Origin of the sequence: Polynucleobacter rarus (assembly GCF_003072505.1) — a bacterium.
GTDB lineage: Bacteria > Pseudomonadota > Gammaproteobacteria > Burkholderiales > Burkholderiaceae > Polynucleobacter > Polynucleobacter rarus.
Genome location: NZ_NTGB01000001.1, coordinates 57672 through 107708, shown reverse-complemented (window position 1 = coordinate 107708; position 50037 = coordinate 57672). Strand labels below are relative to the sequence as shown.

The window sequence follows — 50037 nt, the reverse complement described above, 5'->3', positions numbered from 1 at the left end:
ACCAAAAGCGGCAAGGTGATAACTCTTAAATCTAAAGTTCCACTTCTTGATAAAGAAGTGATTGATAGCATGTTTATGAGTAAAAAAGCTTTACTCGATTTTTATGAAAATGAGATGGAAGATGCTCGTAAAACAGGTCTTCTCTTTTCTTTACATGTAAAAGCCACCATGATGAAGGTTTCACACCCAATCGTTTTTGGCCATTGTGTCCGCGTTTTTTACAAAGATGCTTTTGCTAAACATGGTCAACTGTTTGATGAATTAGGCGTCAACGTGAATAACGGGATGATTAATTTATACGATAAGATAGCCACCTTGCCACAAAGTAAGCAAGATGAAATCAAACAAGATTTAAAAGCTTGCCAAGCTAATCGTCCTGAAGTAGCGATGGTAGACTCCGCTAAAGGTATTGATAATTTTTATTCGCCGAACGATATTATTGTTGATGCATCCCTGCCAGTCATGATTCGTAATGGTGGCAAAATGTGGGGTAAAGATGGTCAATTGAAAAATGTGAAGGCCACTATTCCTGAATCTACCTTTGCAAGAATTTATCAAGAAGTGATTGGCTTTTGTAAATGGCATGGTAATTTTGATCCCAAAACAATGGGTACGGTTCCCAATGTCGGCTTGATGGCACAACAAGCTGAAGAATACGGTTCACATGATAAAACCTTTGAGATTCCAGAAGATGGCGTAGCCAATATTACTGATATTGCTACCGGAGAAGTCCTCATGAGCCAAAATGTGGAAACGGGAGATATTTGGCGGATGTGCCAGGTAAAAGATGCGCCGATTCGTGACTGGGTAAAGCTAGCTGTCACACGAGCTCGCAACTCCGGCATGCCTGCCGTGTTTTGGCTTGACCCATATCGCCCACATGAAAACGAATTAATTAAAAAGGTTAACACCTATCTAAAAGACTACGACTTGACAGGTCTAGATATTCAAATCATGTCGCAAGTAAGAGCAATGCGCTATACCCTAGAGCGAGTTGTTCGCGGACTAGATACCATTTCGGTTACAGGCAATATCCTGCGTGACTATTTGACGGACTTATTTCCAATTATGGAACTTGGCACTTCTTCAAAAATGCTATCTATCGTGCCACTAATGGCCGGTGGTGGTATGTATGAAACGGGTGCCGGTGGATCAGCTCCAAAACACGTTCAACAACTTGTTAACGAAAACCACTTGCGCTGGGACTCTCTTGGAGAATTTTTAGCCTTAGCAGTTTCTTTTGAAGATTTAGGTATTAAGAATAACAATCAAAAAGCTAAGCTACTTGCAAAAACTTTAGATGCTGCAACTGGAACTTTACTGGATCAGCGTAAAAATCCTTCTCCTAAAACAGGTGAACTTGACAATCGTGGTAGTCAATTTTATTTGGCAATGTATTGGGCACAAGAATTAGCAGCTCAAAATGAAGACCAGGATTTAAAAACAAAGTTTACTGCGTTAGCCAAAGCATTTGCTGATAATGAAAAAAATATCATAAGTGAGTTAACGCAGATTCAAGGCAAGCCTGTTGATATCGGTGGTTATTATTTACCTGATAGGCAAAAACTGTCTCAAGTAATGTGCCCAAGCCCAAGCTTTAACAACATATTGAAAAACTTTAGCGCTTAAATCATTTCTTGTACTGACCATCATTCCTCAAAGGAATGATGGTCAGTAAAATGTATACACTGCCCCACCCTGGTCTAAAGCTGAAAGAAGATATTCTCTTTCAGCCCACACGGGAGCTTTAATCGCTCTTACACTATCACAAATCTCATCCCATCTTTTGATGAGATCATCAAGTTCCGACTGAGTGAGGCTCTTATCCTTCAGCCGGCAATCCAACTCAATTAACTCCTTGAGTTGGGCAGTAATTTTCATCTTAATATTTAAACTTGGTCTGGTTTGCCAAGGATTGTTGCTGAGTGGAAGTGTTTCATTTTTTTTATAAGTTTTCTAAATCTCCCGGTAATGAGCCTAATTAGCGATGACAAGCTTATATGCGCCATTCACAATGCGACTTTCGTCATCTTAAAAATAATTTTTTTAATAAAGGCACTAGTCACCAGCTCACTCTTACAAGAATTGTAAAAACTATTTTAAAGGTAGATTTTGTAGTAAAGTAAAATTTCAATAAATAAAACTCTAAGAGACTATATGACACCAACAGCATTAATGCCAAGACTTCCAGTTCCAACTTTAGAAGTTAAAACCACCAACGGAACTATGTTTAATCTAAGTTCTTCTGGAGCAGAAAATTTTACTCTAGTTGTTTTTTATAGAGGCTTGCATTGCCCAATCTGCGCAAAATATCTCATCGAATTAGAAAGACTTGCTCAAGAATATATGAATCGTGGCGTAAGAATTATTGCTATCAGCTCTGATAATGAAGAACGCGCGAAAACGATGGCTGAGAAAGTAAGTGCTAATTTAGTTGAGTTTGGTTATGGCTTAGATCTTTCAGATGCGCGTAAGTGGGGTTTGTATATTAGCTCAGGCCGTGGCCCTACTTCAATTGGTATTGAAGAGCCAGCCTTATTTAGTGAACCAGGTGTGTTTTTAGTCAGACCCGATGGAACACTTTATTACGGTTCTACTCAAACGATGCCATTTGCAAGACCATCATTCCAAGATCTACTTGCTGGCGTTGATTTTGCAATTACAAAAAACTACCCAGCTAGAGGGGAGTTCTCTGGATCGCTTTAAAGGAGGCTTTTGCCCTACTAGTTGCTTCACAATTAAGCGCAACCCTCTTTGACTATTTCCCCTAAATAATTAGCCCTATGTTAAAAGTAATTGACACCATTGAAGGCTCTGGGTTTCCTTTAGGTTTTAGATATTCAGAGACAAGCCAACGTTCTTCACTGGTGCTCGGTCAAGTAGGGAATGATTCCATCAATGTTGAATGCCGGGCGATGGGGGCGAAAACCTGTTACCTCCATGCTGCCTTAAGCACCCGAGTGATTCCGAAGATATCATTTTTTTTAAATAATGAAACAATTTAAAAAATAATGGTGTAATAGAATGACGCAAAAAAATTCAAAAACTTTTTCAACTAATTTTACGGATGAGTGAAATATGAAAGCTATGGTCGTTAGAGAATGGGGAAATTCATCAATCTTAGAAGTTGTTTCTGATCCTAAACCAGGTCCCGGTGAAGCTGTTTTAAAAGTCAGGGCTGCTGGTGTGGGATTAACTTTACTTAATATGCGCAATGGTAGTTTTGGAGGTTCTGCCCCCAGAATTATGGGACATGAATTAGGTGGCGATATTGTTGAGGTAGGAGAAGGTGTAAGCTCATTATCGATCGGTCAAAGATGTGCCGTATATTTTTATTTAACCTGCGGGCGTTGCAGATGGTGTTGTGGTGGAAGAGAAACCCTTTGTGAGAATTTCGGAGGATTTGTAGGGGTTCATAGAGATGGGGGATTCGCAGAGTATGTATGCTTACCTGTAGAAAATTTCTTACCTATCCCTGACGGATTAAGTTATGAGGCTGCAGCTATTGCGACAGATGCCGTCAATACGAATTGGCATTGCATGCGTGAGAGAGCAAAAATTAACCCTCATGATAGTGTTTTACTAATTGGTGCAGGTGGTGGAGTTGGCATTCATGGTGTACAAGTTGCTAAGCTATTTGGAGCACGTGTAATTGCTGCTGACGTGTCAGATGAAAAATTAGCTTTAGCTAAAAAATGGGGTGCTGATGAAACAATCAATGTTAAAAATCATCCGAACCTAGTCGAGGCAGTGATGCAAATAACTCAAGGGAAAGGAGTGAATGCTGCAATTGACTATGTTGGTCACGGTAGTACTTTCCAGATGGCTTATGACTCATTAAGTATATCGGGTAGAGCGGTTGTTATAGGAGTTGGCAAAGGTGATATCAGCATAAATCCTCGCAAGTTAATGCTCACCGAAAAGGTGGTCACAGGATCAAGGCACTCGACTCGTACAGAATTAATTGAGACTATGGAAGTCATGGCCAGAGGGGTTATTAAGCCCGTGGTGGGGATGACACGCCATTTTTCAGAAATTGAAAACATATTTGATGCCATCAAGAATGAAACTTTGCTCGGCCGGGGCTCACTGAGCTATGACTAAACCTTGATTTTTAAGTTTCTAAAGGTCGCGCATACATAATTAAACTCTTCATTTCAACACCTTTAGAAAAGGTTAGTTACCCATTCAATCAAAGAAATTTAGGAGCTTAAAAAGCTCTCTTTAAAAATAATTTTTTATATTTTTTTAGAAATTTTTGACTATGTAAGGGTTTCCCATAGATAGCATACGAAAATAAATAGATTAGGATTTGAAAATAACTAAATAAAGGAGATAACAATGTTGAGTTTTAACTTACGTCCCCGTTTTTTTATTTTTACAATTTTCTTGCTGAGCTTTCTTGGGATGAGCCACCAGGCAATTGCTCAAAATAAACCTCCACTTAGGGTTGGTTTTAGTATGGCTTTAACGGGCCCACTAGCAGCGAATGGAAAAGCAGCTTTATTATCAATGGAAATTTGGCGTGAAGAGACGAACAAAAATGGTGGTTTAATTGGTCGACAAGTGGAATTTGTTTATTACGATGATCAATCAAGTCCATCTTTAATTCCAGGTCTTTACACTAAATTATTAGATTCTGACAAAGTTGATGTTGTTGTTTCACCATACGGAACAAATTTAATATCACCTGCAATGCCATTGATTATGCAACGTAATTTAGTCTTCCTTACCTTGTTTGGGGTAGATGTAAACGCCAAGTTTAATTACCCTGGTTATTTTCAAATGATGCCTAATGGTAAAAATCCTACAGTCGGTATTTCCGGTGGATTTTTTGATGCAGCCATGACCGCAAAAGAAAAACCAAAAACTGTGGCTTTTATTGGAGGAGATGCCGAATTTCAGGCAGTAACTATCGAAGGTGCGAGAGAGGTTGCAAAAAAATATAACTTGAAAGTGGTATACGACAAGTCTTATCCACCTACTACAACCGACTTCACTCCAGTTTTACGTGCCATTCAGGCAACGAATCCCGATATCATTTATGTAGCTTCATACCCTGGTGAAACTCCAGGTCTTGTTAGAGCTGCTAATGAGATTGGTTTAAAAGCCTCTGTATTTGGTGGAACGATGATTGGATGTGGCTTTGCCGCAAATAAGAAACAACTTGGTCCACTCTTAAACGGTCTTCTATGCTACGAGCTCTATGTTCCTGAGAAAACTGTCAAGTTTGAAGGAATTGAAGCTTTCTTAAAAATATATCAATCACGAGCTGAAAAAGAAGGCGTTGATCCTTTAGGTTTTTACTTACCGCCATATGCTTACGCACAAATGCAAATTTTAGGTCAGTCCATTGAGAAAGTTGGCAGTATAGACAACAAGAAATTAATTGATTACATTCATAACACTAAATTTACGACCGTAGTAGGTGATGTAAAGTTTGCTGCAAATGGTGAGTGGGAGGTTGGTCGTCCTTTATATGTTCAATATCGGGGCATTAAAGGTAATGACCTGGAACAGTTCCGCAAGCCCGGACCTGCAGTAATTATTTCTCCAGCTGAATTAAAATCAGGGGATCTCGTCACACCGTATCAAGAGGCAAAAAAGAGATAAATAGAATAATCTCCTACTATTAGTTAAAAGGGTTTGCTTTTCTAGCAAACCCTTTTTTTATTCAGAAGGAAGGGACTACAGTTTTTATTTAAAATTACTCTTTTGCAGTGTCCTCATAAATACCTGCATACCATAATGATGAACCATGAAACCACCTAGTTCCATGATCTGAGCATCTGAATAATGTTTTTTCATCTCATCATAAAATTCTTTATTGACCTTAGTTGAATCTAAATACATTTGGTCAGAAAACCGAAGTGCCACTTTCTCTGCTTCAGAAAAATCAGTTGAGTCTTCATAATCATCACTTGCGCTAGCAATTTGCTCTTCTGTCAAACCCTGAGCAAGGGCTCTGTTTGAACGTAATTTACTAAAATAGGGGTCGCCAGCAAAATTAGCTAACTGAATACGCATCATCTCTTTCAGTGAATGTGGCACATTACCTTGAGTATGAGACATGAGCATCGTTTTTAAGATTGCCTTGGCATAGCTAGGTACCCTCGCTAAAATAAGAATAAAGTTCTCATCAGGAACACCTAATTCTTTTGCCTGTTTGATCAAATCAAGTAGCTCAGGATCTTTTATATCATCAATTGCGATGGGCTCAATATTAAACATTAAATACCCCTTCCAGTTAGAGACTTTACTTCCGTACCATAAATTTTCCTGGATTCCTCTTGATCTATTAATCTTCCATCTGGAGAAAACATAGGATAGAAATCTAATGTTCCGTAAAAAGTGTGGTATCCGATATTAAGCCCTATAAAAGCGCCTAATTCAACGATTTCTTCTAACGAATAATATTTTTTTAATTCGTCATAAAATGCTTCATCAATCGCATCTGGATCAGTTGCCATGAGTTCGCAATAGCGTATGGCAATCTTATCCGCATCGCTTAAATGCTTACTCTTTTGGTAATTATCAATTCCATCATTCAAAAGATCTTCAGTTAGCCCATTCTGCTTCGCCGAAGCAGATCGAACATTTCCTCAGTAATTACACGAGGCCATTCGTGAGAGTAAAACACGAATAATCTCTTTGATAGAGTGCTTCACCTTACCAGTAAAAAAAGCAGTACGCCAAGCATTGAACGCTGCTTCTGATAAATCAAGATTGTGGCCCATTACTGCATGAAATCCTGGATCAGGTGCTCGGTTTTCAAGGCAGTAATCAACTAAAGGCTTTAACTTAGTAGCCTGAAGCTCTTCAATCGTTAACATGCGAACATTTGCCATCTACATCCCCTTATTTAATTGTGCTTCAATTGCTTTTCGAATGACTTGTTTGCGGTCAACGCCTGTTTTTGTTTCTTTTAACTCGCCATTTTTAAAAAATAATAACGTCGGTAAGGTACGAATATTGTAATGATCCACTAGCGAAGTATTTTCATCTGCATTGACCTTTGAAATTCTTACTTGACTTGGCACATCTTGCACAATCTCTTCTAAAATACGCGACATGTGCTTGCAAGGAACGCAGGTACTAGACCAAAAGTCCACGACAGTTACCCCTTCAAAGCTAAGGACTAAGTCTTTAAAGTTATCTTGATTTAATTCATAAATCTTACTTGCATTCATTTTTTGTCTCTTTAATTACCTTGTTTCATTCCACAATGTAGCATGTATAAAAGTATGGTGGTTGAACCAAAATATCTCTAATTTAAAAGTACTATGTATCAAACTAGGATGATATTGCTTCTGACTCTATTGATTATCGAGGGCACTTATCTGAATGCTCAGGATTTAAAAATTACTAATCCAATTTGAGATATTTTTATTTAAGTAGTCCGGCGCTACGTAATGTCTCTTTTGCAGTTTCACTAAAGTCAACTTCCGGAGCATCACCACCAATAACAAACATCAACCAATGAGTTTTATCGGGCTCTTCAAAGGTTACGTTTTCAAAGCGACGTTGAACGCCTGCTGGGAAAGAACAAATATCCCACTGACCAACATCAAAGTATTCAACCTTATCGTCGACTTCCCAGGAACAACGCCATTTACCTGTCATAGGAATAAAGGTTTCATTCGTATCATGGTTATGCATCATCGGCCCAAACCCCGGCTTACACTCGCAAAACCCGATATTAAAACCTTCACTAATTTTGATAGCCGAACTCTCTGAAGCATTACTGCCAACTGGAGATTCAACCTCAGATCCCCCCTTACCTTTTGGTGGTTGAAAACCGAGAGCATTGTAGAGCTTTCGATAGGCAGAAGGAAACTCACTATCAATTAAGCCCGTATCAAATCCTTTTAGATCTTTAAAAAATGCGACGCGTGCGCGCATTTCTTCTTTGGTGAAGCGTATTTCAGGTATTCCCATACTTGTCTCCTTACTTTTTTTAATTATTAATATAGTTTATATCCCATTTATCTATAAAGGCAAATTTTTCCTCAATGAAACAACGAATCAAAATGAAATAGATTCCAAAGAATAGGGGAACTACATAACTAATTGAAGACCACAACTTTTCTCAGAAGGCCAAGCAAAACTAGTTAAAGGCTTTTATTATGGGGTATTACATTTTTGATTAGGAAAATCTCGCTTGCAATTTAGGAAACATATCCTCCATTTAGGAGTTTTATTCAGTATTAGTCTTGGACTAGCAATAAACTGCTCAGTTATGGCTCAACCTACGGAAAATAATACCGTCGTTGGTTCAAAACGTTTTACAGAAAGCTATGTCCTTGGAGAAATACTTAACCTAACATTGCGTGATGCCGGATTACAAGCTGAGCATCGACAAGGTCTTGGTAATACTGCGATTGTCGTTCAAGCACTATTAACTAAACAGATTGATGTCTATCCAGAATACACTGGCACAATTTTGCGAGAGATATTAAAACGCCCAGAAACCCAAGCCTCACTCAGTGAGCTGAATTCTTGGCTTGCCCCCCAGAACTTAAAGGTGTCCATACCGCTTGGCTTTAACAATACCTATGCGCTTGCAATGAAGGCCGATAGAGCAAAAGTGCTAGGCCTTAAACGAATTAGTGACATCTCAAACCTGACTGCAGAGCAGCAATCCAAACTTCGAATCACCTTATCGCCAGAATTTAAGACCAGAACCGATGGCTGGCCTACCCTTGTAAAGGCCTATGACATAAAAATAAAACCAATGAAAGTGTTAGAACATGGCTTAGCCTACGACGCCTTAGCACGTGGCGAGTCCGATATTGTTGATGCCTACTCGACGGATGCAGCGATTACCCAAAAAGGTCTCATCTTATTAGAGGATGACAGACAGGCATTTCCGCGCTATGACGCAATACTTTTGATGCGCTCAGATTTCAATGAGAAGCCACTTCAAGTTTTAGTGGGAAAATTAAATGAATCAACCATGACAAAGCTCAATGGACAAGCTGAATCTGGCCTTAGTTTTGAAAAAGTGGCGCGGGGGTTTTTAGATTCGTCTGTTGACAAGCAGTCTGAACAATCGCAGATCTCAAAGTTTTTCAAATTGCTTTTTGGTCCAGATTTTTTTATCGCCCTCCGCACTCATGTTCTGCTGGTGGTTCTTTCTTCAACCATGGCTCTGTTAGTCGGCGTTCCTCTTGGTATTCTTGCTCACCGCAGGTCCCGATATACGAATTGGATTTTGGGAGGCGTTGGCATTTTACAAACCATACCCTCACTTGCATTGCTGACTATTTTGATCGCTGTTCTAGGTCAAATAGGAACGGTGCCAGCCGTTTTAGCTTTATTTCTATATGGCCTACTACCGATTGTCAATGCGACCCATATTGGTTTGATGGAGGTGCCAATTACTTTAAAAGAAGCCGCTTTAGCACTTGGATGTAACGAAAGGCAATTGTTACTTTTCATAGAGCTAGCACATGCTCGGCCGATTATATTAAATGGTTTAGCATCGGCAACTGTGATTGGGGTAGGTACTTGTACACTTGCAGCATTAGTAGGAGCTGGTGGATTTGGCGATCGAATAGTAGCTGGACTAGCAGTAAACGATTCTGCATTGATGCTTTCTGGAGCCATACCGGCCGCTATTTTGGCACTGCTTGCTCAAGTCTTACTTACACCAAAAAGAAAAACCCAAAAAATCTAATGAATAACTATAGTGGTTTGATGGTGCTAGAACTGACTACTCCCCATAGATAAATCAAGGGGCTTTACGCTGCTTTTTGGTAAACGAAATTAGATTTACTGAAATACACTATGCAATAGATCCTTGTATCCTAATTGGTGATTCAAAGCAATATCCTCTTCATTAATTTGGTCTGCAAGGTGGGAACTTAACCAATTGCTTCAGCGCATCTTTTCGATCTAACCTAAAATCTTTTAAATACAAAATTTAAACCACAGCTAATCAGAAAATATTGACTTGAAAACGCGCATCGAAATCGTAACGCCTGCCCCTCCTGGCACTCTGCACGGAAACCGTATTACTGCTTTGCGGTGGCATAAATTTTTATCAATCTTAAATTATCAAAGTACCGTTACAGAAGAGTGGTCTGGAGAGTCATGTGATGTTCTAATTGCACTCCACGGACTTCGAAGCCATGACTCTATTCAACGGTTTAAGAAAGTCCATCCGCATCACCCTGTCGTCTTGATCATGACTGGAACAGATATTTACCGTGACTTAAAAGACTCAAAAAAAGTAGTCAAGTCCATGGAGATGGCTGATGCGATTGTGGTTCTTCAGCCAGACGCCATTCATTCTTTACCTAAGCAATTTCATCATAAAGTCCAAGTGATTTACCAGTCAGTAAAAAGTATTACTAGAAAAACACCCCCAAAACGTCATTTTTTAGCCAGCATCATAGGTCATTTGCGTGCAGAGAAAGATCCCTTTTGTGCGGCGCAGTGCTTACCTCTATTACCCTCGGACAGCAAGATCCAACTTGTGCAACTTGGGAAGGCCATGAGTGCGGTATTTAAACAACAGGCAAACACTATTGAAAAAAATATTGTTCGTTATCGGTGGTTAGGACAACTCAGTCATTCCAGAACTTTACAGTGGCTCTCCCGCTCTCATGTGATGATCATTTCCAGCATTATGGAGGGTGGCGCTCACGTAGTGTCTGAAGCAATTGCGATTGGCATCCCTGTCATTGCGTCAGACATCCCGGGCAATCGGGGCTTATTGGGTAAGTCCTACCCTGCTTACTATCCTGTAGGTGATAAAGTCGCCTTAAGCAAGCTACTCACCAAGGCTGAGACTAATCCAGCCTTCTACCAAAAATTATGTCAGGCGATTTCTAAACGACAGAAGATTACCGAACCGGAATTAGAGAAAAGATCTATACAAAAACTTATTGAGCAGATATTAAAGCCTGCTTAGAAGCAACAAAGACTAACAATAATTTTAGCTATTGAATATTAGTCAGATAAATATCCTTGAGTCACGTCAATAATTCTTTTTCATATGACAGTATTTAGCCAAGGCTATGCATTTGTACTCTGCGAAGTTTATTGCTAATCATATCGACGCCAATCACTAATACAAGCATTGCCATAATGACTGTTGAGGCTTGCTGCTCATGCAATAGTGAGAGTTCATAGTACAGAATTTGCCCAAGCCCTCCAGCACCCACAAATCCTAATATCGTCGCCATACGAATATTCATTTCCCAACGATAAAGACTATAAGAAAGAAGTTGCGAGTAAATGCCTGGTAAAGCTCCATACATAAATGCTTGGGTATAACTTGCACCAGCTAATCTGAGTGCATTAGTTGAACTAGGAGAGTGATTTTCTAAAGTCTCACCAAATAAACGACCCAGTACACCAGTAGTATGAAGAGCAAGGGCTAAGGTTCCGGCAAATGGTCCTAAGCCTACCGCCAACACCATTAATACTGCCCAAACGAGTTCCGGTACCGAGCGCAGAAAATTTAAGAGAAAACGGGTAATCACTTTTGCTGTATAACCAAACTGTCCAGCCGCAGGAAGTGCTAAGAAAAGACTAGCAATAGCAGCTAATAAGGTTGATAAAGCAGAAATAGCCAGAGTTTGCAATAAGCCTTTCCAAACCTTTTGCAAAAATGCAGGAGTGAGGTCTGGTGGGAAAAAGCGCCCTGTATAAGTAGCGATATCACCCATCGCTTGTTCAGTAAACAAAGCTAGAGGATTAAATGAGAGATATGCAAAGCTCGCCACAATGAAAAGCGCAATTAATAGGAGCGTAATCAGACACTTTAGGCAAAATTTGCGAGCAGGATAATGGTTCATGCAAGGAGCCGACGAATGATAAGACTGATGTAGTCTGCAAGTAAAACAAGCAACAAAAACATGATCAGTATGGTAGATACTTCACCGCCATTGAGCATCTTCATCGACTGGTCCATTAACTGACCTAGTCCGCCTGCACCCACAAAACCCATCACGACCGAGGCTCTAACTGCGCATTCCCAGCGATAGATGGTGTAGGAAGCTAGCTCTTGTGAGGCGCCCGGTAAAAGTCCATATAAAAACGCATTAATACGACCACTACCCTGCAGCAGTAGCGCTCTAGCAGGAAGGGTATTTTCTGTCTCTAAAATTTCGGAATACACTTTTGCAAGCATACCCCCGTAAGTAATTGCGATTGCTAGCACACCTGCAACTGGACCTAAACCAAACACTCTTACCAACAGTAAAGCCCATATAATTTCTGGAATACCTCTAAGAAATAACATGAGCATTCGGGCGAGGTATCTACCAAGCTTTGCGAATTGATGTCCTGAGGCTGGGCCAATACGTGAAATTGATAGACTGTAAGTAATGATTAATCCGAGCGGGACTGCGATCAGTAATGCCAAGGCAATCCCAGCGGTTGCCATCGCTAGAGTTTCTATAGTGGCCTTGAGTACCAACATTAAAAATGTAGCTTGAAGATTCGGTGGGAAAAACTGAACTAAGAAGTTAGCAAAAACTTTGAGATTGCGCTCTTCAAATAATGCAAGTACATCAAACTGTGCCAATTGCATCATTTGCCATAAAATTGCAACTGCAACACACGTCACCAAAAAACGTCTGAGCGCAGCAGGATCTCTGGGGTGATGTACCTTGTTCATTACAGTGTTTTCACATTATCTTGCTTTGGTAAGACGCCTCGCTCAGCTGCATAAAGCTGTTGTAACAAACTCTCGCTCACTTCAGATGCTGGCAAGTCAAAAAAGACCTCTCCATCGCGTAGGCCAATAATACGTGGGAACCACCGTAAAGCAATATCTACAGCATGTAGACTAGCCACAAAACAGGCATTTCTAGTCTGAGCATCTGCCAATAAACACTGAATCGTTAAGTCAGAGAGCACGGGGTCTAATGCCGACACAGGCTCATCGGCAAGCAATAAATCTGGCTTTTGGTAAAGGACGCGGGCAACTCCTACTCTTTGAAGTTGACCTCCTGATAGGCGATCACATCTGTCAAAAAGACGATCTGCAAGTTCAAGTTTTTGCAGACATAACTGTGGACCTGAAATATCTACTGGGTAAATTAAAGAAACAAGAGATTTCCAAAATGGCCACTGACCAAGGCGACCCGCTAATACTGCGGTAATCACTCTTTGCCTTGGTGGAATTGGGGCCGCTTGATGCACGAGGCCTATTTGCGAGCGTAAACGCTGTAATTGTCCTTTTGATATCGCCCATGGATCAACATTGAATACTGCCATTGAACCAGTACTTGGGCGCAGTGAAGTTGCTATTAATTGAAGCAAACTGGTTTTACCAGAACCAGATGAACCAATAATCGCGATTGACTCTCCAGTAGAGGCACTAAGATTAATATTTTTTAGCGCCTCTTGGCCATTACTATGGGTAAAACTGACATTCTTAAATGAAAAAGCGATGTTTTTCACTTTATTAAGCCAGCACCAATAGCAGCTTTTTCAATCTCATCATAATTTGATGAATTAGTTGGAATATATTTACTGGCTCTTTGTAGATCCATTAATTCTTTTTGAGCAGGATCATTCGCATTTAACTTTAAGAACGCATCGCTAATCTTTTTAGTCAGTGTGGCATCTAAGCCACCTCTTACTGTCCAGTTATAGTCATGATAGGGAGGCGTTGTATATAACACTCTAACTTTTTCGGTATTCGGATTTTTGGCTTCAGATAATTTATCCCAAACAGATGCATTTAAAGCGCCTGCATCAGCCTTACCACTAGCAACAAAGGCAATCGTAGCATCATGGGCTCCAGAAAAAGCAATGTTCTTAAAGTCTGCATCTGGATTAATACCTGCCTTCATTAAGTAAAAACGTGGCATTAAGTGACCTGAGGTCGATGAGGGTGAACCAAAGGCAATCGTTTTACCTTTTAAATCAGCCAAAGACTTTACTGAACTACCCTCCGGAATAATAAATTTACTAGTAAATTTTTCATCCTCAAGGCGCTGAATGATAGGCTTGACGGCACCGTTGGTACGAATTTTTGCTTGGATATAAGTAAAACCGCCCAACCAAGCCATATCAATTTTATTAGTTGCTAGCGCTTCAACCACTGCGGCATAGTCAGTTACAGGTGTGAATTCGACTTTCATGCCAGTCTCTTTCGATAAATAGGCACCTAAGGGTAGAAATTTTCTTTGCAACTCCGTTGGGGATTCGTCTGGAATTGCTGAGACACGTAACACAGCTTGTGCATTCGCTTGAAGCGTCAATCCACTAAAGCAAATCATCGCAAATGCGAGGCTGAGAAAAAATTTCAACTTGAATATATTGAGTTTCATTTATTGGTGCTTTCTATTGAGTTGAAAAAGTAATGGTTAAACTACAGAAATTCCTGAGCCTTGTTCAAAACGACCTATTATCTGAGCATCTGAAAAACCATCTAATCTGAGAATTTCTAATACTTGGTTCGTAGCTTCAGGGCTGCAAGAAATTAATAAACCACCACTAGTTTGAGGATCGGATAATAAATTCTTCTGCCAATCATCAGAATGTGAGTTCATCGCAACTTCATGGCCATACCCTAGCCAGTTACGTGGAGACGCACCAGTATAGATACCTTCTTTCACTAGTTTGACCGCCTCCGCAACAAATGGAATAGAATCCCATTGAATTTGAGCTGATAGCTTTGCACCACGGCACAGTTCCAACAAATGCCCTGCTAAGCCAAATCCTGTCACATCTGTAAGTGCATGCACACTATCAAGTTGCGATAGTGCTAAACCTGGCTTATTGAGCTTCGTGGTTAATGCAATCATCTCTTGATAAGCAGCATCAGACAGTTGCTCCTTTTTCAAAGCCGCCGAAAGAATACCAACACCTAAGGGTTTACTAAGGATGATGCTATCGCCCAACTTTGCACCACTATTACGCTTTAGCTTCTTAGGATCTACTATACCAATGGCAACTAATCCATAAATGGGCTCTACTGTATCGATCGAGTGACCACCGGCAATCATAATGCCGGCCTCTGCACAAACTGACTCACCACCCGCAGTAATTTGCTGAATTACATCCAAGGGAAGAACATTGATTGGCATACCTAAGAGAGCAAGTGCAAATAATGGTTGTGCCCCCATGGCGTAAATATCTGAAATCGCATTGGTAGCAGCAATCCGCCCGAATTGATAAGGATCATCAACAATAGGCATAAAGAAATCCGTAGTCGCCACAATCGCTTGATGTTCATTTATTTGATAGACAGCTGCGTCCTCATTATTATCTGAGCCTGCAAGAAGTGCAGCAGGTATCTGGCGAATGGGAGAAGCTTTAAGAATATCGCTTAAAACACCAGGTGCAATTTTGCAACCACAGCCCCCGCCGTGAGAAAGGGAGGTAAGTCGACCGTTGTATGTCATATTAATGTACTCAATTTAAAGTAGGGGCAGGATAGATATCAAATTTTACCTAATTTAGGCTAAACAGGTACGAAAGCCACAGAAAAAGTCTCTTCTGGAGGGTAGATAAAAATTGCGAAATTGGGAGCGTCGTAGATAGTTCGGAGTGAACTTACTCCAACCTTTTAAAACCCGATGTTTACCATCAAACCAAGGCGCCGAATAGTCTTGATAAGGATCCGAGCTAAACCCTTCAAAAGGCTCAAAAGTACTGCTGGTCCACTCCCATAGACTAGAGGGTTGCCATTGCTCGCTAACTGATGCCATCAAAATACTGAGTTCATTTTCTGTGGGCAGACGAACACCTTTCCATAAACAATACTTCTCTGCGCTTTGAGCAGAAATATGTCGAACAGGTGCTTTGAGATCAATCGCTAACCACTGATCATAGAAGCGTTCAAACCAATCATTCCCCTCTTTTTTCCAATACGCTGGTTGATGATCTGTGGAACTTATCTTCGCATCATTTAGGGATTTTAAAAATTCTAAATATTCACCGTTACTCACTGCATGACTTGAAATTGAAAACTGAGGAACGGATACTTCATGCTGCCATTTTTCGTTATCGAAGATAAAACCGGTGTTTTGGGCTGATCCGAGTTGCAATTGGCATTCCGGAATACGGATATACCGCGGCTCAAAGTAAGTCTGATGATCTTCAATGGAGCGATGAGGATGCTCAAGTGGCCAACTATAACCCAACGATTGCCACATATAAGCAAATGCTTCATTGTGCATATCCTCATGATAGAGAGCTAACTGAATAAAGTAAGCCTGCTCAGGGCTCACAGACCCTGATTTTAGGATGGTAAAAGTACGCGCCATCACCTCGGAAAAATAACTCATCAAAATATCGATCGTAGGTATTTTTGCCAACCAGCGATCATTGTGGCTAATGATGGATGAATTAAATAAAGTATCAGCCTGACTTAGAAAAGAAGGGTTTGATTCTTTCCCATGGCGATGAACCCAAAATTCATGAAACCAAATCAGATGCCCAAACTCCCAGTAGGGAGGATTTAACTGAGGTAATAAAGGGACCTGTTCTTGCCCCGGATCTAGTTTTTGAATAATAGTTTGCGTTACATGAGTGGAGCGTTCTAAATCTTTTAACAGATTGATTGGCGACGGCCAAGGCGCATAACTCAGATAATCAAAATATGTCATTAGGCTTCAGTAAATGAAAATCATTAATTTTTGATAATAGTGCAAATATCTTGATAACCGCTTTATCCAATCATGCGGAAAACCTCGTCGTTCTGGCCGGGGAAGATGTCAAATGCGCCTTGCCAGCAAAACAGCTCCTGCTGAACCACCACCAACCATAGCACACCACCATTTAAGAACAAAGGAAGGAGGGGGTGTGACCTTTGATCTCGCTTCATTTTTATGATCGATTTCATCAGCTTGGCAACGTATTAACAACTTTAGTATTTCCTCATGACTACCTTTCTTTTGGAGGTAATCAATCTGTTGCTGATAATGCTGCTCCACAAATGTCTCAACTGCATCAATCGTTGCATAGACGGCTTTTTTACCAAATAATGCTGGTATTGCACCCGTTAGCCATCCTGCAATGCGCCAAGGTCCTAGCAATCTGCTATGAAATTTTTTCTCTAAAACAGACTCTATTAATTGTAAATGCTCAGCTTCAGTGCTCCCATGGTGTTTTGCAAAATAGAGGAGTTCTTGATCTTTTCGCAAATTTGCAACTGCAATAATTCCTTTGTAGATATAGACAGCACCCGTCTCGCCTGCATGATCAGAGCGTAATTCTTGCTCTAAATATTGAGAATAAGGACTTGAGTAAGCTTCAGGCAAGGCACTCATCTTAAAAATGCCCTGATGTAACTTATTACTTCGTCATAAAACTGTTTCATCTTTTGTATCAATCTCATTTTTACTATCGAAGGTAATTACTAAAATCAAAAAAAGATTTGACTTAGCTTTTCTATATTGTTGTCTTAGTTTGAATGATCACTAAGTTTTAAGTATTTTATAGCTTAGACACTAATCATGTTTATTGCATGATTCACTACGTAATCCCAGAAAATCATGCAATTCTGATGGAATTTAGAATAGTGCTACAAAAAGCAAGTAGATAACCAAGGTACTAATGCAATCACTAAGATACCCAGAAATAGCGCAACTAAATAACCCAAAATTGGTTTCACACCTTCATCAGGGTCTACCTTTCCAATCGCGCATGCGGCGTAATAACCAACCCCCAATGGTGGAGCAAATAAGCCAACGCCCATTGATAGAATGACTACCATCGAGTAGTGAACCTCATTAATACCTAGCTGACGCGCAACGGGAAATAACAATGGTCCAAATAAAACAATAGCAGGAATTCCTTCGAGTACTGATCCGAGAACAATAAATACCAAAACAGAAATTAGCATAAATAATTGCCAACTCCCATTCAGATCAGTCATCACTTTTAAAATTACTTGGGAAAAGCCAGATTGCGTTAGAGCCCAAGCCATACCCGTGGCAGCGCCAATAATCAAAAGAATCGCACCCGATAAACAGGCAGTATCCACAAGCATAGGTAAAAGACGTTTCCAATCAAATTGTCGATAAACTATCAGCCCACAAAAAAGTCCATACACAATTCCAATCGTCGAAACCTCGGTGGCTGTTGCTATACCCTCTACCACTGCTGCACGAATCACAAATGGTAAGAGTAGTGCAGGAAGCGCAATGACAAAAAGCTTACTGATGACACGAACAGATGGTTTGATAGTATTTGTTATTGGTGTGTGACGATTGCGCCACCAAACCAACATACACAAAATCAAGCCCAGAATAAAGGCTGGTAGCATCCCACCAGTAAATAATGCTGTGATCGATACGCCAGTGACCGAGCCAATCGTGATGAGAACTAAACTTGGTGGAATGGTTTCAGTTTGAGCGCCAGTTGCCGCGAGTAAAGCGACTAACTCTCCTGGCGGGGTGTTCCGTTTCATTTCGGGAAATAAAGCGGGTGCAATCGCTGCCATATCCGCCGCTTTGGAGCCCGAAATACCGGAAACTAAATACATGGCACCCACTAATACGTAAGATAAGCCCCCCTTGACATGACCCAACATAGAGGCGAGAAAAGCAACCATAGCCCGTGCCATACCTGTCATTTCCATTAATAACCCCAGAAAAACAAATAAAGGTACTGCCAAAAGTACCATATGCGACATCGACTCATCTAGGCGACCAACGACAACGGATAAAGGCAAACGGGTACTTAAACCCAAATAAGCGATGGTACCGAGTCCAAAGGCAAATGCAATCGGCACCCCAGCTAATATACAAAACCCAGCGACCCCAACAAAGAAGATGAGTAAGTTATATTTTCCTAAAGGAACCAACCAAGGACTGCAAGCATAAAAAATGCCAGCAATCAATAAGGTAAGGCAAACTCCAAAAAGGGTTGTTTTTAAACTGCCTAAAGTACCCAAACGAAAAAGACAAAAAAAGATCATCAGCAACATTCCAATCGGAATAGCAGCCGCCCGCCAAGCATTAGAGATTTCTAGGGAGGGTGTAGTTACCATCACTTCATCTAAGGCAAAGTGATAAGCAGGTAGAAGAACGATAGCTAAGTAAAACAAACATGCCACCATTGCAATTGCTTCAAGGTAGTGTCTTTTTGCAGGGCTGAGTTTACTCACCAATGCAGTCATCCGCATGTGCTCACCCCGTTTCAAGGCAATGACAGAACCTATCATCGCCAGCCATAAAAATAATATGGAAGCTAGTTCATCAGACCAAACGAGCGGGGAATCAAAAAAATATCTCCCTACTACTCCTGAAAATAATATCGTGACACAGGCAAGAACAAGCAGAGCTGCCACCCCCTCAACGATAGAGAAAACGACAGACTCAAACCATTTAATTCCGACAACTAATTGATTAAACAAAAGAAGCTACTTTCAAGAACCAGTCCACTTTTAGGAAAGTTTACCGGTATATTTTTCAAGTAGTGTCCATGCCTCATCGCCGAACTTCTTTTTCCAATCTGCATAAAAACCAGATTGTCTAAGTTTTTCGCGGAAAGCATCTGTATTGCCATTGTTAAAGGCCATTCCCTTGGCTTTTAAGTCGTTGGCCAAACTTTCATTAAGTTTATAAACTTCAGCTCGTTGCAAAGCTGCTGCCTCAGCAACATTTCGGGTAATAATCGCTTGTAAATCTTGAGGCATTCCCTCAAAAATTTTCTTATTACCCATGAACCAATAACCATCCCACATATGATTTGTCAAAGAGCAATACTTTTGTACTTCGTACAGTTTTGCTGTAGAAATAATTGCTAAGGGATTTTCTTGACCATCAACGACTTTTGATAGCAAAGCAGAATAGACCTCTGCAAAGTTTAAAGGTGTAGGTGACGCACCGAGGTCTTTAAATAAAGAAACCCAAATCGGTCCTGGAGGAGTGCGCAGCTTTACACCTTTTAAATCCTCTGGTTTTTCAATTGGTCGAACGCTATTAGTTATTTGGCGATATCCGTTATCCCAAATCTTATCAAAGGCAAAAATCGTACCAGTCGCAGCAATTTGACGACGCACAAATGCACCAAGATCACCATCCATGGCTGCCCAAACTTGTTTGTAATCTTTGAAAGCAAAACCAACGCCGTTGATCTGTGCAAGGGGTACTAAAGAACCCAAAATAAGCGGCGACAGAGTCATAAAGTCTAAGGCGCCAGAACGTAATTGCGACAACATGTCGGTATCATTACCTAATTGATTGTAGGGAAATACTTGAATATTGACCCGACCTTTAGTCTCAGTCTTGATCTTTTCCGCCATTTTCATCGCACTAGTGCTAAGAGGATGCGTTGCTGGCAAATTACAACCAAACTTCATATTAAACTCTGCGGTTTGGGCAAAAGTTGTACCAGTTACTAATGGCAAAGTCGCCACACCAGTATATTTCATAAAATCGCGTCTTGTAACTGTCATGTTGTCTCCTTTTATTTGCAAATAAGATTGCTACTAGTCATTCAATAACTTCAAATAATGTAACTGAAACATCATTCTAATATGAGGATTGATTGTATTGGTTCGAATTAAGGGAAAACCCAACTGTATTTCTGGTTATTCTGATTGCATATTGCGCCGCAATGTAGGTAAACCAACCCCTGAGGCATCAAAGCCCCCGTCAACGGCTAAAACCTGTCCATTAATATAAGATGCCTCGGAACTACACAAGAAACCGACGGTGTTTGCCATTTCCTGCGGAGTACCATATCTCTCAAGTGGAATCGTGTCATGATAATCTGCCCTAATTGCAACACTATGAACTAATTTAGCCATTTCGGTATCTACAGGACCTGGCGCAATAGCATTTACCCGAACCTTGTAATTACCTAGTTCTACAGCAAATTGTTTTGTCAAATGAATAATAGCAGCTTTACTAGTGCCGTAAGCTACCCTCAAAGTGCTCGCTCTCAAACCAGATATCGAAGCCACATTTACAATAGCACCGCCACCATTTTTAACCATCATCTCGCCGAAGATTTGTGAACAAATGAATGTCCCGTCTAAGTTCGTATCCATGACCGTTCTGAATTCAGCGTAAGAGGTTTTTAAAACTGGTTTAAAGATGGCAACCCCGGCATTATTCACGAGTGCATGAACAGATCCAAACTGATCAAGGACTTTTTGTGCAGCAACAATTACTTCTTCTTCGGCAGAAACATCACAGTGAATACCAATTACATCATCCGACCTGTCAAGGCGCTGGATTGTTGCATCAAGCGTTGTTCGATCAATATCTAAGAGCGCCACTTTATAGTGATGGGCTAAGAACCATTCGCCAATGGCTAAACCTATTCCTCTTGCGCCACCTGTTACAACTGCAACTTTGGTTTCTTGAGTATGATTTGTCGACATTTTTAATTTAAAAAAGTAAGGTTTTGGAGACTAAATTTTTATCATAGCATTTTCAACTTGGGTTTATGAACCAAAGTTTTATTAACAAAGCTTCAATCAGTAAAGCTTTTTGCTAAGACAACTTTATTTCGCAGGTCGATGCAATGCACAAATCTTATTCCCAGCAGGATCTCTTAACCAGGCTATATAGACTGTACCTGCCACACCCTCGCGATAACCAGGTTCACCTTCGCACATGCTTCCTCCATGAGCAATACCATTGGCATGAAAAGCATCTACTTCAGCAATTGACTTGGCACTAAAACCGATTGTGCCGCCATTAGCACAAGTAGCTGCATTACCATCAAGGGGTTTTGTAATAGCAAAAACACCACTTGCACTACGGTAAAAATATCGATTATGACTAAAGTTTCCTGGCTTAACTCCTAAGGTTCCTAATACCGCATCATAAAAATCTCTTGAAACTTCAAGATCATTTGCACCCAGCATGATATGACTAAACATGGTTTTCCTATAAATGATTGAATTAATTTACAAATAAAACTTTAGAATGCTTACTTTAAAGATTCGCTTTGGGAAGAACGCATAATCGTGTTACGGATGAATTGCTTCTCATAGTGTCGATTACGACGAGATTTTTTTGCAATCGAACGCTGTAGGCTACGCTTATCAATGATAATCTCATTTAATTTACTTAAATCATCTAAGTCTTGTATTTGATTAGGTGAGTTTCGGCGCGGCATAAATTAGAAGGTAGAAGACGAAATTAAATAAGTTTTATATTAAATCATGTAAATTGAAAAAATGCTTGAGAGGTGCTTTAAACAATTTACCCCCTAATTAAATAAAGCCGCTAAAGTTGATTACTTTAGCGACTTTATTTTCATACGCTCTATAGAAATACCTAGCCAAGATAATAACTTTAATCGAAGCTTATGCAAATGAGCTTACTTACCTAATCTTGTCTCTATCCATGAACTGAGAATCTCAGCAATCTGAATGCTATTAGTATCTTGCATCAGCATATGCGAATTTCCTTTGATACCAATTTCTGGAAGTACGAGTAACTCTGCTTTACCACCTGCTTGATTCGTCTTTTCTATAAACTCACGACACGCTTTAAGTCTAGGTGCCCAGCGCGGTGATAACTCAACATAATCACCGAATAAAACCATCAGAGGCATCTTGATGTAGGGAGTTAAATCACTATTCGCGGCAGGACATGCTGCAGGCTCTATCGAAATAATTCCGGCAATCCCATCCGTGCTTAATTGCGCAGTTTGAAAAGGGTAAATTCCAGATTGCGAGTGGCTAATTAATACTGTTTTTTTCAATTGCTTGGAAAGCTGTGACAAAGCAGGTACTGTTGGATTTGGAGTAGGCATTGAATTAATCCAGTCAGGCACCATTTGTTGCCATAAACTATTTTGCGCTTCAATTGGAAATTTCAACCCATCAAATATCTTTGGATATTCCGCACCAAAACGGAAGATTGCCCATGCGGATTCATGACTAGCCGCAAATACTACTGGAAGTTGATCAGGGGTTTCTTTTCCCATTTTAGTTGCATTCATTGCAGCGGCATTTACCGCAGATCTACCTCGACCGGACTGATCAATGACATAAGTTGGAAAACCGCGCTTAACAAAATATTCATCCCAACCGATACGTCCATCAGGAGTCGACTCCCAGGTTTTACCAGTCAGACAACATCCATGGATGAACACAACAGAATTACTTTGTGCTTTCAAAGGAGTTTGATAACGCACATACATTTGATCAACCGTAATAGTTCCGGATTGAGCATATGCCGGTAGTGTTGAGAGTGTATTGGATTCAATATCTTTACCTCCCACAAAAAAACTACCTTGCTTGGCAAGAGACAATGGGCCATTAATTACTTTATCGCCCAAAGAAGTAACTTTGAAATTCAAAGCTGTGCTTTGAGCATTTGTTTCTAACGCTAAAAATAGCGTCACTGAACTCAAGATAAAAACAATACTTTTTTTGAACAACTTCATTTTGTCTCCTGTAAGTAATTCTCTGTTTTACTGTAAAAAAGAATAACATAAAGCCTAGAGACATCGAACAGTGTTAGGTTCGGTGGATTAGTCGATGTGTTCTATCTAAACAATTTTACCGACACATACATTTGAGACCTAATTCATTTTATATTTCCAACTGAATCTGCAGAATAATAGCCACTGTCTTTGCCGTTAATTGTGCCATGTATAAACCATTCTTTGGTTGCCTTAAAAACAACGGGACGTTGCCTTTCATATTGCAAATAATGAGATCCGCATGCAATTTTTAAAAAAGCTTTTTTCTCAACAGTCAAGGCTTTCCAAGCGTCGAGTCGTGCCTCGAAATTATCAAATTCTCCCAACAATATCAGTGTAGGAGCCTTAATTTTTGAGACATTTTCACGCCAACCATAATTCATTCGATTGGGTGCACGCATCACACCACCAGGTATCCAATTAGCCCCTGCTCCCTCAACAAGCATTAATTCGCGCCACATCACATCACGGATATCCTTGTCGTCAATTTGATCACTACATTTAACATCAGCCATCCAGCGCTCCCCTTCCAATCTTTCCCTTGTCTGAAGTAAGACTGGTGCACCAGGTTCTGGGAAGACAGTAGGTGGTTTATCCTGATCAAAAAAGGGTGCTGGCGCTAAAAATAAAATGCGCTTAACCATCTCAGGATGCTTCGCAGCAAAACCACCAATTCTTGGAGTACCCGTTGACCATCCAACAAGATTAATTTTGTCTACACCTCTTATTTTTAAAATATGTTTGACTGCTGTCTCAACTTCGTCCCATTCAGTTTGGCTGGATACGAGCTTAAAGGGGTAATGAGGAGCACAAGGAGCTTTTAAAATGTGAGGAATTAGAATAGATTGTTGCTTGGGGTCGACATTACATGGATCATCCATGTAAGGCCGAGGAGAGCTTCCATAAGCAGTCATCGTCAAAGCGAAAGTGTCAAAACCTTCTTTTGCTAAATTTTCCATCCAAGAAAAATCTTTGTAATTTAAATCATACGCCACCGTTGCAGGTGAAAAGCCCCCATGAATAAACAATACTATTTCTGGCTTAGAACCATTTTCAATGGCTTTTTTTGTACTCTCTAAAACTCTTTCGCGTAAATGTAATCCAACAATTTGATTTTGATTAGCGGGCACAGTCGAAACATGCGGAACGAAAGAATCTATCGAAAGGACTGTTTCCTGAGCAAATGCAATATTAAACATTAACCCGAAAAACAACATTGCCCAAAATAGAAATTTTTTTTGAAAGCATCTATAAAACATGATGTGTCTCACCTTCATCTATGTGCTTGTCTCAACTTTGCAAGCTTATCCACATTCTAGCTGAACAGCAAGTAAGGTCAAGAAAATGATTAGTGATTCGATATTAGAATCACTTAACTGTACGAGACGGCTTTGAGGGTTATTGTATTCTGATACGATTTATTCTAAAGTAGGATATAAATTAACAGGATAGAGTACCTTACTCTCATTTCAATACAAAAAAGTGAGACATCCTGAAAGTAAAAAAGTTGGAGACTTAGTTGTAATCATCGTTGTAGATAAAACTCAGGATTGAGCGTTTCGAAAAAAAAGTGAAAACTTATCTAAACTGTAATTGACCTAATAGGGAGATAGATATGCCAAAATATTTTTCAAGAAGAAGCTTTTTATTAACTGCTAGTACATTGGGTGTTATGAGTTCTATGAACTTATCTTTTTCGCAGCCTCTTTCTAACTGGGAATTTCTACCACCATTACCTGAGGCATCAGGTGAATTAGTGGGGGCAACTATAGGTAATACGATGTATGTGATGGCGGGACTTGATGACATTGAGTTCTCACCGAGAGGCTTAAGCTATAAGTACGATAAAGCAACAAAAGTTTGGACAAAACTTCAGAATATGCCTTTACCAGCTCATCATATTGCTTTAGTTGCTCACAATGGCAAACTTTATGTGTTTGGTGGTTTTAATAAACCTAACCCTGAAAAAGAATGGAAGCCTGTAGATAACGCTTGGGAGTATTCCCCAGAAAGTGACACTTGGAAAGCCATCGCTCCGTTACCTAAAGCAAGGGGCGCGGCGCAAGCAGTAGTTTCCGGGGGAAAGATTTATCTCATTGGTGGCGCAAGATCAAATTCAAAGAATGGTCCTGGTACACCAATTCCTAGAGGTTCTAATAAGCATATTGTGGTTGGAGATGTTGACGAATATGATCCTGCTACGAATCAATGGCGTTCAAGAACACCAATGCCAACCCCAAGAAATCATTTTATTGCTGGAGAAGTTGGAGGCAAAATATACGCTATCAATGGTAGGATTGGTGCGGTTTTTGTAGTTGCAGCCGATGTTACAGATGTCATTGAAGAGTACGACCCCAATAGCGATACCTGGTTATTAGTCGGGCGCGCTCCAACTAGTCGTAGTGATGTAGGTGGTGGTGTTTATAACGGAAAAATTTATATCACTGGTGGGGAATATCAAGACACTAAGAGAAAAATGACTTTTTGGGCATTTGAAGCATATGATCCTGCTACGAAAACATGGCAAATTCTGCCGCACGTGATGGTCGCTCGACACGGTTTTGCGGCTGCAATGATGGGGAATGAACTACATATAGTTGGTGGCAGTTTCCAATCTGATGGTATGCCAGGGGCGGCTTCTCCAATACCTTCTCATGAATTTTATAAGCTTTAGATTTATATTTATTATTAAGTTTTTTATCAACAAATTCCTAACTCTAATATTACGTTGGTAAATTATTTTCCCAAACTAGATAGCATTTACCTTCTTTTTCTGGTGGGTTCACTAAGGGCATCTATGCCTGAATGGATAAAACTGTGATGAATAAATTACCTCTTCAGTTTATCTTCTTGCTCTTAATCTTCTTCAGTCAAATCTCGTTTGCTGATAAGTGCCAAGATGATAAGCTTACTCAGGTCAAAGGTATTGATAACTGCTTAGCTATTACAACCTTCCGAGATCCATTAGCCCCAACACCCTCTGCATTAGTTGTTTTCATCCACGGCGACCAAAGTGATTTGAAGGCAGTAACTAGCATGCCACGCTTAGCTAAAAATATTCAATTACCTTCTGATGTCATCAAGGTCTTTATCCTAAGACCAGGTTATTTTGATGCCGAGGGCAACGAATCGACTGGTTACAATTATGGACGCAGAGATAGTTACACATCCGGAAATGTTGATGAAATAACTGCAGCTATTCAATCATTAAAACAATACTATGGTTTAAAAAATACAGTATTAGTGGGACATTCTGGTGGCGCTGCTTTTGTGGGTGTCATGATTGGGCGAACTCCAGGAATTGCAAATGGCGCCCTACTTTTATCTTGTCCTTGTGACATTAGTAGATGGCGCTCTGATCACCAAGCTCAACCTTGGGGCTCACTTTCTCCCATTAATTTTCATAAAACTATACCCTTAACTACCAAGGTAATTGCAATTACTGGTGATAGCGATAACAATACTAGAGAACATTTAGCTAAAGAATATATTGCTGCCTTGACCTCAAGAGGTATGAATGCTCGTTATATTTCAGCGATAAATACTGCACATAACGACACGGTAAATGTAGAATTAGTAACGGAACCAATTAAAACTCTACTTCAAGCCAATGATTAATTCCTCACCTTTAACCACAACATTAAAATGAAAAAATTCCAGACAACAATCATCTTAAAATGGGCATTCAATGCCTTCATCTCTATCATTTTTTGCAATTCTGTTACTGGTTTTGCGGCAGAAGCTTACCCAAATCAAACCATTAAATTTGTTGTGCCCTATTCTCCTGGTGGTCTTCCAGATACGGTTGCTAGACAATTAGCTGTTTTACTTGGAGAGCGTTTGGGTCAACCAGTTATCGTCGATAACAAACCAGGTGCCGGCGGAATTATTGCTGGACAAGTTGTAAAATCCTCGCCAGCTGATGGGTATACCTTTTTAGTAACAGACACGATTTCTTATAACACGAGCCATTTATTAAGTTCTAATACTTCCTATGATCCTAGAAAAGATTTCAAACCGATTGCGATTGTCGCCAAAGCTCCTAACTTTTTAGCGATTAGTTCAACTGTTCCGGCAAATAACTTTACTGAATTTTCGACTTATATTAAAGAGCATCCTGGAGTAGTGAACTATGGTTCTTCTGGCATCGGCAGTCCACATCATCTGGCCATGGAAGCATTACGTATATCGCAAAGCTGGGATATCAATCACATCCCTTATAAAGGCTCTTCCCAATCTGTACCTGCTTTAGTTGCTGGACAAGTACAAGCAGTTTTTGCCGCCTACCCTTCTTTAGTTGGCTTTGAAAAAAATGGCAAAGTAAAAATCATTGGCGCTGCTTCTGTAAAACCCTCAAAACTGGCTCCCGAGATTCCTGCTCTTGGAGCCAATATTCCAGGATATGAATATGTTCATACGATTGCTATCTTTGGATTACTAGGCGTACCAAACTCTGTCACCACAAAATTAAATCAAGAATTAAAAGCCCTTGCCGCACAACAGAAGGTAGTCGATAACTTTAAACCGATGGGTATCGAATTCGAAATTTCAGGTCCTGAAGAATCTACTAAATGGGTTAAAGATGAGAGTGATCGCATCAGCAAACTGATGAACGAAGCAAAAATTAAGATGCAATAATCAGCTTTGCAGTTCCTGAATCTCTTCAGGAGCTGCGCCTAGTAATCTCCAGTTGGTACCCTTATCAACGACTTCTTCCCAAGCTTTTAACTGATCTAACGAAATCGTACTTGTTGAGTGATCAAATACAGTTTTACCTTCGCCAGTTGCTTTCGCAGCGGCATGCATTAAACGCCTAAAAGTGACAATCGCTTGATCACTTGCTCCTAATATATCGTGTGAACGATTCGCAATCGGGCCCATGCCTACCCACATAGCAATATCTTGATTCGGAATACCACTAATGCCAGTGTAATTACCCTGCTTCATGAGTTCACGATCTTGCATAAAGTCGTTGCCAAGATGACGACGATTAGTATAGTCAGGATTCAGATCTTCGCCGACAGTTGTTGATAAGAATTTTCTCCAACTTTGGGTACTAGGGACATCTCCTTCACCAAAAGCGATAAAGTGAAAGGCTGTATTTTCATTATCAATCGGTACTATAACGGTTGCGACTCGATAAGAAGTGTTGGGTGGAATCAAACTAATAAACGGTGCTACGTACACGGTAACTCGTACATAGTCATGAGTAGTAGCCTGTTTAATCGGCCGACGAATCGCAGCATAGCGAAAACCAAAATCTGTTTCTTGTATCTCAAATCTTGGAGATTTGTCTGTCGAGGGTCGAAGCCATTGCGTATCAGTAGCTTGGCCAAATTCTACAGGCGCTGGAACCATATCTGATGAATGTAAGCTTGAAGAGTGTGCTGAATCAATTTGTCCCTCTGTAATTTGTGCCCAATTACAGGGGATCTTAATTTTTGAAATACTTACTTTGGTATTTTCATTAGGACAAAAAGGTGGTGGTAAAAACTCTGGAATATTAGCTTGATCACCCATAAATGCCCAAACAAATCCTCCCCACTCTTTTGTTGGGTATGCTTTTTGTTTAATTTTTTGCTTTAGTGGGCTGGCAGATGGCTCAGAGGGCATTTCAAGAATAGTCCCCTCCGCATCCATTTTCCAGCCATGATATAGGCATCTTAGCGCGCACTTTTCATTGCGACCATAGACTAAGGACGCTCCACGATGCGGACAAAACTCTCCCATTAGGCCAACAGTTCCATTGCTATCTCGATAAGCAACTAAGGGCTCACCAAATAGCTTTACCCTAGTTGGCTTGCCATCGATTTCAATCTCTTCACTTAGTAGTGCTGGCACCCAAAATTGACGCATGAGTTTTCCCATGGGCGCATCGCCCTCTACTAAACAAAGTAAATCATTTTCTGCTGGGGTCACTCTTTTCTCCAATTCATATCAATTTTTGTCATTTTTACAAAAAAAGTAAAAATACTTAGGTACCTAAGTTAGAATAGTATAACCTGTAAAAACAGACGTCAATCTTTTTTAATTTGACCCAGATCATCTCTATGAAAAAATATTTGAATTTAGTGGTTCAAGAAAAAACTCCTTTAGAAGGAGATGTGTATCAATTGATTTTGTCCGATCCGACAGGAAATCCATTACCAAGCTTCGAACCAGGTGCTCATGTCGAGGTAATAACACCACAGGGTTTATATCGCCACTACTCCCTCATTGGAACTGGGAATACTCCGCATACTTATGAGCTAGGAGTTAAAAGAATGGCCAATGGCAGAGGTGGTTCAATAGAAATAGTGGACGAACTACTAGTTGGTCAAGAAATTCAGGTCAGTCTTCCAGAAAACTTTTTTAACCTCGAAAATGCCGATGAATATCTTTTTATTGCTGGTGGCATTGGTATCACACCGATTCTGTCAATGATCGAACACCTTCATGAGATCGGACATGATCACTACCATTTAATTTACTGTACTCGCACCTTTGACCAAACACCTTATTTAAATCGACTAAAAAACATCCTGAAACCAGAGCAACTCACTCTGCATCATGATGAAGGCTCACTCTCCAACCAACTTGATTTTTGGCCTTTCCTTGCACAGCCCAAAGATGGGCTCATCTACTGTTGTGGACCTAGTGCCATGATGGAGGATGTTAGAGGAATGACCGGGCATTGGGAGGAAGGCACCGTTCGATTTGAAGATTTTGGCTCAGCACAAACCAAGCCCTCCCTCTCTGCAGAGGATAATTCAGCTTTTGAAGTAAAACATGCTACCAGTGGTCTTATTTATCAGATCCCCGCCAATCAAACGATCCTAGAGTCTCTTCGTGAGCAAGGAATATCTTTACCAAGCTCCTGTGAGAGTGGAACGTGTGGTACCTGCTTAGTAAAATTAGTCGAAGGTGTGGCGGATCATCGTGACTTTATTTTAGATCAGGCAAGACAACAGTCTGAAATACTCATTTGTATTTCTAGGTCAAAATCTCCTGTATTAGTTTTAGACTGGTAAATTATGGTGATGCAAATTAAACCAGCTCTTAAAATTGCGATATGCGGCCTAGGTAGGGCTTTCGTCCTTACTCTACCTTCTCTTCTAAAATACCCTGGTATTGATATCGTGGGAGGTATTGACCCACAAGAAGATACTCGAAATCAATTTACAAAAACTTTATCTCAACCTAGTTTTTCCACATTAGAAGAATTACACCAAGCCATTGATTATGATGCAGTCTATGTAGCAAGTCCTCATCAATTTCATTTGGAGCATGTTTCATTCTTTTTGAAAATAAGAAAAATTGTTCTTTGTGAAAAACCGATGTCGATCACTGTTGCAGATGCGTTGGAAATGGTAAGGCTTTCTGATGAATTTGATACTCCCCTTCTCATCGGCCCTAGCCACAGTTATGACGAATCTATTTTGCAAACGGCGAGAATGATTCATCAAGGAATTTTTGGCCAAGTTCGTATGATACAAATGCTGAACTACACAGATTTTTTATATCGTCCAAGACGCGTAGAAGAATTAGACTCCTCACAAGGCGGTGGGGTCGTGTATAGCCAAGCAGCCCACCACCTAGATATTGCTAGACTTTTAGGTGGAAGCTATGTCAAAACGATTACTGCTCAAACTGGCAACTGGAATCCTAGTCGATCAACAGAAGGTGCTTATGCTGCGCAACTAAAATTTGAAAACGGCTGCTTTGCCTCCTTAACGTATAGTGGTTATGGGCTTTATGACAGCGATGAACTTTGTGGTAATTTTTCAGAGTTAGGCTTTCATAAAAATGAACTAATGACTGGTAAAGCAAAAAAGGCGCTAGAAACGTCTTTAGCAACGGGCTTGTCTGAAGCCGATTTGAAACGGAAAAACTCTAATTTAAAAATGAATCAGGAAATCCAATCGCCTGATACGCATGAACATTTCGGTATGATTTTGGTGAGTTGTGATTCTGCTGATTTAAAAATCATGCCTGATCAATTGTTGATTTATGAAACTCAAGGGATTCGAACAATCCCATTTGCAAAACCCACTATTCCTCGCGAGAACGTCTTTAAAGAACTGCTACAAGTTTGGCAAGGTCACACGGCGTTACATGATGCAAAATGGGGTCTCTCAACGATGGAGCTGGTTGCTGGACTTCTAGAGTCAGCAAAACAGCAAACTATTTACACAACCCATCATCAATCACCAATGCAATTAGATGCTTTACTGAAAGGTTAATCTTGCAAGAAAAAAAAGGGTTAGATAAACACGTTACAGTACCCGAAGACCGTTTAGCACATATAGTCCGTGATGCTGGGCGTCTATATATGCGGTCTCTACAACAACGTTTAGAGTTATATGACATCTCTTTTGGTCATTGGGCGATCCTCAGGGTGCTCTGGGAGGAACAGGGGATTACCCAAAAAGACATTAGTCTTCGGACTGGATTGATGGAACCAACGATTCACCAAGCACTCATTAATCTTGAAAAACAACAAATTATCATACGTGAGCGCGTTAATGGTAATTTAAAAAAATGGCACATCTTTTTAACTAGTGACGGTAAGCAACTTCGAAAAAAATTAGAGCCTCTGGCTTTAGAAGTTAATCAAATAGCTGAAACGAATATCTCGCTCAAAGATTTGGCAGTAACAAGAAAAGTACTGCGTCAAATTATCCATAATCTTGAAGAGTAATCAAACCTTATCATCAAGACAGTTCTAATATCTGAACTAGTTGTACAAATGGAATGATATTTCAGCGTTTTTCAACACTAGTGAATTTTAAAATTTCTACACAATTGGGCCCGTAGGTATTCTAAAATCGAAATAGCACCTCGATCAAAGCTCTTTCGTTCTCTAATTTAAAGAATCACCAGATTCATAATCCAGTTAATATACGAGCATTGAGTAAATATTTCACGAAAAGGAAAAAACATGGTTAATGCTAATGAATACACCCCACCAAAAATCTGGACATGGGAAAAACCTAATGGTGGAAAATTTGCAAGTATTAATCAACCAACCGCCGGATCAAGGTACGAAAAAGAATTGCCAATTGGTCGCCATCCCCTACAGTTATATTCCTTGGGCACACCAAACGGCGTAAAAGTCACAATAATGCTTGAAGAGCTTCTCGCTTTAGGGCACTCTGGGGCTGAGTATGATGCTTGGTTAATTACGATTGTTGATGGCGATCAATTTGGTTCAGATTTTGTCAAAATAAATCCAAATTCGAAAATTCCTGCTCTGCTAGATCGCAGTACACCAACGCCTATTCGTGTTTTCGAATCAGGGTCTATCTTACTTTATCTCGCAGAGAAATTTGATGCTTTCCTACCGAAAGACCTGTCTACTCGTACTGAAACGATGAATTGGCTTTTTTGGCAGATGGGGAGTGCACCATACATAGGGGGCGGATTCGGTCATTTTTATGCTTACGCACCTTACAAAATGGAATATCCAATCGACCGTTTTACGATGGAAGTAAAACGTCAACTTGATGTGCTTGACCAACGTCTAGCAGAAAATGAATATCTTGCCGGATCAGAATACACCATCGCAGATATCGCAGCTTTTCCTTGGCATGGAGCCCTTCTTAAAGGATGGTTGTATGGTGCGGCGGAATTCCTTGGCGCTCATGAGTATTTGAATGTTCAACGATGGGTAGACACCATTTTGGCAAGGCCAGCAGTCAAACGAGGTCGTATGGTTAATCGGACTTCTGGCGATCCATCCGAGCAACTTCGCGAACGTCACGATGCAAGTGATTTTGATAAAAAAGCACTGTAATTAAAGGCCTTCGACCATTACTAATGAGGGTTTTATTTGTGGGTTGTCAAAGACTTGAACACGAGCCAAAGGATCATGAGAACAGAAACCATAAATAGAACTCCACACCAGAGTTTGGAGCTCTAAAGGCTGGCAGTATCGGTTTGTTAGTAAGAATGTAGTAAATAAGTTAAGATTGAACTTAAAGAGGACATTTGATATACTTGTATAGCAAATTAAGGAGGCTTTATGCTTGCGATTAGATTACCCGAAGATATTGAGTTACGACTCGGCGCATTAGCAGCTAAAACTGGACGTACTAAAACTTTTTATGCCCGCGAAGCAATCCTAGAATATTTAGATGATCTGGAAGATCTCTATTTGGCTGAGAAGCGGTTGAACAATATTAAAAATGGCAAAACTAAGACAATCAAACTAAACCAATTGGAGCGTGAACTTGGTTTGGCAGATTGAATTTGACCCAGCAGCAAAGAAAGAATTAGGAAAATTAGACCCACAAATTGCCAAACGAATTCTTCATTTTTTAAAATCTAGACTTGCCAAACATAAGGATCCGAGGGAACTTGGTGAGGCACTAAAAGGTTCCAAACTTGGTGAGTTTTGGAAATACCGCGTTGGTGATTATCGAATCATTGCTAGTATTCAGGACAAAACAGTTTGTATTTTGGTTTTACGTATTGGTGACCGTAAAGAAGTGTACAAATAATATTTGTAAAAAAGTAGTGCCGATACTAATAATCTTGGTAGACATTTAATTAAAGTACGAAAATAAATACATATTTTTAAGCACCTTAATCTTTCCATATATCAAAATATCTATTGGTCCAAAATAGATAGGGATCACAAGTTAGGCGCAAAATGATTAAAGCTAAACATATTACAAACGAGTAATTCATTGATGTACTTTTGACACAACGCCTAAGGACAGAATCGTGACGAAAAAAATATTTGCTTTTACTTTATTACTTAGTTTCTTCATAAGTATTACTACTTTCGCACAAAATGTACCTTCACCAATTCGATTACGGGGAGTGATTGAGCAAGTAGATGCTCAGTCCATTACGATCAAAGAACGTCGGGGAGAAATTATAAAAATAGCGATGCCACCGAATCTAAATATCACAGAGGTCTATCCGATCAAGATGTCAGATATCCAAGAAAATAGCTTTATTGGTACTGCTACCTTGACAAGCTCCTCTGGGCGTTTAGAGGCTTTAGAAGTATTAGTGTTTCCTGAAGTGATGCGCGGCAATGGTGAAGGACATTATGCATGGGACCTCATGCCTGGAAGTATGATGACAAATGCTAATGTGAGCCAATTAAAAACCATCGGTAGTGGGCGTGAATTAAAACTTGAATACAAAGGTGGCAGCCAAGTCGTTTATGTCCCAGAGAGTACTCCGATCGTGACTTTTCGACCAGGTTCGTCCGCTCTTTTAGTTTCCCAAGCAAATGCTATCTTGACCGTGATTGAAAAAGATGGTCAAGTAACCTTACTTCGTATCACTGTCGGAAAAGATGGATTTAAACCACCAATGTAATGCTTATTTGGTGGCGTCACCGCTCTCGATAATGACATTTTCGACAACTCCCGCACCACTGCGACGATACTGTGCAGCCGCCACATACTCAGGAGATTCAAAACACTTCACACCATCTTCAAGTGAGGGGAATTCAATTACCACAAACCGTTGGAAATCTTGAGGTCCTTCCATAATTTGGTATTTCCCTCCCCTTGCTAAAACCTTTCCACCATATTGAGCAATAATGCCAGGAACTAGGTCGGTATATTTTTTGTACTCGACTGGGTCATTAATTTTTGAACGCGCTAACCAATAAGCTGCCATGCTGTCTCCTTTGTTATATAGATCTTGATGATATAAATTTTTTCCAGTTGTTCTCAGTAAATAGATTACTACAAATTTGATTTAACTTAAAAATTCAACTCTAGAGCGATTCAAGCGCTTTCTCATAGTCACAATTTCGTCGGCATTAATCGTCGCTGCAAATTTAAAGTCTATCTCCACAGTGAGTAAGGTTACCTTTCAATAGTGAGCCTTTTTAAAATGCTCAAATCCTTTTTTAATTAGCTTTTCCCTTAAAATACCAACCTATATTCTTGCATAGCGCATAGTTTCAGTATGCAATAATTCATAATTGAAATATTTCGCTGTAAGTGCTTGCAACTCTTTTTTAATACCGGAAAAAAGTTAGGAATCCATAGCGCCCATGGCAATAAACTGGGTAGGCAGTTAGCTAGATTAGATGTTGCAAAAAAATGGGAAGATATGAATCTACCTGGTTGGGGATTGTATCCATTAAAAGATAAGCTAAAGGATCACTATTCAATTTCGGTAAATGGAAATTGGCGTATGATATTTAAATTTGAAGGTGAAGATGTTGTTCTTGTTGATTATCAAGATTATCACTTAAAGAATAGGAATAATGATGACTAAAATGTATAACCCGCCCCACCCAGGCCTTACTCTGAAAGAAGATATTCTTCCAGCGTTAGAACTAACCGTAACAGAAGCCTCAGAACAACTAGGAGTAAATCGCGCAGCTTTTTCTAGGGTGATTAATGGTAAAGCCGGTATTTCTCCAGAAATGGCTCTTCGTATTGAGGCTTGGTTAGGCGAGAAAAATGGAGGTAACGCAAGTGTTTGGCTAGCTTTACAGGCAGCCTATGACTTATGGCAAGTTCGTAAATCTGGACTACCGAAAGTCAAGCATGCATTGATTCCAGTCTTAGCCTAATCAGAGACACTTTTCTATGTTTTATTTACACTGCTCAAAACAATTATTAGATCGAGTCTCTTCAGGCGTCAACGAACCCGCTGGAAAGGGAGACAATATTTTGGGTAATTGGTATGCTAAGGCAATATTTTCAAAACCACAGGTAGCCTTATTTGTAAATGAAAGAACCCTGCTACCAGTGTTAATGCCTCTAGCCCCAGCATCGAACTTAGTAGAGCGATTCCCACAATACCTATTTAAGATCTTGCTATCTCAAGGTGTAAGCGAATCTTTTATACAACAGGAATTAAATCATCTTGAGAAGGTGATTTATTGCAAATCAACTAATCGCAGCATCATTGGTATTTTAAATATGTTCACCTATCACCTAGAAGGTTATCAGTCGATTCATTATTCTAATGATTGGTATGAACTTTCACTGATGATGGCTGATACCCCTTGTGGGCCACTTTATAAAAGCACAATCACACCAGGAAATGCTCTAAGAGAATTTGCTCTCAACGGAACAATTCACTGATTTATAGATCCTGCACCAGCGTTACTTAAAGCAATGCTCTAAAAGACAAAACCCCCACCATTTCTAGTGAGGGTGGATGACTTGAGACATACTTTACACTTTATACTGGACACATTCTTTACAGTTTTTGGCATAAGGAGGGCCAACTTATGCCATGGAATGAAAGTACAAAGATGGATGAAAAGCTGAAATTTGTGTCTAGATTTTTAGATGGTGAGAAGATTTCTTGACTATGTGAAGAGTTTGGTATTTCCCGTGTGACCGGTCATAAAATTTTAGATTAAACTTTTATTAGGGTTTTATCTATGGTTATTTTATGAAAACGATGTTAATTTTGTTAGATAACATTTGTTAAAGGAAAAAAGATGACCCTAAGTAAATTGAGTCGAGTTAAATTCTGTATGCTTTTATTGGTGGCCAATTTCTTGGGAGTGATGAAAATGAGTCATGCAGCTGAGCCCATCACTGAAAAAGTAACATCTTATATTGTTACTTATTTTGAGGTCTACTCTTCTGATATCGTAAAGACAAAACTCTTACTAAAGGAACTTACAGATTCTAGTATCAAAGAAGATGGGAATTTAAGATTTGAGGTGGTTCAGCGAATTGGCCAACCAGACCAATTTGCTATTTTAGAAGCATGGCGAGATATTTCCAGCATGACACAACATCAAAAATCAGAAAAAGTTACTGCTATTAAAGAGAAGTTAAATGTTTTACTGAGAAGTAGCTATGATGAACGCCCTCACTCTGCCCTTCAAGTCGGTAAAGTTATGGTTCCTCATGCTGAACTTAAGAATTCAATTTTTGCAATTACACACGTCGATATAGTTCCAACGATTAAGGATCAAGGAATTGCTCTAGTGAAAGATATCTCAACAATTAGTCCAAAAGATCCAGGAAATATTCGGTTTGAAGCTTTAACTCAAATTAGTCGACCCAACCATATGACAATCGTTGAAATTTGGGCGAATGAGGATGCAATCAAAAATCATGCGTCACAAAAACATAAAAAAGATTTTCGAGTAACCCTAACACCGATGAGTGGAAGTCTTTACGATGAGCGATTTTATAAGCTGATAGATTAAAATTCCTGATGTTTTCCCTATAAAATCAATACTTGTTCTTGTTGTGGCAATATTTCTCCACAGTCCGTAAGGTAAAGTAGGTTTGCGAATTAGAGAATGGATGTGTTCAGTTTTTTCGGTCAATGACCGTGACCTCAATGCGACCAGAAACATTCTTCCGCTTCGGCATGAGCTTGTAGTAGGAGGAATCCCCGTCTTTTAAGGAGGAGAGGATGTCAGGGACTTGAACCCCAGACCAAAGGATAACGATTGGTGTGAGTTTCTCCACTCTCTGGACTATGCCTTCACCAAATGTCAACTACTCGCACTTAGGCGGGCGCCGCATAAGTTTCTACATCTTCAACTGACAAACATCATCAGAAGCTTGGCTCGGCATTGCCATATGTAAATATTGAAATAATCACACTTAGGATTTACTGAATAAAAACCACTATAAAACGTAAAGCGAACAATCATTTATAAATAAAATTATTCGCCATCCAACTTGGTTTAAATATAAATAATCTTATTCAATAAATTGTGGAAATCTTCTTCGTTATCTCCTTGTAGATAGGATTTAATATACGACAAATACTTCCTTTTAAGTCTAGGACTTACCCTTAAATCAAATGGCTAAATAAATGACCCCTGTTAGAATCAATTTATAAAAATAAAAATCATTATCATGCTGATTAAGGGGCAACTAATGCGAATCAAATTTGTAGTCGGTGTTTTGATAACTCTTACGGTATCTTTGGTACAAGCCCAAAATAATCGTCTCGATGAAATAGCTAACGCGATGGGGGCTCAAAGAGTAAATTCTATTGAGTATTCTGGAAAAGGTAATGTCTTTAGTTTTGGTCAGTCCTTTGAACCAGGAGAACGTTGGCCTCGATTCATTCAACGTGAATATACAGCATTAATTAATTACCAACTCCCAAGCTTGAGACTAACTCAAATTCGATCTCAGGGAGAACATCCTCCTCGAGGTGGCGGCGCACAAGCCGTTGCTGCAGACCAAAAAACTGTTCAAGTGGTCAGTGAAAACTACGCCTGGCAAGAGGTTGATGGTCAAATTATTCCAAATAATGGTGCTGTTAAAGATAGGAAACTTCAATTATGGTTGTCGCCACAAGGTGTGATTAAAGCTGCGATCGATAATTCCGGCAAGATGAGTGGGAATATTTTAATTTTTAAAGTGAATAGTACTGAAATTAAAGCAACTATTAACTCTGAAAATCTCGTTGAAAAAGTCGAGTATCTAACTAGTAATGAAGTAATTGGAGACTACCTAGTTGAGGTTTTTTATAAAGACTACCAAAACTTCTCTGGAGTCATGTTTCCCAAACATATAGAACAAAAAGAGGATGGATATCCAACCTTAACAATTGAAATTCAATCCGTTAAAGCAAATCCTCAAACTTCCAATTTGATTCCTGAAATCGTCAAAAATTCTGTAGTTCAACCGCTTAAGATTGCTACTGAAAAAATAAGCGATGGAATTTGGTACCTCACAACCCCTAATGCAAGAAATTGGGTAGTTGATTTAGGTAATGAAGTGGCAGTGGTGGAAGGCTTTACCAGTGAAGCTAGGTCCTTACTTGTTTTAGAAGAGATAAAAAAACTTTTCCCAACGAAGCCATTACGCTACGTTATTAACACACACCATCATTATGATCATTCTGGTGGATTACGCACCTTTGTTGCTAATGGAACTACCATCGTTACCCAAGAAATGAATAAGCCGTTCTTTGAAAAAGCCTGGGCGAGGCCTAGAACCATTGCCCCAGATTTATTATCAAAACACCCTCAAGAAATTCATTTTGATACTGTTTCTGATAAAAAAGTTATTTCTGGTTCTGAAAGAAGTATAGAGCTTTACTATATGAAGGATACTAGTCATGCAAAATATAATTTATTAGTTTTCATCCCCAAAGAGGGGCTTATATATTGGGGTGATGGTTATAATCCTCCTGGAAATAGTCCTCTGGATATTGCTCGAACACCTGAACAAGGAATTGATATTTATCGTGTTATTAAGGCAAACAAACTCGAAGTTAAAACTATTGCTCCCGCTCATGGTTCAGGTCCAAAGCCTTACAACTACTTTTTACAGGGAATGGGATTACCTTTGGAAAATTAACTTTTCTAACAAACTGAGCTAACTGCCCGAAACTTTTCGGTTACTGCTGCTACTTTTTTACTTCAAAACCACACGAAACCGCTATTTACTACACACCATGAAAAACCCCACGTTATGTAGTTTTTTTTGGCACTTTTCACACCACTAAACCATTGAAATCATAACGATGTCCACTACTAGGACCCTTGGTTAAGTCTATTATGAGTTTTTTATACTGTATCTACATATGATTTTCATACCTCTGACCTAGTCTAATTTACCAATTCGCTTGACAACTTCATTCATCTTTACAATATCTTTATCCCAAAAAACTTGGAATTCTGGCTCATCTAAATAAGCGATCGGACTACCCGAATTATTGAGAGCTGTTTTTACTAAATTATCATTGAGGGCTGCTCGTAATGCGTCACGATAACTTTTTACAATTGGTTCTGGGGTGGCTTTAGGCAGAAACAAACCAGTCCATTGGTTGTATTCAACGGCCATACCCAACTCCTTAAAGGATGGCACATCGGGTAAAACTGCTAACCGACCCTCTCCAGAATGAGCTAGGGCTCTTAACTTTCCGCCTTTAATATGCTGAACTACCGTTGAAGGTCCACTAGCAGTTGTCTCTACATCACCGGCTAATACTGCTAATACTGCAGGCCCAGCTCCAGTATAGGGAATATGAACCATAAAGATTTTTTGATCAGCTTTTAACATTTCCATTGGCAGTTGCATCGTTCCATAGTTACCAGATGAGCTGTAATTAAATTTACCTGGCTTCTTACGGGCATCGGCAACAAATTCTTGGATAGTTTTCCATGGTGAATCGGCACGAACGACCATCACAACAGGATCTGAAGTGATTCGACCAATGGGCCTTAGTTGGGACGTTGTGTATGAAACTGGTTTCCCTGCAATGATATCTGTTTCCGGTATGGTTGATACTGAAGACATGGCAAACAGGACGTTATAACCATCAGGCATAGCCTTAGCTACATAAGCATTACCAATGGCGCCGCCAGCTCCAGGGCGGCTTTCCATCACGATTGGTTTTTCTAGAACCTTATTCATCCCTTCAACGACTGGTCTTCCAAACGCTGTAGCAACCCCACCTGGTGGAAATGGAATTGTCATCGAAATTGGTTTAACTGGCCAAGGCTCATTAGCAAAAACATAATTGCATAGCACTAAAGAAAATCGTGGATTCAAGTACGAAGTGCAACACGTTTTACAGACTGCATAAAAACTTCGTTGGGTGTTTTAAAGCCCAATCTTTTTCGTGGTCGGTTATTTAATTGATGTTGAATCATTTTAATCTCCTCTTGAGTTACTGTAGATAATGGTCGCTTTTTTGGGATGTACTGTCTGAGTAGTCCATTGAAGTTTTCATTAGATCCCCTTTGCCAACTTGCAAAGGGATCTGCAAAATAAGTGGTGGATTGAAGCTCACCATCTATCCGTTGATGTTCTGCAAATTCTTTCCCATTATCAAAAGTCATGGTTTTTACGAGTGGCGCGAATGGCTTGAGTTCATGAATGATGGCATTACCTACTAAATCTGATGTTTTATTCGTTACCTTACTAAGAACAGCATAACCACTTTTACGCTCAACGAGGGTGACGATAGCTTGCTTGTGGTTCGATCCAATCACTGTATCGCCTTCCCAATGACCAACCTGTGCTCTTTCTTCAATATGGGCAGGCCGCTCACTAATTGGCCTTCGGCCAATGATCTGGCCACGGCGATCTTGACCACCAGCGTACCGCTTCCGACGCTTCTTTTGACAACGTAATGCTTTCCAAAGGCTTCCACCAGCAGCTTTATCGGCATAAACATGACGATAAATCGTCTCATGACTAATCCCAACCTCGCTGGCTATTTGCTCAGGACTCCACTTCTCATGGAGATAATCTACTGTCTCAGACCACTGTTCAGCGCTAATTCTCCCTGCATTACGAGACCCCAGGGAGCGTTCCTCAGCCAACAAACAGGCTTGTCGAGGTCGATAACCTCGACCCCTGTATTGCGAGCAATCTCTCTGCTAATCGTCGACTTATGACGACCTAGCAACTCGGCAATTTGTTGTTGACTATTTCCGGCTGACATTAAAATATAAATCTGATATCGTTCTTCTTGGCTAAGGTGTTTATAGGTCATGGCTACTTTGACTTGGCGGTCTAGAAGCTTTAGATACTAAATCATCCTTAGCCTCCTCTCATTGTTCAAAGTTGCACTTCGTATTAGAATTCACCAAATATAGTTTATATCTCATTGATCAACTATGGCAAATTATTCATCAATTAATTTTAAAACTGAGATGCTTTTTTTATAAATTGTAAAGATGATTAAAGTGGCTAACCCGCCCCAGCTAGGTTTAACTCTTAAACAAGATATTCTTACAGCATTAGTAAATACCGTAAAGGGGCCTAAGATCAAATTTAGTTTTCATCACTTTTAACACCTCTCTAATCGCTTCAGTTACGGTAAATTTGTGCTACCTTTGACCTTGAAAAATCCCTAAATCAGGGCATCAATAAAGTAAATCTCAACGAGCCAACAAAGGCAACTACTGAAGTAATCACTGGCTTTACTTTACGTTTCCACTAATTCACGATATAACTTCACATACTCACCCACCATCTGATCCGCCGTAAAGTGTTCCCAATAGCGCCCCTCTGCTCTTCGCCCCATCTCTGTAGCCTGTTCTGGATGCTCCCAGAGGTACTGCATTGCTTGACGCAAGGCTAGCGGATCACTTGGTGGAACCACCAACCCTGTTTCATCAGCAATATTAATATATGTCGTACCGGTTCCAATCTCGCTAGAAATCATCGGCTTCCCATACATGGCACCTTCCAGAAGCGAAATACCAAAAGCTTCTGAGCGCAAGTGAGAGGGAAACAATACGCCATAGCAAAGCGTCAACAAAGCAACTTTGTCTTCCTCCGGCAAATGGCCGAAGAAATGGATATTTCGCAGTCCCAATTTTGTGGCATGTGATTTCAGTTCTTCCTCAATTGGGCCGGCACCCACAATCGCGATGGGGTAGTCAATTCCCTGAGCGGCTTCCATCAATATATGTAGCCCCTTGTAGTAACGAATAACGCCGACAAACAAGAAAAACTTTGGACCAATTTTGGAACGCCAATACGCTAACTTCTCTTCGGATGGCACAGGGTAAGTTGTCTTATCCAAACCTATCGGAATCACGCTGACTTTGTTTTTGTAATTTGCTAAGACATTACTTGTCTCAAAGTAATTGGGGGATGTAGCCACGATACGACTCATATCACCCAGAAATTTCCATTTAAGCGGACGATATAACTTCAGTAAGTGCTTCTGGCGAATGATGTCCGAGTGGTAAGTCACTAGGGTAGGTTTCTTTACCCTGCTCGCAAAGTGTATTAAATCCATGAATGGCCAGGGGAAATGGTAATGAATGACATCTGCCTTTTTAGCAAGTTGTACAAACCTTAAAAAAACTGACGCGGAAAAGCCGGTTGACGCGATCTGAACATCGAGTCTGGCCCTATGTGCCAAATAGCCATTAATTTCAATTGTGCGAGGCACACGTTCTGACGTGAGTGACAACACATCCGTCTTGACACCTAACTTATTGGCACCCCGCGCAATCTGGTTGATAACTTGCTCAACGCCTCCCATCGTGTCAGGAAATGACGTTTTATAAAAATGCAGAACTCTCATAACACCCTAAACTTTCCGGTTACCCTTTTTTGGATTTAAACCACACGGCATATGGCTGGGCAAGCCACCACTTCAGTGGTAAGTGACCATAATATTTAAGCACCACAGCCATTGCCTCTTGATAGTGCTGACGGCGCATGGTCTTGGTCTTGGTAGCCTCGTGGTCACGATTTACAGCAACAAAGTCATCTAAAAAATGTAGTTTACCTAGTTGCTTGTATAGGCGCCACCACAAGTCGTAGTCCATCGCCATTTGCAATTGAACATCGACTCCACCTACTGCATCCCATGCCGATCGTCGAATAAGTGTTGCCGGCTGCGAAACAATGCAACGCAACGCTAATCGGCTTTCATCAAACGCCTCAACCCACACTGGAGTCCGCTTGCCCGTTTCTTGAACCACATTCCACGAGCGCCCATAGACTGCTGGAGTCTGAGGGAGGGATTGCAATGCAGCAAGTAACGTTGACAATCCATTTGGTAAAAACCAATCGTCACTATTTAGCCAACATACAAACGGTGCGCTGCCGAGTGCAATACCTTCGTTAATGGCAGCAGCCTGCCCATTATCCACACAGCTACGACTACCGGCCAATTTAGGAGCCCATTTTTTGATAACATCAACAGAGTTATCAGTTGAGCCACCATCCATCACAAAAACCTCTACAGGAACCTGCTGCTGAAAAATAGATGTCAGTGCGTCGTCAAGAAACCTACCTTGATTGAAAGATGGGACAGCGATAGTGACCAATGGGGTCTTATCCATACGTTACGTAACTTCCTTCATTAGAAGGTCTTTATAAGCCTTTGCAATGCTATCGCGCGGCGATATTTTTGCCTGCCACTGCAACAGAGGAATTGTCTTGCCAGGGCTCAATAGTACATAACTGATATGACCACTTCTCTTAGCTTCGTACACTTTGCTTATTAGCGCAGGGGGAACCAAGCTATTTTTCAAGAAATAATTATCGTTAGAGCTATACGGATTGGAGGTCATAGTGGATATATATTCAGAGCCATATTGAAGATTGTAGCTTTCGTGAAGTTTGATACCCACAATTTTAGTAATGTAAAAGGGTTTGTTCGTCGACTCCAAGTTTTCGGTAAGCAAATAATCTCCTTGATCGATTGAGGGTAAACAGCCTGATAGATGTAACTCGCCCCGAAAAACAGTAAATGTAATAAACCAGCTTTAACAACTGTGCTGCTGATGTGGGCTCCTTCATCAAGTTTGATAAACAATTTCTAATTGGTCTTGTTAGCAAAAACACGTTATTCTGAGCCCTCCAGAAATATGCTGTCGAGCTATTCTTACTTCTGAAACAGTTTGACCAATAGCTGATGGGTTTAATTCAACTTAGGACACCTTCTCGGATGAGCAAGTTTGTGTAACCTACCCTTTGATAACAAGAAACAATAACCTAACTCATCATGCTACAGCGTCTAGTGAGCTTTCCCCGAGGTAATTGATAGTGGTGGATGCACTCAGATAGGACGACTAAGATGGCTCGGTCTTATCTGGATCTGCAAGGAAATCTGCTGACGCGCTAAGTCCGGAAAGCATCAGGTCCACATGCTTTTCTGTGATGCTCACAATAGCGCAATGTTCATCATTTAAGCCGCAGGCTAAATGCCAGTGTGAATCTGCTAACACCGCTCCACTAGGATAAATGACCCTATCAACCGCTGGATTGAGTTTTGGCAATAACCTCTGCGAGGTAACCGGAGGCAATAAATTAAGCTGTACCACGCCCTCTGGCAGTGGTTTAAAGGGAGGCATTGCGTGGAAACGATAGAGGGCGGCTTGATATTCAATTGATCCTTCAACATCTAAGATCATGTGGCAAAAAGAATAGTAAAAGTCTCCGCGTCTTACCGGAGGAGCACCGCCACGAAGCTGACCAGTTCCAGTTTGCAAAACGGCACCCGCCTCGAATTCTTCATTTAATGAGTAATACAGGCTGAATTCATCTTCACCGACTTGTTTTGCGGTGCGATGGGGATCCGGGGAATACACTAGCAAGTCTAATTCTTTACCGAGGAAAACCCAGTTTTTCTCAAGGTTTTGTCGGGGTTCCGCTAGCTTGATTTCGCGAGCGAACCCAAGAGGAAGTAAATTTTCTGGGTCGATTTGGACGATAAATTGGTGATTGCGTGGCATGTACCATCCAGTGTTGAAGTGCAGAACAAAACTATCTCCCACAGCATACATTCTAGGGTCTGCGAACCAACTGGTAGCACGCTCGGAAAAATTTGCCCCCTGCGGGAACCGAATATGGTCAGATAGCGCCACCTGACTACCCTCGATGATCTCTTGGCTGTGATCGAGTAGACATGCGGCTATGCGACGACGTTGGTCGCTAAGAACGATACGATAGACAAACACCCATCCCTTGTTGACTTTGAGCAATGTAGGATTGAAGCACCAGACTTCCGGTCCATCAGCTAGATGTCTCCACGATGTGGGTACTAGGCTTCGATTGTCATAGATCTTCCAGCGCATAATCTCCTCGCTATCGTCGTGGCAAACGTTCGCCGACAGCTTCAAGAACCTGGCGTTCGGTAACCGCTGCGATCGATAGACCTTCCATAATCTGAATTTCTGAAAAATCTCCGATAGGCTGGAGTTGAATAGTAGGTACGCCATAGGCTGCCCATAAAGGGCCAGTCGGCCAAGACTCTCGTAGTTGCATTGTCGAAGAGATGGGCAAGTGATTGATTTCAATTACTTGCAAGCCAGATGCGGCAGCAATATGCTTGGGCCCAGAGTCAGTTCCAATAAATACTGTTGCCAAGCGGCAGCATTCCGATAATTGCGATAAGCTTAGATAGTCGCGCATGTCGAGAAGACGCGTTTGAGCTATTTGTCTTGGTAGTGGGTATCGTTTTCGCTCCGCCCGATCACCCACCACCACTACCTGCACTTGATGAGCTTTAACCAGACCTTCAATTAAGGCCATCACCCTAAACGGAGGCCAACGGCGACAAAGCTGAGAGGCGCCCGGCGCTAGTATGATCAGCGGAGTGCGTCCATCCCATCCCATTTTTAAAAGTTTGTTCTGAACGATGCCAGAATCAATGCCATGGCTCCAGGTTTCGGGCGGAAAAAGATCCTCCGACCCAAACATTTTCCGCAATAGCAGGCCTGCATATTCGGCCATATGAAGACCATTGGGTGGATCTATTAAATCGGTGTGACAGGAGTCAAATAACTCGTCACCCTGCCGAAATGTTACAGATCGAGGGGCGCTCAGGATATCGGCGACTGCACCCGCGTTGTAGTAGTCCCAAGCGACTCGGGGATTGACAAAAAGGTCAAAAGTGCCAATCAGGGGTGTGAGTACTTCAGCCAAAGCCTGCTGGATTAGTTGATGATCCTGTCCTTTAAGAGTTATATCAGGCAGGTGAACGCACCGATTGATGTAGGGACATACTTCATAGAGTTGAGCCGTTCGTTGGCTTACCAGAGCGGTGATCTCCGCTTGCGGCAGTCGTTCTCGAAGTCCACGAAAAAATCCACTACCCAGTATGTGATCACCAATGTTGTCTAGTCGCAAGACCGCAACCGCATATCTTTTCTGCACTGGGCTTTGCAGGTCAGCCATCACAGAGGACAGATCAGACGAGGTCTGCAAAACGGCCTCGACACCACTGAAAGACACGCCAAGCCATTGCGCAAAAAAAGCTAGCAGTCAAGAAGTACAGAATCAAACCTACCCAGTCGGAGATCTGGCCTTGTGCAACAACGACCCTAATCTGTTCCACGATGATCGTAAGTGGATTGAAATTCAGCAGCAATTGCCATTTCAGGGGGATATTTTCGGTTCGGTAAAAGACGGGAGAGAGAAAAAGTAGGGCTTGTCCGAAGGGGACGACAATGTGGTTAAGGTCCCTAATGAACACCCCCAAGGCTGAAAATAGTAAGCCGAAAAAGAGCAGCGCAGGAGCAAATATCAACAGTAATAACGGTAAATACATGGCACCGTAGGGAACCTGATTAAAGAATAGTCCGTATATCACTCCCCAAACCATTAACCCGATAAAGAGATGACTCAGGGCTACCAAGACAGCTGTAATAGGTAGAGCCTCCAGCGGGAAGACAATCTTCTTTACATAGGCAGGATTGCCAGTAATCAAAGTGGGCGCTTTGTTAATGACTTCTGCTAGCGCCTGAAATAGGAGCAGGCCGGGAAAAACGTTAAGAGCATAGTAAATAACCCCGCCCTCCGATTCATAGGCGCCTTTGGAAAAAAGCCCGCCAAAGGCCAAAGTGAAGACAGCCAGCATAGCTACCGGATTGGCGAAGGACCAAAGAATACCTCCATAGCTGCCCCGGTAACGTTGCGTGAAATCGTGGCGCACCATCTCTAGAATCAGCTCGTAATGCCTCCAGGTACACGAGATCATACTTGCCCCTCGCTCGCTAATGTCGTTAGTAGATGCTCGGAGCGCAATTTACCACTCATTGGCAAACCAAACATCCCGAAAAATGGTGCAAGGTCATTTTGGTAATCCCAGTTTACTGTGATCGGCCCAAACCAGTCAGTGCTATCTAAAGACTGGTAGTGCGTTTCATCCGATTCAGGTGGGCGATTGAGTCCAAGTCTTAAGCTGTACTCGCCACCCTCCAAACAAAGATCAAGTTCAAACTCGAAGCATCGCAGCGCAGTACCTGTATGCGAAATACCATGGCAGCCCAACATGCTTGAGTTAATGCTGGTGACGGTCTGATCGAAGCGATTCTTAATCGCCAGACCGATGATCAAATCGCGGTCCTGTGGACTTGTTAGGAACCAAACTTCGATCGTGATATGACTCCCCAGAGTGTGGATAAGTGTGGACTCACCGTCCTCTCTGCAAATTCGAACCCCAACTAAGCGAGACTCCTGCCCGTCGCGAGGTTGCCAAACAGCATCCGCGAAGCTGATTTGGCTTTCCCGCGGTAGCTCTCCTTTGTGTGCGGGCCAAGCTTGTGGATCGCACAGGGGCCCATCAGTCATCATTCTATGTATGGCGGCTGAACTACTACCCCAATATGCCAGGCACCCGCCTCTTAGGTAGGCCGTTTGGTCACATAAATCGCGCACTAGAGCAAGGTCGTGTGAAACAAAAAGTTGGGTCACTCCCGCTTCCCGCATTTCAGCCAAACGGCGATAGCACTTCTGTTGGAAAAAGTAATCACCTACTGAGAGTATTTCGTCAATAATTAGGATATCTGGCGTAAAAACCGTATGCAATGCGAAAGCGAGTCTTGCCAACATTCCAGAGGAGTAAGTCTTGACCGGATGGTCAAGAACCTGGCCAATATCTGCGAATCGGGCGATTTCATCGAAGCGTTGTTCCACCTCAGAGCGAGCAAAACCAGCTACCATGCCATTTAATAACACGTTTTCAGTGCCCGTCCGGTCCGGATTAAAACCACTACTCAACTCAAGAAGTGCGGCAACGCGACCTTGCCGATGCACACTGCCAGAGGTGGGCAATAGAGTCCCAGCAATTATTTCAAGCAAAGTACTTTTTCCGCTACCGTTAAGTCCGATGATCCCAACTGAAGAGCCTGATGGTATTTCTAGCGAGATATTGCGTAATGCCCACTTTCCCTCCCCCTCAGAAGTTTGGGTAAGTGCACGGCTAGTCATTAAGGAAGCAAACGAACGGCGCTTAGGAAAACATTTGCTCACATCATCAACAAGAATGGCAATCTCGGTCATTGTGCTGTACCCATCTCCACTGTGACCAATGCCTTTAAGTGATCGAGCATAGCAAGCGCGCGTTCCACGCACTCCTTTAGACGGTGACGTTCCACGCTACGTGCGGCCTGTAAACTTTGACTTATTGAGGGTAACGAACTCAGGCTTGTACACTCAGCAATGTCCAACTCTTCACGGATACCGGTCAGTTTCCGGTTACGGTCAAAGACGGCCAGTCTTGCACCAGCCCAGGCACTGGCTAGGGTCATGTGGTAACGGGATGTTAGTATCACCCTAAAGCGTAGTAGCTCGGTTTCTAGATCAGCAAGCGAGGCATTTGGGTAATCAGGACAATACAGCGTAAGATGTTCCCTAAGTAATGGGGACATGGAATCATATAAATTCATTTCACTACCAGGTAAGGATCTCACCTCCTGACAAAGCCAGATAGGTCGCTCGTCCACGGCTCTAAGGGCCTGCACTAAAGCGTCGCAATCAACCTGAGAAGGGTCTGCAATCAGGCAAGCTGCAATGCCAGCAATCGAGAGCTGGTTAGTCAGGGCAGATTGTGCGCCGAAAGCCAAGTGCGCCAGGTCGGCACCATGGTACACCTTTGCAGCCTCAAAACCAGCCTCCAGCATAGCCCTACGACAGCGGGCATCACGAGTCCAGATTGCCTTAGTGAGTCGATGGATCTCACGCGCCTGCGGGGTTTCGAGTGCCTCGTCGTCGTTGAGGCCCACTCCCACTAAATAAGCGGGGATACCACACGACCGCGAGAAAGCTAGATCAGCGGCGACCCGATCTAAGAGCCATGGACCACCATCAGTTTGAAATATTGCGCCTCCCAGTCCCAACCACAAGTCAGCCTGGGCATGCGCTACACGGCGACTAGTTTCGTCGGCGACAACCCACGAAAACTGTGGAAAGCGAATGCGCATCGCTTCAATATCATGAGCGCACAAGATAGTGATGATCCAGTGCGGTGCATGTTCTTGGACCCATAGAGCAAAACCAGCCAACATGA

General features: G+C 41.2%; 52 protein-coding genes and 1 pseudogene (1 of these 53 cut by a window edge). 22 read left to right on the top strand and 31 right to left on the bottom strand.

Annotated elements, in window-relative coordinates:
* Positions 1 to 1629, top strand: a 1629-nt coding sequence (locus AOC35_RS00505) for an NADP-dependent isocitrate dehydrogenase (protein ID WP_108645263.1), incomplete at its 5' end; no start/stop codon positions are given.
* Between the two features lie 42 nt (positions 1630 to 1671).
* On the opposite strand, the gene AOC35_RS00500 is transcribed toward AOC35_RS00505, so the two are convergent.
* Positions 1672 to 1881 carry a hypothetical protein gene (locus tag AOC35_RS00500; RefSeq protein ID WP_108645262.1) on the bottom strand — a complete coding sequence of 70 codons (210 nt, stop codon included), beginning with the start codon at positions 1879 to 1881 and terminating at the stop codon, positions 1672 to 1674.
* 276 nt (positions 1882 to 2157) lie between these two features.
* Here AOC35_RS00500 and AOC35_RS00495 point away from each other — a divergent pair, with 276 nt between their 5' ends.
* The 4 genes from AOC35_RS00495 (at position 2158) to AOC35_RS00480 (ending at position 5613) form a co-directional block, all read left to right on the top strand.
* Entirely contained in the window at positions 2158 to 2706 is a 549-nt protein-coding gene (locus tag AOC35_RS00495) for a peroxiredoxin-like family protein (RefSeq protein ID WP_108645261.1), read from the top strand.
* 77 nt (positions 2707 to 2783) lie between these two features.
* Positions 2784 to 3005, top strand: a complete 222-nt coding sequence (locus AOC35_RS00490) for a hypothetical protein (RefSeq protein WP_108645260.1) — start codon at positions 2784 to 2786, stop codon at positions 3003 to 3005.
* Positions 3006 to 3078: 73 nt separating this feature from the next.
* Complete coding sequence (locus AOC35_RS00485) at positions 3079 to 4104, top strand: alcohol dehydrogenase catalytic domain-containing protein (RefSeq protein WP_108645259.1); 1026 nt, start codon at positions 3079 to 3081, stop codon at positions 4102 to 4104.
* A gap of 237 nt (positions 4105 to 4341) precedes the next feature.
* Positions 4342 to 5613: an amino acid ABC transporter substrate-binding protein gene (locus AOC35_RS00480; RefSeq protein WP_211307455.1), complete on the top strand. Its 1272-nt coding sequence runs from the start codon at positions 4342 to 4344 to the stop codon at positions 5611 to 5613.
* An 84-nt stretch (positions 5614 to 5697) separates the two neighbouring features.
* Here the strand turns inward: AOC35_RS00480 and AOC35_RS00475 are convergent, their stop codons facing one another.
* From AOC35_RS00475 to AOC35_RS00455, 5 genes are all read right to left on the bottom strand, one after another.
* Positions 5698 to 6231: a carboxymuconolactone decarboxylase family protein gene (locus AOC35_RS00475; protein ID WP_108645258.1), complete on the bottom strand. Its 534-nt coding sequence runs from the start codon at positions 6229 to 6231 to the stop codon at positions 5698 to 5700.
* Positions 6231 to 6551 (bottom strand): carboxymuconolactone decarboxylase family protein, encoded by a 321-nt coding sequence (locus AOC35_RS00470; protein WP_108645257.1) that lies wholly within the window; start codon positions 6549 to 6551, stop codon positions 6231 to 6233. The genes AOC35_RS00475 and AOC35_RS00470 overlap by 1 nt, the downstream gene beginning before the upstream one ends.
* A gap of 51 nt (positions 6552 to 6602) precedes the next feature.
* Entirely contained in the window at positions 6603 to 6848 is a 246-nt protein-coding gene (locus AOC35_RS00465) for a hypothetical protein (protein ID WP_108645256.1), read from the bottom strand.
* The gene (locus AOC35_RS00460) at positions 6849 to 7190 is read right to left on the bottom strand and encodes a thioredoxin family protein (protein WP_108645255.1); all 342 of its coding nucleotides are present in this window, start codon (positions 7188 to 7190) and stop codon (positions 6849 to 6851) included.
* 196 nt (positions 7191 to 7386) lie between these two features.
* Positions 7387 to 7938 (bottom strand): cupin domain-containing protein, encoded by a 552-nt coding sequence (locus AOC35_RS00455; RefSeq protein WP_108645254.1) that lies wholly within the window; start codon positions 7936 to 7938, stop codon positions 7387 to 7389.
* Between the two features lie 301 nt (positions 7939 to 8239).
* Here AOC35_RS00455 and AOC35_RS00450 point away from each other — a divergent pair, with 301 nt between their 5' ends.
* Together AOC35_RS00450 and senB are read left to right on the top strand one after the other, a co-directional pair.
* On the top strand, positions 8240 to 9679 hold the full coding sequence (locus AOC35_RS00450; protein ID WP_108645253.1) for a glycine betaine ABC transporter substrate-binding protein: 1440 nt from the start codon (positions 8240 to 8242) through the stop codon (positions 9677 to 9679).
* A 276-nt stretch (positions 9680 to 9955) separates the two neighbouring features.
* Positions 9956 to 10918: a selenoneine biosynthesis selenosugar synthase SenB gene (gene senB, locus AOC35_RS00445; protein ID WP_159077405.1), complete on the top strand. Its 963-nt coding sequence runs from the start codon at positions 9956 to 9958 to the stop codon at positions 10916 to 10918.
* A 94-nt stretch (positions 10919 to 11012) separates the two neighbouring features.
* Here senB and phnE read toward each other — a convergent pair whose 3' ends face one another.
* The 13 genes from phnE to AOC35_RS00375 form a co-directional block, all read right to left on the bottom strand.
* Entirely contained in the window at positions 11013 to 11807 is a 795-nt protein-coding gene (gene phnE, locus AOC35_RS00440) for a phosphonate ABC transporter, permease protein PhnE (protein WP_108645251.1), read from the bottom strand.
* Positions 11804 to 12631 (bottom strand): PhnE/PtxC family ABC transporter permease, encoded by an 828-nt coding sequence (locus tag AOC35_RS00435; RefSeq protein ID WP_108645250.1) that lies wholly within the window; start codon positions 12629 to 12631, stop codon positions 11804 to 11806. The genes phnE and AOC35_RS00435 overlap by 4 nt, the downstream gene beginning before the upstream one ends.
* Positions 12631 to 13419, bottom strand: a complete 789-nt coding sequence (locus tag AOC35_RS00430) for a phosphonate ABC transporter ATP-binding protein (protein ID WP_425440618.1) — start codon at positions 13417 to 13419, stop codon at positions 12631 to 12633. Before AOC35_RS00430 ends, AOC35_RS00435 begins: the two co-directional genes overlap by 1 nt.
* Positions 13416 to 14294: a putative selenate ABC transporter substrate-binding protein gene (locus AOC35_RS00425; protein ID WP_108645249.1), complete on the bottom strand. Its 879-nt coding sequence runs from the start codon at positions 14292 to 14294 to the stop codon at positions 13416 to 13418. Before AOC35_RS00425 ends, AOC35_RS00430 begins: the two co-directional genes overlap by 4 nt.
* Before the next feature lie 36 nt (positions 14295 to 14330).
* The gene (gene selD, locus AOC35_RS00420; protein WP_108645248.1) at positions 14331 to 15371 is read right to left on the bottom strand and encodes a selenide, water dikinase SelD; all 1041 of its coding nucleotides are present in this window, start codon (positions 15369 to 15371) and stop codon (positions 14331 to 14333) included.
* Between the two features lie 54 nt (positions 15372 to 15425).
* Positions 15426 to 16577, bottom strand: coding sequence for an SUMF1/EgtB/PvdO family nonheme iron enzyme (locus AOC35_RS00415; protein ID WP_108645247.1), 1152 nt, complete (start codon positions 16575 to 16577; stop codon positions 15426 to 15428).
* A gap of 108 nt (positions 16578 to 16685) precedes the next feature.
* Entirely contained in the window at positions 16686 to 17240 is a 555-nt protein-coding gene (locus AOC35_RS00410) for a demethoxyubiquinone hydroxylase family protein (RefSeq protein WP_108645246.1), read from the bottom strand.
* 254 nt (positions 17241 to 17494) lie between these two features.
* Positions 17495 to 19330, bottom strand: a complete 1836-nt coding sequence (locus AOC35_RS00405; RefSeq protein WP_108645245.1) for a TRAP transporter large permease — start codon at positions 19328 to 19330, stop codon at positions 17495 to 17497.
* Positions 19331 to 19360: 30 nt separating this feature from the next.
* On the bottom strand, positions 19361 to 20374 hold the full coding sequence (locus AOC35_RS00400) for a TRAP transporter substrate-binding protein (protein WP_108645244.1): 1014 nt from the start codon (positions 20372 to 20374) through the stop codon (positions 19361 to 19363).
* Positions 20375 to 20509: 135 nt separating this feature from the next.
* Positions 20510 to 21307 carry an SDR family NAD(P)-dependent oxidoreductase gene (locus AOC35_RS00395; protein WP_108645243.1) on the bottom strand — a complete coding sequence of 266 codons (798 nt, stop codon included), beginning with the start codon at positions 21305 to 21307 and terminating at the stop codon, positions 20510 to 20512.
* Positions 21308 to 21430: 123 nt separating this feature from the next.
* A complete protein-coding gene (locus AOC35_RS00390) occupies positions 21431 to 21811 on the bottom strand; it encodes a VOC family protein (protein WP_108645242.1) in 381 nt (126 codons plus the stop codon).
* A gap of 443 nt (positions 21812 to 22254) precedes the next feature.
* The gene (locus tag AOC35_RS00380) at positions 22255 to 23328 is read right to left on the bottom strand and encodes an alpha/beta hydrolase family protein (RefSeq protein WP_211307454.1); all 1074 of its coding nucleotides are present in this window, start codon (positions 23326 to 23328) and stop codon (positions 22255 to 22257) included.
* A 143-nt stretch (positions 23329 to 23471) separates the two neighbouring features.
* The gene (locus AOC35_RS00375) at positions 23472 to 24626 is read right to left on the bottom strand and encodes an alpha/beta fold hydrolase (protein ID WP_159077404.1); all 1155 of its coding nucleotides are present in this window, start codon (positions 24624 to 24626) and stop codon (positions 23472 to 23474) included.
* Between the two features lie 356 nt (positions 24627 to 24982).
* Here AOC35_RS00375 and AOC35_RS00370 point away from each other — a divergent pair, with 356 nt between their 5' ends.
* From AOC35_RS00370 to AOC35_RS00360, 3 genes are all read left to right on the top strand, one after another.
* Entirely contained in the window at positions 24983 to 26041 is a 1059-nt protein-coding gene (locus AOC35_RS00370; RefSeq protein WP_108645239.1) for a Kelch repeat-containing protein, read from the top strand.
* A gap of 146 nt (positions 26042 to 26187) precedes the next feature.
* Positions 26188 to 26985, top strand: a complete 798-nt coding sequence (locus tag AOC35_RS00365) for an alpha/beta hydrolase family protein (RefSeq protein ID WP_108645238.1) — start codon at positions 26188 to 26190, stop codon at positions 26983 to 26985.
* A gap of 27 nt (positions 26986 to 27012) precedes the next feature.
* A complete protein-coding gene (locus AOC35_RS00360) occupies positions 27013 to 28005 on the top strand; it encodes a Bug family tripartite tricarboxylate transporter substrate binding protein (RefSeq protein WP_108645237.1) in 993 nt (330 codons plus the stop codon).
* Here AOC35_RS00360 and AOC35_RS00355 read toward each other — a convergent pair whose 3' ends face one another.
* The gene (locus AOC35_RS00355) at positions 28006 to 29286 is read right to left on the bottom strand and encodes a Rieske 2Fe-2S domain-containing protein (RefSeq protein WP_245898382.1); all 1281 of its coding nucleotides are present in this window, start codon (positions 29284 to 29286) and stop codon (positions 28006 to 28008) included.
* A 131-nt stretch (positions 29287 to 29417) separates the two neighbouring features.
* On the opposite strand from AOC35_RS00355, the gene AOC35_RS00350 reads away from it, so the two are divergent.
* The 7 genes from AOC35_RS00350 (at position 29418) to AOC35_RS00320 (ending at position 34683) form a co-directional block, all read left to right on the top strand.
* Positions 29418 to 30377 carry a PDR/VanB family oxidoreductase gene (locus AOC35_RS00350; protein WP_108645236.1) on the top strand — a complete coding sequence of 320 codons (960 nt, stop codon included), beginning with the start codon at positions 29418 to 29420 and terminating at the stop codon, positions 30375 to 30377.
* A 3-nt stretch (positions 30378 to 30380) separates the two neighbouring features.
* Positions 30381 to 31589, top strand: coding sequence for a Gfo/Idh/MocA family protein (locus tag AOC35_RS00345; RefSeq protein WP_108645235.1), 1209 nt, complete (start codon positions 30381 to 30383; stop codon positions 31587 to 31589).
* 2 nt (positions 31590 to 31591) lie between these two features.
* Positions 31592 to 32047, top strand: a complete 456-nt coding sequence (locus tag AOC35_RS00340; protein WP_159077402.1) for a MarR family winged helix-turn-helix transcriptional regulator — start codon at positions 31592 to 31594, stop codon at positions 32045 to 32047.
* 240 nt (positions 32048 to 32287) lie between these two features.
* Complete coding sequence (yghU, locus tag AOC35_RS00335; RefSeq protein ID WP_108645233.1) at positions 32288 to 33142, top strand: glutathione-dependent disulfide-bond oxidoreductase; 855 nt, start codon at positions 32288 to 32290, stop codon at positions 33140 to 33142.
* Positions 33143 to 33370: 228 nt separating this feature from the next.
* On the top strand, positions 33371 to 33595 hold the full coding sequence (gene relB, locus AOC35_RS00330) for a type II toxin-antitoxin system RelB family antitoxin (protein WP_108645232.1): 225 nt from the start codon (positions 33371 to 33373) through the stop codon (positions 33593 to 33595).
* The gene (locus tag AOC35_RS00325; protein ID WP_342749891.1) at positions 33573 to 33848 is read left to right on the top strand and encodes a type II toxin-antitoxin system RelE family toxin; all 276 of its coding nucleotides are present in this window, start codon (positions 33573 to 33575) and stop codon (positions 33846 to 33848) included. Before relB ends, AOC35_RS00325 begins: the two co-directional genes overlap by 23 nt.
* Before the next feature lie 226 nt (positions 33849 to 34074).
* On the top strand, positions 34075 to 34683 hold the full coding sequence (locus AOC35_RS00320) for a hypothetical protein (protein ID WP_108645230.1): 609 nt from the start codon (positions 34075 to 34077) through the stop codon (positions 34681 to 34683).
* Between the two features lie 3 nt (positions 34684 to 34686).
* On the opposite strand, the gene AOC35_RS00315 is transcribed toward AOC35_RS00320, so the two are convergent.
* The gene (locus tag AOC35_RS00315; protein ID WP_108645229.1) at positions 34687 to 34989 is read right to left on the bottom strand and encodes a DUF1330 domain-containing protein; all 303 of its coding nucleotides are present in this window, start codon (positions 34987 to 34989) and stop codon (positions 34687 to 34689) included.
* A 306-nt stretch (positions 34990 to 35295) separates the two neighbouring features.
* On the opposite strand from AOC35_RS00315, the gene AOC35_RS00310 reads away from it, so the two are divergent.
* The 5 genes from AOC35_RS00310 to AOC35_RS00290 all read left to right on the top strand — a co-directional run bounded on the left by AOC35_RS00310 (position 35296) and on the right by AOC35_RS00290 (position 39626).
* Entirely contained in the window at positions 35296 to 35598 is a 303-nt protein-coding gene (locus AOC35_RS00310) for a type II toxin-antitoxin system RelE/ParE family toxin (RefSeq protein ID WP_108645228.1), read from the top strand.
* Positions 35591 to 35899, top strand: a complete 309-nt coding sequence (locus AOC35_RS00305; protein ID WP_108645227.1) for a HigA family addiction module antitoxin — start codon at positions 35591 to 35593, stop codon at positions 35897 to 35899. The genes AOC35_RS00310 and AOC35_RS00305 overlap by 8 nt, the downstream gene beginning before the upstream one ends.
* Positions 35900 to 35915: 16 nt before the next feature.
* The gene (locus AOC35_RS00300; RefSeq protein ID WP_108645226.1) at positions 35916 to 36416 is read left to right on the top strand and encodes a DUF6933 domain-containing protein; all 501 of its coding nucleotides are present in this window, start codon (positions 35916 to 35918) and stop codon (positions 36414 to 36416) included.
* Positions 36417 to 36781: 365 nt separating this feature from the next.
* The gene (locus AOC35_RS00295; RefSeq protein WP_108645225.1) at positions 36782 to 37504 is read left to right on the top strand and encodes a putative quinol monooxygenase; all 723 of its coding nucleotides are present in this window, start codon (positions 36782 to 36784) and stop codon (positions 37502 to 37504) included.
* 685 nt (positions 37505 to 38189) lie between these two features.
* Positions 38190 to 39626, top strand: a complete 1437-nt coding sequence (locus AOC35_RS00290) for an MBL fold metallo-hydrolase (protein ID WP_159077401.1) — start codon at positions 38190 to 38192, stop codon at positions 39624 to 39626.
* Positions 39627 to 39872: 246 nt separating this feature from the next.
* Here the strand turns inward: AOC35_RS00290 and AOC35_RS00285 are convergent, their stop codons facing one another.
* The 10 genes and pseudogenes from AOC35_RS00285 to AOC35_RS00240 all read right to left on the bottom strand — a co-directional run.
* Positions 39873 to 40823 carry a tripartite tricarboxylate transporter substrate binding protein gene (locus AOC35_RS00285; protein WP_245898380.1) on the bottom strand — a complete coding sequence of 317 codons (951 nt, stop codon included), beginning with the start codon at positions 40821 to 40823 and terminating at the stop codon, positions 39873 to 39875.
* Positions 40820 to 41772: pseudogene (locus tag AOC35_RS00280) on the bottom strand (IS30 family transposase). The gene AOC35_RS00285 and the pseudogene AOC35_RS00280 overlap by 4 nt, the downstream one beginning before the upstream one ends.
* Before the next feature lie 435 nt (positions 41773 to 42207).
* Positions 42208 to 43278, bottom strand: a complete 1071-nt coding sequence (locus AOC35_RS00275) for a glycosyltransferase family 4 protein (protein ID WP_342749914.1) — start codon at positions 43276 to 43278, stop codon at positions 42208 to 42210.
* Between the two features lie 61 nt (positions 43279 to 43339).
* The gene (locus AOC35_RS00270) at positions 43340 to 44071 is read right to left on the bottom strand and encodes a glycosyltransferase family 2 protein (RefSeq protein ID WP_245898378.1); all 732 of its coding nucleotides are present in this window, start codon (positions 44069 to 44071) and stop codon (positions 43340 to 43342) included.
* A gap of 18 nt (positions 44072 to 44089) precedes the next feature.
* Positions 44090 to 44449 carry an NAD-dependent epimerase/dehydratase family protein gene (locus AOC35_RS00265; RefSeq protein ID WP_281259297.1) on the bottom strand — a complete coding sequence of 120 codons (360 nt, stop codon included), beginning with the start codon at positions 44447 to 44449 and terminating at the stop codon, positions 44090 to 44092.
* 369 nt (positions 44450 to 44818) lie between these two features.
* The gene (locus AOC35_RS00260; RefSeq protein WP_108645220.1) at positions 44819 to 45823 is read right to left on the bottom strand and encodes a hypothetical protein; all 1005 of its coding nucleotides are present in this window, start codon (positions 45821 to 45823) and stop codon (positions 44819 to 44821) included.
* Positions 45824 to 45833: 10 nt separating this feature from the next.
* On the bottom strand, positions 45834 to 46877 hold the full coding sequence (locus AOC35_RS15625) for a glycosyltransferase family 9 protein (protein WP_211307453.1): 1044 nt from the start codon (positions 46875 to 46877) through the stop codon (positions 45834 to 45836).
* Positions 46878 to 46938: 61 nt separating this feature from the next.
* Positions 46939 to 47685 carry an ABC transporter permease gene (locus AOC35_RS00250; protein ID WP_159077398.1) on the bottom strand — a complete coding sequence of 249 codons (747 nt, stop codon included), beginning with the start codon at positions 47683 to 47685 and terminating at the stop codon, positions 46939 to 46941.
* A 38-nt stretch (positions 47686 to 47723) separates the two neighbouring features.
* Entirely contained in the window at positions 47724 to 49103 is a 1380-nt protein-coding gene (locus AOC35_RS15455; protein WP_159077397.1) for an ABC transporter ATP-binding protein, read from the bottom strand.
* Positions 49028 to 50037, bottom strand: the 3' portion of a protein-coding gene (locus AOC35_RS00240; protein WP_108645217.1) for a polysaccharide pyruvyl transferase family protein. It continues 118 nt past the right edge of the window; 1010 of the gene's 1128 nt are visible here — the last part of the coding sequence; its start codon lies beyond the right edge, outside the window; its stop codon occupies positions 49028 to 49030. Before AOC35_RS00240 ends, AOC35_RS15455 begins: the two co-directional genes overlap by 76 nt.

What these genes read in the sequence shown, in the direction of transcription:
- AOC35_RS00500 (WP_108645262.1), bottom strand. Translation starts at nt 1,881, where the DNA reads ATGAAAATTACTGCCCAACTCAAGGAGTTAATTGAGTTGGATTGCCGG.
- AOC35_RS00495 (WP_108645261.1), top strand. Translation starts at nt 2,158, where the DNA reads ATGACACCAACAGCATTAATGCCAAGACTTCCAGTTCCAACTTTAGAA.
- AOC35_RS00490 (WP_108645260.1), top strand. Translation starts at nt 2,784, where the DNA reads ATGTTAAAAGTAATTGACACCATTGAAGGCTCTGGGTTTCCTTTAGGT.
- AOC35_RS00485 (WP_108645259.1), top strand. Translation starts at nt 3,079, where the DNA reads ATGAAAGCTATGGTCGTTAGAGAATGGGGAAATTCATCAATCTTAGAA.
- AOC35_RS00480 (WP_211307455.1), top strand. Translation starts at nt 4,342, where the DNA reads ATGTTGAGTTTTAACTTACGTCCCCGTTTTTTTATTTTTACAATTTTC.
- AOC35_RS00475 (WP_108645258.1), bottom strand. Translation starts at nt 6,231, where the DNA reads ATGTTTAATATTGAGCCCATCGCAATTGATGATATAAAAGATCCTGAG.
- AOC35_RS00465 (WP_108645256.1), bottom strand. Translation starts at nt 6,848, where the DNA reads ATGGCAAATGTTCGCATGTTAACGATTGAAGAGCTTCAGGCTACTAAG.
- AOC35_RS00460 (WP_108645255.1), bottom strand. Translation starts at nt 7,190, where the DNA reads ATGAATGCAAGTAAGATTTATGAATTAAATCAAGATAACTTTAAAGAC.
- AOC35_RS00455 (WP_108645254.1), bottom strand. Translation starts at nt 7,938, where the DNA reads ATGGGAATACCTGAAATACGCTTCACCAAAGAAGAAATGCGCGCACGC.
- AOC35_RS00450 (WP_108645253.1), top strand. Translation starts at nt 8,240, where the DNA reads ATGGCTCAACCTACGGAAAATAATACCGTCGTTGGTTCAAAACGTTTT.
- phnE (WP_108645251.1), bottom strand. Translation starts at nt 11,807, where the DNA reads ATGAACCATTATCCTGCTCGCAAATTTTGCCTAAAGTGTCTGATTACG.
- AOC35_RS00435 (WP_108645250.1), bottom strand. Translation starts at nt 12,631, where the DNA reads ATGAACAAGGTACATCACCCCAGAGATCCTGCTGCGCTCAGACGTTTT.
- AOC35_RS00425 (WP_108645249.1), bottom strand. Translation starts at nt 14,294, where the DNA reads ATGAAACTCAATATATTCAAGTTGAAATTTTTTCTCAGCCTCGCATTT.
- selD (WP_108645248.1), bottom strand. Translation starts at nt 15,371, where the DNA reads ATGACATACAACGGTCGACTTACCTCCCTTTCTCACGGCGGGGGCTGT.
- AOC35_RS00415 (WP_108645247.1), bottom strand. Translation starts at nt 16,577, where the DNA reads ATGACATATTTTGATTATCTGAGTTATGCGCCTTGGCCGTCGCCAATC.
- AOC35_RS00410 (WP_108645246.1), bottom strand. Translation starts at nt 17,240, where the DNA reads ATGAGTGCCTTGCCTGAAGCTTACTCAAGTCCTTATTCTCAATATTTA.
- AOC35_RS00400 (WP_108645244.1), bottom strand. Translation starts at nt 20,374, where the DNA reads ATGACAGTTACAAGACGCGATTTTATGAAATATACTGGTGTGGCGACT.
- AOC35_RS00395 (WP_108645243.1), bottom strand. Translation starts at nt 21,307, where the DNA reads ATGTCGACAAATCATACTCAAGAAACCAAAGTTGCAGTTGTAACAGGT.
- AOC35_RS00390 (WP_108645242.1), bottom strand. Translation starts at nt 21,811, where the DNA reads ATGTTTAGTCATATCATGCTGGGTGCAAATGATCTTGAAGTTTCAAGA.
- AOC35_RS00380 (WP_211307454.1), bottom strand. Translation starts at nt 23,328, where the DNA reads ATGAAGTTGTTCAAAAAAAGTATTGTTTTTATCTTGAGTTCAGTGACG.
- AOC35_RS00375 (WP_159077404.1), bottom strand. Translation starts at nt 24,626, where the DNA reads ATGTTTTATAGATGCTTTCAAAAAAAATTTCTATTTTGGGCAATGTTG.
- AOC35_RS00370 (WP_108645239.1), top strand. Translation starts at nt 24,983, where the DNA reads ATGCCAAAATATTTTTCAAGAAGAAGCTTTTTATTAACTGCTAGTACA.
- AOC35_RS00365 (WP_108645238.1), top strand. Translation starts at nt 26,188, where the DNA reads ATGAATAAATTACCTCTTCAGTTTATCTTCTTGCTCTTAATCTTCTTC.
- AOC35_RS00360 (WP_108645237.1), top strand. Translation starts at nt 27,013, where the DNA reads ATGAAAAAATTCCAGACAACAATCATCTTAAAATGGGCATTCAATGCC.
- AOC35_RS00350 (WP_108645236.1), top strand. Translation starts at nt 29,418, where the DNA reads ATGAAAAAATATTTGAATTTAGTGGTTCAAGAAAAAACTCCTTTAGAA.
- AOC35_RS00345 (WP_108645235.1), top strand. Translation starts at nt 30,381, where the DNA reads ATGGTGATGCAAATTAAACCAGCTCTTAAAATTGCGATATGCGGCCTA.
- yghU (WP_108645233.1), top strand. Translation starts at nt 32,288, where the DNA reads ATGGTTAATGCTAATGAATACACCCCACCAAAAATCTGGACATGGGAA.
- relB (WP_108645232.1), top strand. Translation starts at nt 33,371, where the DNA reads ATGCTTGCGATTAGATTACCCGAAGATATTGAGTTACGACTCGGCGCA.
- AOC35_RS00315 (WP_108645229.1), bottom strand. Translation starts at nt 34,989, where the DNA reads ATGGCAGCTTATTGGTTAGCGCGTTCAAAAATTAATGACCCAGTCGAG.
- AOC35_RS00305 (WP_108645227.1), top strand. Translation starts at nt 35,591, where the DNA reads ATGACTAAAATGTATAACCCGCCCCACCCAGGCCTTACTCTGAAAGAA.
- AOC35_RS00300 (WP_108645226.1), top strand. Translation starts at nt 35,916, where the DNA reads ATGTTTTATTTACACTGCTCAAAACAATTATTAGATCGAGTCTCTTCA.
- AOC35_RS00295 (WP_108645225.1), top strand. Translation starts at nt 36,782, where the DNA reads ATGACCCTAAGTAAATTGAGTCGAGTTAAATTCTGTATGCTTTTATTG.
- AOC35_RS00290 (WP_159077401.1), top strand. Translation starts at nt 38,190, where the DNA reads ATGCGAATCAAATTTGTAGTCGGTGTTTTGATAACTCTTACGGTATCT.
- AOC35_RS00275 (WP_342749914.1), bottom strand. Translation starts at nt 43,278, where the DNA reads ATGGGAGGCGTTGAGCAAGTTATCAACCAGATTGCGCGGGGTGCCAAT.
- AOC35_RS00260 (WP_108645220.1), bottom strand. Translation starts at nt 45,823, where the DNA reads ATGCGCTGGAAGATCTATGACAATCGAAGCCTAGTACCCACATCGTGG.
- AOC35_RS00250 (WP_159077398.1), bottom strand. Translation starts at nt 47,685, where the DNA reads ATGGTGCGCCACGATTTCACGCAACGTTACCGGGGCAGCTATGGAGGT.